This window comes from Solirubrobacter deserti (genome assembly GCF_027587175.1).
GTDB classification, from domain to species: Bacteria; Actinomycetota; Thermoleophilia; order Solirubrobacterales; family Solirubrobacteraceae; genus Solirubrobacter; species Solirubrobacter deserti.
Window position 1 is genome coordinate 1 of sequence record NZ_JAPCID010000022.1, and the last position, 54982, is coordinate 54982.

The following is a 54982-nucleotide window of genomic DNA, read 5'->3' on the forward strand; positions in this document are numbered from 1 at the left end:
ACACGCGGAAGCCCGGGCTGCCGGCTCGCGGCGTGCGCGCCCTCGCCGGGCTCGTCGGCGGCCCGTCGGCCGCGCTCGGCGGCGCCGCCGGCACGCTCGCCCGCCGCAACGCGATGCGCAACCCGGGCCGCACGGCGGTTACCGCGCTCGCGCTGACGATCGGCGTCACGCTCGTCACCGCCGTCACCGTCGTGGCGACCGGGCTCCAGAACGAGAGCTCGGGCGCGCTTGAGCGGCGCGTTCAGGCGGACACGATCATCACCGCCGCCGACGGCTGGTCCCCGATCGACCCGAAGGTCGAGCAGGCGCTGACCAGCTCAACCAGCAGCATCCGCCAGGACGGCGGGCTCGTGTTCGGCGCCCAGGAGGGCATCAACGGCGTCGACCCGGCGACGATCGAGCGCTTCTACCGCTTCGACTTCACCGACGGCGGCCTCACCGGCGACGGCGCGGTCGTCGACGAGGGTTTCGCCACCGAGCACGGCCTGGAGGTCGGCAGCCCGCTGCGGATCCAGTCCATGGGCGGCACCACGCTCGACCTGAAGGTCTCCGGCATCGAGGAGTCGGCCATCCTCGACGTGCTCGGTCTCGGCCCGATCACGATCTCCCACGCCGCCTTCGACCGTGCGTTCGAGCAGCAGCGCAACCGGCTCACGTTCGCCGCGGACGTCCCCGCCGGCGCGCTCGCCGCGTTCCCGAACGTCCAGGTTCAGGACAAGGACGAGTTCATCGACGCGCAGACGGCCTGGATCGGCATGCTGCTCGCGATCCTGTGGGTGCTGCTGGCGCTCGCGGTGATCGTCAGCCTGTTCGGCATCGTCAACACGCTCGTGCTCTCCACGTTCGAGCGGATGCGGGAGCTCGGCACGCTGCGCGCGCTCGGCTTCAGCCGCCGGCAGATCCGGCGCATGGTCCGCCACGAGAGCGTGATCACGGCGCTGATCGGCGCGACGCTCGGCATCGCCGCCGGCCTCGTGCTCGCCGTGGTGGTCGTGGAGCTGCTGGGCGAGTACGGGCTGAGCTTCACCGTCCCGGTCGGCAGCCTGCTCGTGGTCGCCGTGATCGCCGGCCTGGCGGGCATGCTCGCGGCCACGATGCCGGCGCGCCGCGCCTCCCGCATCGACGTCCTGAAGGCGCTCGCCTACGAATGAGTCTCGCGGGCCTTGGCGGCGTCGAGCGTGCTGCGGACCTCGCGCAGCAGCTCGTCGCCGTCGAACGGCTTGGCCAGGAACGCCGTCACCGGATCGTCGGTCCCGCCGAGCGGCGTATCGCCGGTGTAGCCGCTGACGAACACGACCGGCAGGCCGGGTCGCCGCTCCCGCGCCTGCACCGCGAGCTCGACGCCGCTCATCCCCGGCATCACGACGTCCGTGACGAGCACGTCGGCGGCGTCGAGCCGCTCGAGCGCGACGGCGCCGCTCTCGACTGAGATCACCTGGTAGCCCGCGGCGTACAGGATGCGGCCGGTGAGCATGCGGACGGCGTCGGCGTCCTCGACGACGAGCACGGTCTCGCCCCGCCCGCGCGGCGCGCTGGGGGACGGATGGTCGTCGGACGCCCGCCGCACGGCGGGCAGGGTGATCGTCACGGTCGTGCCCTGACCCGGCTCGGACTCGAGCTCGATCCGCCCGCGCGCCTTGGTCACGATCCCGTACACGGTCGCGAGCCCGAGGCCCACGCCGTGGCCGGAGACGGCCTTGGTGGTGAAGAACGGCTCGAAGGCGTGCGCGGCGACCTCCTTGGCCATGCCGCGGCCCGTGTCGGCCACGACGACCTTCACCGCGCGTGAGCTCGGGCCGTCCGGGTCGCGCATGACGGCGTTGGTGGCCTCGATCCGCAGCGTCCCGCCCTCCGGCATGGCCTCGCGCGAGTTCATGGCCAGGCTCATCAGCATCTGCTCGAGCTGGCTGCGGTCGGCCTCGACGTCCCACAACCGGTCGTCGACGTCCACCTGCAGATCGACGTCGTCGCCGAGCGTGCGGTGCAGCAGCAGCTCCAGCGACTCGATCACGCGCCGCAGCGAGAGCACCTCGGGCGTGCCGGACTGGCGGCGCGAGAACAGCAGCAGCCGGCGCGTGAGCTCGGACGCGCGGCGGGAGGCGGCGATGATCTGGTCCACGTCGCCCGCCGTGCGCGAGTCGTCGGGCAGCTCCTTGCGCACGAACGCCGCGTAGTTGGCGACGACCGCCAGCAGGTTGTTGAAGTCGTGCGCGACGCCGCCCGCGAGCTGGCCGACCGCCTCCAGCCGCTGCGCCTCGCGCAGCCGCGCCTCGAGCCGCACGTGGTGCGTGATGTCGGTCGCGATCCCGCCGACGCCGTAGATCTCGCCGCTGCGCTCGTCGATCAGCGGGAACTTGACCGACAGGAAGGTCCGCGTGTGCTCGCCGTGCGTGACCTCCTCTTGGAGCTCGATCGGTTCGCGCGAAGACATCACGCGCAGGTCGTCGACGCGCATCCGGTCGGCGACCTCGGGCGGGAGCACCTCACGGTCGTGGCGGCCGATCAGCTGCGCGGCGGGCTTGCCGTGCAGGCGCTCGAAGGCGCGGTTGACGAGCAGGTAGCGGCCCTCGGGGTCCTTGAGGAAGATCGCCGCCGTCGTGTTGTCGAGCACGGCGCGCAGCGCCCGCGGGTCGGCGGTGCGCAGCACGACGAGCTCGTACTCGCCCATCGGGCAGCGCGACACGTTCAGCCCGGCGGGCAGCTCGCCCAGCGGCGCACCGACGGGATCGCGGCCCAGCAGCTCCTTGGCCCGCGCGTTCGCGAACGCGGCGACGCCCGCCGCGTCCACCCCCACCATGGCGTCGGGTGCGGCTTCGAGCAACGCCTCGAAGGTCGGGTGGCCGGTGGGCATCTGCCGCGCGAGTGTAGGGCGATCTTTACGCTCGAAGGCGTCGCGCGGCTCGTACTCGCGCGACCTGTTCGAGCTCGACCTTACGCAGGCGCACCGAATGGGGCGTCACTTCCACGCACTCGTCCTCGCGCACCCACTCCAGCGCCTGGTCGAGCGAGAGCTTGCGGGCGGGCACGAGGCGCACCAGCACGTCACCCGTCGATGAGCGCATGTTGGTGAGGTGCTTCTCCTTGACGGCGTTGACGTCGAGGTCCTCCTGGCGGGCGTTCTCGCCCACGATCATGCCCTCGTAGACGTCCTCGCCCGGCTCGACGAACATCGTGCCGCGCTCCTGCAGGTTGAACAGCGCGAACGACGCCGTCTTGCCCTTGCGGTCGGCGACGAGCGAGCCCTGCTGGCGCAGGCGCATGTCGCCCGCCCACGGCTCCCAGCGGTCGAACACGTGGTGCATCAGACCGGTGCCGCGGGTCTCGGTCAGGAACTCCGTGCGGAAGCCGATCAGGCCGCGGGCGGGGACCAGATAGTCCATCCGGACCCAGCCCGTGCCGTGGTTAATCATCTGCTCCATGCGGCCCTTGCGCAGCGCGAGCATCTGCGTGATCACGCCGACGTAGTCCTCGGGGACGTCGATCGTCAGGCGCTCGACCGGCTCGTGGCGCGTGCCGTCGATCTCGCGGATGACGACCTGTGGCTTGCCGACCGTCATCTCGTAGCCCTCGCGGCGCATCAGCTCGACGAGAATCGCGAGCTGCAGCTCGCCGCGGCCCTGCACCTCCCAGGTGTCCGGGCGCTCGGTGTCCAGCACGCGGATCGAGACGTTGCCGATCAGCTCCTGGTCGAGGCGGTCCTTGATCTGGCGCGCGGTGAGCTTGTCGCCGTCCTGGCCGGCCAGCGGCGAGTGGTTGATGCCGATGGTGACGCTGATCGACGGCTCGTCGACGGTGATCACCGGCAGCGGGCGCGGGTCCTCAGGATCGCTGAGCGTCTCGCCGATGGTCACCTCGGGCAGGCCCGCCACGGCGATGATCTCGCCCGGACCCGCTTCGTCGGCGGACACGCGCTCGAGGTTCTCGGTGATGTAGAGCTCGGTGATGCGCGCGTTGGAGATCGTGCCGTCGGCCTTGCACCAGGCGATCGTCTTGCCCTTGCGGATGATGCCGTTGTGCACGCGGCAGATCGCGAGGCGGCCGACGAACAGCGAGGCGTCGAGGTTGGTGACGTGGGCCTGCAGCGGCATGCCCTCCTGGTACTTCGGCGCAGGGATCGTCTCCACGAGCAGATCCAGCAGCGGCTTGAGGTTCTCGCCCGGCTGCGCCAGGTCGAGCGTGGCCGTGCCGGCCTTCGCGTTCGTGTAGACGACCGGGAACTCGATCTGCTCCTCGGTCGCGCCGAGGTCGATGAACAGCTCGTAGACCTCGTCGACGACCTCGGCGACGCGCGCGTCCGGCCGGTCGATCTTGTTGATCACGAGGATCACCGGCAGCTTGCTCTCGAGCGCCTTGCGCAGCACGAAGCGCGTCTGCGGCAGCGGTCCCTCGGAGGAGTCGACCAGCAGCAGCACGCCGTCGACCATCGTCAGGCCGCGCTCCACCTCGCCGCCGAAGTCGGCGTGGCCGGGCGTGTCGATGATGTTGAGCTTGACGTCCCCGTGCCGCACCGCGGTGTTCTTCGCGAGGATCGTGATGCCCTTCTCGCGCTCGAGGTCCATCGAATCCATGACGCGGTCATTGACGTCCTGGTTGTCTCGGAAGGCGCCGGACTGCCAGAGCATGGCGTCGACGAGCGTCGTCTTCCCGTGGTCGACGTGCGCGATGATCGCCACGTTTCTGAGGTCTTCGCGAAGCTGCATGAGCGCGGGTTAGGGTAGAAGTCCCGCCATGGAGCTGATGCCGGCGCGGGAGTCGCGTGCCTGGACGTTGCTGCTGCTAGGGACCGCCTCGCTGGTCGGCGTGCCGCTGCTCATGTGGCGGGCGCAGGCCGACGGCGACGTCGGCGAGGTCGTGGAGATCTTCCTGCTGATGATGGCCGCGGGGCTGCTGATCGTGGCCGGGTTCTCGGTCTGGCGCACGCGCGGGAGCTTGCGGCGTGCGCAGCCCGCTCCCGAGGACGCGAAGGTGCTCGCCGGCAGCGCGGGCTGGCGGCTGCTGTTCGTCGCGATGGGCGTCGCCGGCGGGCTGGCGCCGTTCGGGCGCGACGGTCCCAACGAAGGCGACGCGACGTTCGCGGCGTTCGGGCTCGGGCTCGTGTTCGGGGCGCTGGTCGGCGTCGCGGTCGGGCTGTGGTACCTGCGGCGGCGCGAGGGCGCCGACGACACGGAGCTGCTGCGGCTGCACCGGGGGAAGGAGCAGCGCGTGAAGTACTTCGTGCGGTAACCGGACGGTCACGCAACCGGACCAACGGTCCGCATAGCGTCGCGGCGTTATGAGAATGAATCTCCCCCGGCGGCTTGCCCTGGCCGCCGCCACTCTCGCGTGCGCCGCGTTCCCCGCCGGCGCATCGGCCCAGGACGGCCAGCGCTCGAGCTTCCTGCTCGGCGTGCTCCCCGACACGCAGTTCTACTCGCGCTACTCGATCCCGGCCTCGGGCGAGCTGTTCATGAACCGGTTCGGCACCGAGCCGTACATCGAGCAGACCAAGTGGCTGGTCGACAACCAGGCCAACCTCGAGATCCCGTTCGTCACGCACCTCGGCGACATCGTCGACCGCGCGACCGTGACGGCCGAGTGGGACGTCGCCGACGAGGCGATGAAGGTCATGGAGACCGGCAAGCTGCCGTACTCCATCCTCGCCGGCAACCACGACGTCACCGGCAACCCGGCCACGGAGCCGTTCCCGCGCCGCTTCCCGACCACGCGCGCCGCCGCGCAGACGACGTTCGGCGGCCGCGACGCGTCCGGCATGAACGAGTGGCACACGTTCACGGCTGAAGGCCGCACGTTCCTGGTCCTAGCGCTGTCGTGGGACCCGGACCAGGCCGACATCGACTGGGCCAAGAGCATCCTCGCCGCCAACCCGACGCTGCCGACGATCCTCACGACCCACGACATCCTCGGCATCGCGTCCGACGCCGTCACGGCCGTCGAGGGTACGCAGGGCCGCCGTCTGTGGGATGGGCTGATCTCCGGCAACGATCAGATCTTCCTGACGCTCAACGGCCACAATCACGGCGCCGCGCACATGCGCAAGACCAACGCCTTCGGCAACAGCGTCGACCAGATCGTCTGGGACTACCAGATGGCCTACAACGGCGGCAACGGCTACCTCGGCCTGCTCGAGTTCGACTTCACCAACAAGCGCATCCAGTCCGCGGTCGTCTCGCCGTGGATCCGCCTGAAGCCGAAGAACACGATCGTGCCGGAGTTCGACCAGGCCGTCCGCACCGAGCCGGGCGCCAACCTCAACCTGCCGATCGACTTCGACCAGCGCTTCGCGCGCTTCGAGGGCGCTCGCGGCCCGCTCGGGGCGCCCAACGGCAACCTCCTCGCGGCCGCCAAGGCCAAGGTCGTCGAGGGCTACGAGGAGCCGGACGCCACGCTCCCGAGCCTGCCGCTCAACGACACCGACTACCCCGAGGTCGAGGGCACCGTCGCCCACTGGCGCTTCGACAAGTCCAAGCTGGGCGCGCCGGAGCCGGGCACCGTCACCGCCACCGACATCGCCGGCGGCGCCGACATGCGCCGCGGCGCGCTCGCCGGCACGGCCGCGCTGGCGGACCTGCAGATCTCCAGCGATCACCACCTGCTGTCCTCCAACGGCGCGAGCGCGTGCTTCCAGAACAACAACGCCGGCCGCGTCTCGTTCATGAACACGGCCACGGGCGCCGCGATCAACCAGCACGCGTTCCCGCAGGGCTACACGGTCGAGTCGTTCATCAAGATCGACCCGAACTGGTCGGCCACGAACAACCAGTGGATGGGCGCGCTCAACCGTGAGGGCACCCGCCGGGAGATCGCCAACGTCGTCAACCCGGGGTGGAGCTGGGACGAGCCGGCCTTCACGCTCTCGATCTCGAACCTGCGCGAGGTCCAGTGGAACGCGCTGGCCATCTCGGCCGACGGCAACGGCTACCGCGAGCGCACCAACTGGTCGGGCGAGGTCATGCCGGACCGCTGGATGCACATCGCCAACGTCAACGACCCGGTGTCGAAGACCTCGACGCTGTACGTCGACGGCGCGCCGGTGCTGCGCAACTCGATCGACGCCGTCGGCCTCGCCACGGCCAACAAGGCGTGGCGGATCGGCGCGACCGGCGGCAACGGCTGGTTCGGCTGCGTCGGCGAGACCCGCATCATCGACCGCCCGACCTCGCCGGACCAGTGGCTGACGCAGCGTCGCTACCTCCCGGCCGAGGAGGAGACCGAGGTCAGCGGCACCGTGCCGGCGACGCTGGCCCTGACGCTCGGGAAGCCCGCCGCGTTCGAGCCGTTCGTCCCGGGCCTGCCGAAGACCTACACGGCCTCCACGACGGCGACCGTCGTCTCCACCGCCGGTGACGCGACCCTGACGGTCGCCGACCCGAGCGCGAGCAACACCGGTCACCTGGTCAACGGCGCGTTCGTCCTGGCCAAGCCACTCGGCGGCCTCGGCGTCGTCAAGACCTGGAACGGGCCGACCTCCAACGAGCCCGTCCCGGTCCAGTTCACGCAGGAGATCGGCGGCAACGACCCGCTGCGCACGGGTACGTACTCGAAGACGCTGACCTTCACGCTGTCGACGACCCAGCCCTAAGCACAGCGGTATCCGCCGCAGCTATACACCGCGCGTATACGCGCGGTGTATAGTGGTGGGCATGGCGATCGGAACGACCTTCCTCGGCCTGCTGGAAGCCGGCCCCCGACATGGCTACGACCTCAAGCGCGCGTACGACGAGCGCTTCGGGGCGGACCGGCCCCTGAGCTACGGGCAGGTGTACGCGACGCTCGCGCGGCTGCTCAAGAACGGGCTCGTGGAGGTCGACGGCGTCGAGCCCGGCTCCGGGCCCGAGCGCAAGCGCTACGCGATCACCGACGCCGGCGTGACCGACGTCGAACGCTGGCTGGCCCAGCCGGAGAAGCCCGAGCCCTACCTGCAGTCGACGCTCTACGCCAAGGTCGTGCTCGCGCTGCTGACCGGACGCGGCGCGCACGAGCTGCTGGACGCGCAGCGCGCCGAGCACCTGCGGCTGATGCGCGAGCTCACGGCGCGGCGGCGCGACGGCGACATCGCCGACGTGCTGATCTGCGACCACGCGCTGTTCCACCTGGAAGCCGACGTGCGCTGGCTGGAGCTGACGGCCGCGCGCCTCGACGAGCTCGAGGCGGTGGTCGCGTGATCCTCACCGCGCGCGCGTTGAAGAAGACCTACGGGATCACGCCCGCGCTGGCGGGCGCGGACTTCGAGATCGCGCCGGGCGAGGTCGTCGCGGTGATGGGGCCGTCGGGCTCGGGCAAGTCGACGCTCCTGCACTGCATCGCCGGGATCATCGCGCCGGACGAGGGGACCGTCGAGTTCGACGGGCGCGACCTGGGGTCCATGAGCGACGTCGAGCGCAGCGCGCTGCGGCGCAGCGAGTTCGGGTTCGTGTTCCAGTTCGGCCAGCTCGTGCCGGAGCTCTCCTGCCGGGAGAACGTGGCGCTGCCGCTGCGGCTGGACGGCGTCGCGCGGCGCGTCGCCGAGCAGCGGGCGGACGCGCTGCTGGAAGCGCTCGAGGTCGGCGGCGTGGCCAAGCAGCGTCCGGGCACGGTGTCCGGCGGCGAGGGCCAGCGCGTCGCGGTCGCCCGCGCGCTCGTCACCGACCCGCGCGTGCTGTTCGCCGACGAGCCCACGGGCGCGCTGGACTCGCTCAACGGCGAGCGCGTGATGGAGCTGCTGACCGCCGCGGCGCGCGAGCGCAACACCGCGGTCGTGCTCGTCACGCACGAGACCCGCGTCGCCGCGTACTCGGACCGCGAGGTCATCGTGCGCGACGGCCGCACGCGCGAGACGGTCTCGTCATGAGGGAGCTGCTGCTCGGCGCGCGGCTGACGCTCGCCGGAGGCCGCACGGGCATCGTCCGCACGCTGCTCACCGCGCTCGGCGTCGGCCTCGGCGTGGCCGCGCTGCTGCTCGCCGCCTCGCTGCCCACCGTCCGCGCGGAGCAGGAGGCGCGCGAGCAGGCACGCGAACCGGTCGTGACCGAAGGGCCGGCGGGTGCGCAGACGGTGCTCGTCGGCTCGCTGGAGACCGAGTTCCTGGGCCGGGAGATCCTGGGGCAGCTGTTGCAGGCCGAAGGACCGCGACCGCCCCTCCCGCCAGGGTTGTCGCGCTTCCCGAAGCCGGGGGAGGTCTACGTCACGCCCGGTCTCGCCGAGCTGCTGGCGACGCCCGACGGGCGCCGGCTGCTCGCGCCCCGGCTCCCGGGGCGCGTCGTCGGAGAGATCGATCGGCGCGTCCTGGTCGGTCCGGCGGAGCTCGGGTTCTACGGCGGTACGGACGACCTCGAGCTCGGCGGCCCGGTGCAGCGCGCCGAGCGCTTCGGCGCGACCGGCCCGCGGTGGCCGCTCGACCCCGCGCTGGTGCTGCTGGTCGTGATTGCGCTCGTGGGCTTGCTGATCCCCGTGGCGGCCGTCGTCGGCGCGGCGGTGCGCACCGGTGGCGAGGAGCGCGACCGGCGGCTGGCCGCGCTGCGGCTCGTCGGCGCCGACCACCGCATGACGCGCCGGATCGCGGCCGGAGAAGCGATCCTGGCCGCGGCCGTCGGCGTGCTGTTCGGGATCGCGCTGTTCGTCGTCGCGCGCGCCTTCGTCAGCGAAGTCGAGTTCCAAGGCCTGAGTCTGTTCGGCTCCGACGTGCGGCCGTCGCCGCTGTTGGGCGCGCTCGTCGTGGTCGGCGTGCCCGTCTCCGCGGTGCTCGTCTCGCTCCTCGCGCTGCGGCGCGTCGTCGCCGAGCCGCTCGGCGTCGTCCGCAACCAGGGCGCGAGCCGGCCGCGCCGGCTGTGGTGGCGGCTCGTGCTGCCGTTGGGCGGGCTCGTCGTGCTGCTTCCGACCACGGCGCAGCACGAGGACAACGTCAACGCGATTCAGCTCGCGCTCGGGATCATCGCGCTGTTGATCGGCGTCGCGGTGCTGCTGCCGTGGCTGGTCGAGCGCGTCGTCGCACGGCTCGGCGCCGGCACGGTGGCGTGGCAGCTCGCCGTTCGGCGCCTGCAGCTGGACCCGGGCGGCGCCGCGCGGGCCGTGTCCGGGATCGCGGTCGCGGTGGCGGGCGCGATCGCGCTGCAGATGGTCTTCCACGGCGCCCAGGCCCGCTTCCAGGACGACACCGGTGCCGACCCGGACCGCGCGCAGCTCGTGCTCATCCGTGACGCGCCGCGGGTGACCGCGGGGGACGTCGCCGGGCGGCTGCAGCGCGTCGACGGCGTGCGGTCGGTGACGGCGGTGACCGAGTACGACGGGGGCGTCTACGTCGGTGCGTGCGCGGCCCTGCGGGAGCTGGCGCGCATCGGCGACTGCCGGCCCGGAGACGCGTTCACCACGCCGCCCGGCGGGCCCGCCGGCGCCGCCAAGGCGCGCTACCCCGAGGCGACGGTCGTCGGCGGCCGCCAGGACCCGGGCGGCGCCAAGCGCGACGGCGTCTTCGCCACCCGCGCGCCGGAATCCGATCCGGTCGCGGTCTTCGCCTTCGTGCGCGCCGATCCGAGCGCCTACGACGCGGTCCGCAACGCCGCCGCGGAGCTCGATCCGCTGATCTCGGTCAACCAGGTCGAGCGGATCGCGACCGACGCGCAGTTCGCGCTCATGCGGCGCGCGCTGTTCGCGGGGGCGACGATCGTGATGCTGCTGATCGGCTTCAGCCTGCTGCTGACCGCGCTCGAGCAGCTGCGCGAGCGGCGTCGGCTGCTCGCCGTCCTCGTCGCGTTCGGGACGCGGCGCAGCACCCTGTCGTGGTCGCTGCTGTGGCAGTCGGCGGTGCCGGTCGCCCTCGGGCTGCTCGTCGCGCTGACCACCGGGATCGGGCTCGGCGCGATCCTGCTCGCCGTGATCGACGCGGGCATCCGCGTGGCCTGGCCCGACGTGCTCGCGATGGCGGCCGCGGGCGCCGTCGTCGTCCTGCTGGTCACCGCGGCGAGCCTGCCGGTCTTGTTCCGCACGATGCGCCCAGAGGGACTCAGAACCGAGTAGTCTTCGGCTCGTGGCGTTCTACATCTTCATCTGAGTTCACCCCGTTCCCACGGCCCGGCCGCGCCCGCCTTCGCGCGGCCATGAACTCGAGGATGCGCCATGCCCCGCAGGACCCCGGGCGACGCACGCCGTCGCACGCTCTCCCAGAACTTCCTCCATGATCAACAGGTGGTCGCCGACATCGTCGCGACCCTGCACCCGCCGCCGGGCGCGCTCGTGCTCGACCTGGGCGCGGGCGCCGGCGCGCTGACGCGGGCCGTCGCCGCGGGCGGGAACCGCGTGCTGGCGGTCGAGCTCGACCCGCGCTGGGTGGGCGTGCTCCGCTCGCGCGCCCCCGCCTGGGGTGACGTGACCGTCGTGGCCGGCGACGCCCTGCACGTGCCGTTCCCGGCGGAACGCTTCCTCGTGGTGTCCAACGCGCCGTACGCGATCGGCACCAAGCTCGTCCGCCGGCTGCTCACCGACGCGCACGGCCTCACCCGCGCCGTCGTCGTGCTGCAGCGAGAGGCGGCGCTGCGGCTGGCCGGCGGCGGGCGCTTCGCGGCGTCGTGGGCGCCATGGTTCGAGCTCACCGTGCACCGTCGCGTACCCGCGCGTGCGTTCCGGCCCGTCCCGTCCGTGGACGGCGCCATGCTCACGGTCGTCCCGCGCGCCCAGCCGCTGCTCTCGCCCGCCGCCTACCCGCGCTACGACGCGTTCCTGACGGCCGCGTTCAGTGGACGCGGCAACACGCTCGCCCGCCGGCTGAACGTGCGGCCGTCTGCGCTGGCGGCGCTCGGGCTGCCGCGCGACGCGACCCCGGGCGCGGTCCCGCCCGAGGTGTACGCACGGGTCTTCACCGCTTTGGAGTAGCTTCCGCGGCCAGTTCTCGTCGGGAGGGTCTGCATGAAGCGCGTATCGCTGCTGGTCGCTCTGTTCGTCTCGCTGTTAGCGGCGCCGGCGGTCGCCGCCGGGCCGTCACCCGGCGCGCCCGGGATCGGGGACCCGCTGTTCCCCGGCCTCGGCAACGGCGGCTACGACGTCCAGCACTACGACGTCGCGGTCCGGTACGGAGCCGCGTTCACCGATCCGGTGGAGGGCAACGTCACGATCCTCGCCCGCGCGACCCAGGCGCTCAGCCGCTTGAACCTGGACTTCGCGGGCCGCAGCGTGGGCGCGGTCGTGGTCAACGGCGCGCCCGCCCAGTGGCGGCGCGAAGGCTCCGAGCTCGTGATCACGCCGCGCCGCGCGATCAAGCACGGAGCGCTGTTCGTGGTGACCGTGGCGAAGTTCGTCGCGGTGCCGACCGTGCCCAGCGACGATCCCGCGTCCACCGGGCTCTTCATCCACCCGTCGGGCACGGCCACCGCGCCGCAACCCGACCTGGCGCGCTACTTCCTGCCGTCCAACGACCACCCGCGCGACAAGGCGAGCTTCGACTTCCGCTTCGACGTCCCCGAGGGCCGGACCGCCGTGGCGAACGGCGTTCCGCTCGCGAAGTGGACGAGCCGTGGGCGCACACACTCCGTGTTCGTCCAGCGCCAGCCGATGGCGACCGAGCTGATCCAGATGGCGGTCGGCGACTACGACGTCACCTACGACGGCTTTCACGACGGTGTCTTCCGGCGCGACGTGACGGCCAGGCCGCTGACCGCGGAGTACCTGCCGCTGCTCGAGCCGACCGACTCCCAGCTGGACTGGATGCGGGCGCGTGCCGGCCGGTACCCGTTCGACCTCTACGGCGCGCTGGTCGTGGACGGCGGGCTGGGCTTCGCGCTGGAGACCCAGACGCTCTCGCTGATGGACAAGTTCTGGTACGCGGACCTCGGCAAGGACACGTGGGACGCGACGCTCCTGCACGAGCTCGCGCACGAGTGGTACGGCAACAGCGTCTCGCCCTACGCGTGGAGCGACCTGTGGCTCAACGAGGGCCACGCGAGCTGGTACGAGTTCACGTGGGCCGAGGAGTTCGACGCCCTCGAGGAGGACACGACGGGCTACCCGGACGAGCAGGGCTACGCGACCGTCGTCGAGCTGATGAAGGCCGTCTACGCGCACGGGGACGAGTGGCGCGCGGAGAGCGGGCCCGTGGCCGCGCCGTCGAGCGCCGACGAGCTGTTCGCCTTCCAGCGCTACCACGGCGGCGCGCTCGTCCTCTACGCATTGCGCCAGAAGGTCGGCGCTGACGCGTTCGCGCGGATCGAGCGCGCCTACCCCGAGCGCTTCCGCAACCGGTCGGTCACCACGGACGACTTCATCGCGCTCGCCGCGGAGATCTCCGGGCGGCGCGACGTGATCCCGTTCCTGCGCGAGTGGCTCTACGGGACCAAGACGCCGCCGATGCCCGGCCACCCGGACTGGACGGTCAACGACCCGGCGACCCAGCGCACGGCGACGCTGCCGAACCCTCGCGCACACAAGTAAGGCGCAGCCACGCGAGGCCGCCGTCGAGCGCGGTGGCCTCGCGCAGCTCGAAGGTCCGCGCGGGCGCGTCTCCGCACCAGCGCTTGCCGCCCGCCGCGACGACGGGGTGGACGAGCAAGCTGACCTCGTCGACGAGATCCGCCTGCAGGAGCGCCCCGGTCAGCGCGCCGCCGGAGTCCACGCGGACGATCCCGCCTTCGAGCTCGCCGAGGTCGGTGAGGACGCGCGCGTCGCGCCAGTGGCCGGCGTTGCGCAGCCGGTCGAGCGTGCGGGCGTCGATGCGCGAACGCCGGTCGGTGACGAGCAGCAGCGGCCCGTCGGCGTTCGGGCCCGGCTGCGGCGCCTGCGCGAGATCCTGGGCGAGGATCGTGTCCGCGCCGGTGAGCGTCACGTCCTCGTGGAACTGCTCCGCGAGCGCGTAGAACACCCTGAGGTCCGGCTCGAAGCCGGTGGTCGCGCCGTCGAGGGACACGGCGACGTGGACCACGACATGCATGGAACCGCACCATAGGCCCACTTCCGGTCAGGCTGCGTCCGCTTCCCGAGGAACTCCGACCTCGTTGGTAGGCTTTACGGGCGATGATCTTCACCACGAAGGCCGAATACGGGGTGCGGATGCTGATCCAGCTCGGCCGCCAGGGCACCGGTCACCCGGTCTCCCTGAAGGCGATCGCCGAGGCGGAGAACCTTCCCCTGGCGTACTGCGAGCGGATCGCTGCGCTCCTGAAGAAGCACGGCCTCGTGGTATCCACCCGCGGCGCCCACGGCGGCTACGTGCTCGCCAAGCCCGCGGAGGAGATCACGATGGACCAGGCGGTGTACGCGCTCGAGGGCGCGATCGCACCGATGGACTGCTTCCTCGACGACCACGACGGGCGTGTCCAGTGCTCCCACGGCACTGACGGCGGCGCCTGCGCGACCAAGCTGTTGTGGACGCGGGTGCAGATGGGCGTCATCCGCTCGCTGCAGAAGACGACGCTGGCCGAGCTGATCGAGTTCGACTCGCGCCCCGGCGTCGGCGCTCCGAGCGCCGCCGCACCCGCGATCACCGTGACGACTCACTAAGGACCACATGGGCGAGCTCCAGATCAAGAACCTGCACGTTTCCGCCGGCGAGAAGCAGATCCTCAAGGGGGTCGACCTGCACGTCCGCCCGGGTGAGTTCCGCGCGCTGATGGGCCCGAACGGCTCCGGCAAGTCCACGCTCGCGAACGTGATCATGGGCCACCCGAACCTCGAGGTGACCGAGGGCCAGATCCTCTTCAACGGTGAGGACATCACGGAGGCCGACCCGGACGAGCGCGCCCGCGCGGGCCTGTTCATGGCCTTCCAGTACCCGGTCGCGATCCCGGGCGTGACCGTCGCCAAGTACCTGCGCATGGTCGTCAACGCGCACCGCGAGGGCCGCGGCGAGCCGGCGATCTCGCTCAAGGACTTCCGCAAGACGGTCGAGGCCGCGATGCAGCTGACGAACGTCCCGAAGGAGTTCTCGAGCCGCTACCTCAACGACGGCTTCTCCGGCGGCGAGAAGAAGCGCATGGAGATGCTCCAGCTCGCGCTCACACAGCCGTCGCTGGCGGTGCTCGACGAGACGGACTCCGGCCTGGACATCGACGCGCTCAACACGGTCGCCAACGCGGTCAACTCCATCTCGCAGGACAGCGACATGGGCGTGCTCATCATCACGCACTACCAGCGGATCCTGCACATCGTCAAGCCGCAGTTCGTGCACATCATGTTCGAGGGGCGGATCGTCAAGGAGGGTGGCCCGGAGCTCGTCGAGCTGCTCGAGCAGAAGGGCTACGGCTGGATCCGCGACGAAGTCGCGGCGGCGGCATGAGCCTCGCGGTCCCGACCTCGGCCGAGTTCCCCGTCCTCGCGCGCGAGGGGCTCGTCTACCTGGACACGGCGGCGACCTCGCAGACGGTCCGGCCGGCGCTCGAGGCGATGGACCGCTACTACGAGACCTACCGGGCCTCGATCCACCGCGGCGTGTACCCGATCGCCGCGGAGGCGACCGAGGCCTACGAGGTCGCCCGCCGGCAGGTCGCGGAGTTCGTCAACTCCACCCCCGGCGAGACGGTCTTCACGCGCAACGCGACCGAGGCGATCAACCTCGTCGCGTACTCGTGGGGCCGCGCGAACGTCGGCCCGGACGATCTGGTGCTCATCTCGCAGATGGAGCACCACTCCAACCTCGTCCCGTGGCAGCTGCTCGGCTGCCGGCTCGCCTACATCCCGATGCTCGAAGACGGGACGCTGGACCTCGACGAGTACGACCGCCTGCTGGAGCGCTCGCCCAAGCTTGTCGCGGTCACGCACGTGTCCAACGTCGTCGGCACGATCAACCCGATCGCCGAGATCACGCGCCGCGCCCACGCCGGGGGCGCGCTGGTGCTGGCCGACGGCGCGCAGGCCGTCCCCTCGCTGCCGGTGGACGTCGCCGAGCTCGACGTCGACTTCTACGCCTGGACGGGCCACAAGGCCTACGGGCCGACGGGCATCGGCGTCCTGCACGGCAAGCGTGAGCTGCTGGAGGCGATGCCGCCGTTCCTCGGCGGCGGGCACATGATCACCCGGGTCGGCGACTTCGAGTCCCAGTGGGCTGAGCCGCCCGCCAAGTTCGAGGCGGGCACGATGCCGGTGGCGGAGGCGATCGGCCTCGGCGCCGCCGTCGAGTGGCTGTCCGGCATCGGGATGGAGAACGTACGCGAGCACGGCCGCGACGTGACCGCCTACGCGCTCGAGCGGCTGTCCGAGGTGCCCGGTCTCACGATCCACGGCTCGCTCGACCCCGACGTGCGCGGCGCGCTCGTCACCTTCGTGCTCGACTACGCGCACCCGCACGACGTGGCCGAGATCCTCGGCCGCCAGGGCGTGTGCGTGCGCGCCGGCCACCACTGCGCGCAGGTGCTGATGCGCCGGCTCGGCTCACCCGCTTCCACCCGTGCCTCGTTCGCGGTGCACGCCACGCGCGAGGACGTCGACCGCATGGTCGACGCCCTCGGCCAGGTTCACGACATCTTCGGCTAAAGGATCATGGACGACCTCTATCGCGAGCAGATCCTCGAGCACTACAAGCGCCCGCATCACTGGGGTGAGCTCGAGGACCCGGACATGGAGTTCTTCGACACCAATCCGCTCTGCGGGGACGAGCTGAAGGTGCAGATCAAGGTCGCCGACGGCAAGGTCGACGACGTGGCCTTCTCGGGCCACGGCTGCGCGATCTCCCAGGCCGCGGCCTCGATGACCTCCGACGAGCTGATCGGGATGCCGGTGGAGCAGCTGCTCGAGCTCGACCGTGAGTTCGTGCTCGACCTGCTCGGCATTGACATCTCGGCGACGCGCATGAAGTGCGCGCTGCTGTCGCTGAAGGTCATCAAGTCCGCGGGCCTAGGCCACGCGGCGGCGTGGGAAGCGGCTTAGCCGCGGCCGCGGTTCTGCTGCTTGGGCATCGCGCGTGACATCGGCTTGAGGGCCGGTCGCGGCGCGCGCTTGGGCGGCAGCATCGGGCGCTTCGTCACCGGCTTCTTGGCCGAAGGATGACGTTGCATATGGAGACGCTCCTGTGAAGAGATTCCGGACTGTGGGACTACCAGGCGGTGAAGGAGTGCGTCATCAGATGATCATGGCCGAGAGGCTACGTGCCTGGTCACAGGTGCGCAGTGCGGCTGCCCGTACAGTGGCCTGTATGAAGCTGATCCCGCTCGTGCTGCTGTGCTGCTTCGCTCTCGTCGCCTGCGGAGGGGAGGACGAGCCGTCCGCGCCGGCGGCCGAGAACACGCCGGCGGCCACGGCGAAAGCCGAGGAGACGCAGGCGGCCGGCGGCGGCGACGCGGGCGGCGAGGACGCCCTGCGCGCGATGTTCGACGACTACACCAAGGCGCTCGGCGCGCGCGACTGGGGCGCGGCGTGCTCGCATCTGGCGCCGGAGACGACGGAGAAGCTCAAGAGCAACGTCGCGCAGCTGGGCATGACCGACGCGCCGGACGACTGCGAGGGCCTGATGGACACGCTCTACACGCAGATCGACAAGGACCCGACGGCCAAGAAGACGATCGACGACATCACGCAGACCGCGAAGGTGTCCGACGTCAAGATCACCGGCGACCAGGCGTCCGTCAGCTGGAGCGCGAAGGTGAACGGCGTGGACACGCCCGTCACGCAGACGGCACGCATAATCGACGGCGAGTGGAAGCTGATCGACGTGAACTAGAGCTCGCCGCGACCCGGGAGATCCTCGAGGTCCTCGGGCGCTGCGCGTTCGAGCTCGAGCCCGTCTTCGAGACGGTGCTCGGGCAGGCCGTGCGCCTGTGCCGCGCGGACGCGGGCCTGATCTACGTGCTCGACGGCGACGCGTACCGGGTCGAGGTCGCGCTCGGCGCGTCGCAGGAGTACCGCGACTACATCGCCGGCGTGCCGATCGAGGCGGGCTCCGGGACGCTGGTGGGACGGGTCGGCGCCGAGCGCCGCACGGTGCAGATCCTCGACGCGCCCGCGGACCCGAAGTACACGATGTCGCGCGCGCTCGAGCTCGGCGGCTTCCGCACGATGCTCGGCGTGCCGATGCTCGACGGCGAGCGGGTGCTGGGCGTGATCGTGCTCTGGCGCGAGCTCAAGCAGCCGTTCGACGAGCCGACCGTCGAGCTGGTGACGACGTTCGCGGCACAGGGCGCGATCGCGATCCAGAACGTGCAGACCGCGCGCGAGCTGGAGGTCGCGAGCGGCCACAAGTCCGCGTTCCTGGCGTCCATGTCGCACGAGCTGCGCACGCCGCTGAACGCCGTGATCGGCTTCTCGGACGTGCTGCTGGAGGAGATGTTCGGGCCGCTGAACGAGCGCCAGGCCGAGTACGTGCGCGACATCCGTGACTCCGGCCGGCACCTGCTCGAGCTCATCAACGAGATCCTGGACCTGAGCAAGGTCGAGGCGGGGCGGATGGAGCTCGAGCCGTCCGCGGTGTCATTGCCGGAGCTCCTGGACGGCGGCATGGCGCTGGTGCGCGAGCGGGCGGCGCGCCAGGCGCTGACCGTGACGCTGGATGTGGGCGAGGAGGTGGGGCTCGTGTGGGGCGACGCGGTCAAGCTCAAGCAGGTGGTGGTGAACCTGCTCACCAACGCGGTCAAGTTCACGCCGTCGGGCGGGTCGGTGGCGGTCACGGCGTCGCTGGAGGGCGGGGAGGTCGTGGTGCTGGTGCGCGACAGCGGGGTCGGGATCGCGGAGACCGACCAGGAGCGCATCTTCGAGGCCTTCCAGCGCGGCGACCGGCGCGTCTCGACCGAGGGCACCGGGCTCGGGCTGACGCTGTCCAAGCGCTTCGTCGAGCTGCACGGCGGGCGCATCTGGGTGGACAGCGCGGTCGGCGTGGGGAGCACGTTCGGGTTCGCGATCCCGGTGGGCGCGCCGTGAAGGTGCTCGTCGTCGAGGACAACGAGCGCAACGCGAAGCTCGGGCGCGACGTGCTCTCCTACGCGGGCCACGAGGTCGTGGTGGCCGGGTTGCTCGCGGACCAGATCGAGGCGCTGCGCGCGTGATCCTCGTCGTCGACGACCTGCCGCAGAACGTGCGGCTGCTGGAGGCCGTGCTGGCGCCGCGCGGATACGAGGTCGTGTCGGCGGCCTCCGGGGAGGAGGCGCTCGAGCGCCTGGACGGCGTGGACCTCGTCCTGCTCGACGTCGTCATGCCGGGGCTGGACGGCTACGAGGTCTGCCGCCGCATCCGCGCCGACCCGGACACCGCGTTCCTGCCCGTGGTGATGATCACGGCGAGCGGCGAGCAGGAGAAGAAGCGCGCGCTGGACGCGGGTGCCGACGACTTCCTGACCAAGCCGTTCGACCACGCCGAGCTGCTCGCGCGCGTGCGGTCGCTCGTGCGCCTGAAGCGCTACCACGACGAGGTCGACCGCTACACGGCCGGCCTGCGCCGCTTCCTGCCGCCCGAGGTGGCCGAGCTGGTGAAGGCCGACCCGGCGTTGCTGGAGAGCCACCGGCGCGAGGTCGCGGTGCTCGTCTGCGGCCTGCACGGCTTCCCGGCCTTCGCCGAGACCGCGGCGCCCGAGGACGTGATGGACGTGCTGGGCGAGTACCACGCCGCGCTCGGCGACGTGATCGACGCGTTCTCGGCCACGCTCTCGCGCATCGCGGGCGACGTCGTGACCGTCGTGCTCAACGACCCGGTGCCGTGCGAGGACGTCGCGGGCACCGCGGTGCGGTTGTCGCTGGCGTTGCGCGACCGCGTGTGGGAGCTGGGCGAGCGCTGGACGCGGCTCGGCTTCGAGCTCTCCCCGGCGCTCGGCGTCGCGCTCGGCCACGCCACGATCGGCCGCATCGGCTCCGACCGCCGCTGGCAGTACGCCCCGGTCGGCCCCGCGCCGCTGCTCGCCGAACGCCTCGCCGAGGCGGCCGGCGCCGGCGAGGTCCTGATCTCCCAGCGCGTCGAGGCGGGCACCGAGGCGGTCACCTCGCCGCTCACCCTCCAGCTGCGCGGCTTCACGCGCCCCGTCGCCGCCTACGACCTGCTCGGAACCTAACCGCCGCCGCCGCAGCCTCCTCCGCCGCAGCCGCCTCCGCCGCCGTCGGAGCTGCTGCCGCCGTCACCGCCGAGGAAGCCGCCCATCCACCAGCCGCCGCTGTCGCTGCTGCTGGAGCTGCTCGAGGCGGAGCGGCGGCGCTTGCGGAACTCCGGAGGACGGGAGAAGCTCTCGCGCATGCGTCGTAGCTCGACGTCGGAGTAGACGTTGCCGCCCGCCCAGCCCGTGTCCTCGTCGGCGGTGAAGAGGACCATCGGGATCTGGTGGCGGTCGACGATGTCGAGCGTGGTCGGGATCAGGCTGCTCGCGGCGACGGTCATCGTCGACTCCGGCGTGTGGTGCAGGTAATGGCCGAAGGCGCGCTCGCAGAACTCGGTGTACTCGCGGGTGCGCAGGATGAACTCGTGCCAGGCGACGTCCACGACCTCGGACGGCATGCCGATCATGCGCCCCTCGGCGTGCAGGCAGGCCAGGAACCAGGCGTCGAGGCCCTTGAGGGCGCGCAGGGCGGTGGCGCGGTCGCCGAGCTTGTCCTCGAGCTTGGCGACGAAGTCGGGCGCGTACTCGTACTGCTCGATGAACTTGCGCCGGCGGTTGCGGGTGTAGGTCTTCATGGGGCGCAGCTTCGAGGTCGCGCGCCCCGCTGGCCAGCCGCCCTAGGTGGTGTGTTTCCCACCTCCTCGCCGCCGCGCCCGCGCGAGTTGCGCGGCGAGCTCGGCGACGCGCTGTGGCTTGCCGGGCTGGTCGTCGACCCGGGCCGCGCGCAGCCTTGCCTCGATCCGCTCGGGCGAGTCGGCGTCGAGCGCGAACGCGGGCAGCGCGGTCACGTCCGAGGACGCCGCCGCGGCGACCGCCGCGGCGCCCAGCGCGGCGCCGGTCTCGTAGCGCTCCGCCGGATCCTTCGCGAGCGCCCGCGCGAGCACGGCCTCGAAGCCCGGCACCGCCGGGGGCGGCTCGGACAGGTGCGCCCACAGCTTCGGCTCGGTGCCCTCGAGGTCGAACACCGGCCGGCCGGTCAGCGCGACGTACAGCAGGCAGCCGAGCGAGTACAGGTCGGCGGCGGGCCCGTCGCCGGCGCCGCGGATGCGCTCCGGCGCGAGGTAGTCGAGCGTGCCGACGATCTCGCCCGTGCGGGTCAGCTCGCTGCCATGGTCGAGGCCCTTCACGAGGCCGAAGTCGGTCAGGTAGGCGTGGTCGGACACAGTGACCATCACGTTGGCGGCCTTCACGTCGCGGTGGACGAGCCGCCGCTCGTGCGCGGCGTCCAGCGCCGCGCCGACCTGCGCGACGATCGCCGCCGCCCGCGCCGCCGGCAGCGGCGCCAGCGACCGCAGGTCCGAGCCGACGACCAGCCGCATCGACAGCCACAGCACGCCCTCGCCGGTCTCGCCCGCCCCGAACACCGGCAGCACGTTGGGGTGATCGAGCGAGGCCGCCATCCGCGACTCGGCCACGAAGCGCTCGCGGAAGCCCTCCTCGGACGCCCGCTCGGGCGCGACCACCTTCAGCGCGACGGTGCGCCCGAGCGCCTCCTCGACCGCCTCGTAGACCACGCCCATCCCGCCGCGACCGACCTCGCGGACGATGCGGTAGCCCGGGATCACCGCCCGCCCACGGCGCGCGCCGCCGCGCCCGCGCCCACCCGCTCGGCCTCGGCCGCGAACGCCGCCTCCATCGCCGGCATCGTTCCGGCGCTCACGCGGTCGACGAGGGCGTTGTCGAGCAGCCCGCGCACGGCCATGAGGGCGTGCAGGAACGGCGGGTACGCGACGGCCCGCGAGCGGCGCTCGATCCCGCGCACGGTGCGCGCGACGGCGGGCTCGAGCGGCCACGTCTTCGCCAGCGGCCCCGGCAGCCGCGACCGCGACCCGGCGAAGATCGGCGAGTTGTCGCTGCCCGCGACCATCGGCGTGTTCAGGAACAGGTAGTAGGCGACGCCGACGCCCACGCCGTGCGTGCGCAGCTCGGTGCGCAGCACGCGCCCGAGCGCCTCCACACCCGCCTTGGACATCGAGTACGCGCCCAGGCCGGCCGGCGCGAACACGGCGGCGGCGGAGGAGACCAGCAGGACGTAGCCGCGGCGCTCGAGCACGTGCGGAAGTGCCGCCCGGGTCGTCCGCCACACGCCGAGCAGGTTGATGTCGAGCGTCTCCTCGACCGTCTCCGGGCCGACCAGCCGCAAGGGTCCGCCCGTTGCCACCCCCGCGTTGGCGACCGCCACGTCGAGCCCGCCGCAGCGCGCGGCCAGGTCGTCGATGGCGGCCGTCAGCGCCTCGCCGTCGCGCACGTCGGCCACCGCGGTCTCGGCTCCGGGCAAGCCCGCGGACACCGCTTGCAGCGCTTGGCGATCGACGTCGATCAGCGCCGGCCGCATGCCGCGGGCGGCCAGCTGCCGCGCCAGCTCGGCGCCGATGCCCGAGGCCGCGCCGGTGATCAGAGCGACCCGCCCGGAGAGGTTCCACACCATGATCCGAACAACGCTAACGTTCGGCCGCGATGAGCACGCCGTCGGACGACGATCCTCCCTACAAGCCGCCGCAATGGCAGCAGCCGGAGCAGCAGCCTTCCGAGCAGGGTGGCTGGCAGAGCTCGTGGCAGCAACCCCAGGAGAAGCCGCAGCAGCAGGGCGGCTGGCAGAGCCAGTGGCAGCAGCCGCAGGAGAACCAGTGGCAGCAGCAGCCGCAGCAGAACCAGTGGCAGCAGCAGCAGACGCCGCAGTGGGGCGGCTACCAGCCCGCTCCGCCCACGCCCGGCAACGCGATCGCGTCGCTGATCCTCGGCATCGTGAGCATCGTCCTGTGCCCGATCATCCCCGGGGTGGTCGGCCTCGTCCTCGGCTACAGCGCCAAGCGTGAGATCGACGCGTCGGGCGGCCGCCTCGGCGGGCGTGGCGTCGCGATGGGCGGGATCATCACGAGCTGGATCGGCCTCGCCATCTGGGGCCTGCTGATCGCGTTCTGGGTGATCGCTATCGCCGCCTCCGCGTAGCGGATGAGCGGCACCGACGACGAGCAGCCGCCGCAGGCTCCACCCCCGTGGCAGACGACGCCGCCGCAGTGGGCGCCTCCGCCCGGGCCGCCGCCGGCGGAAGGGGCGCCGCCCGCGGAAGGCGCGCCGCCGGCGGAAGGGGCGCCGCCCGCGGAAGGCGCGCCGCCGGCGTGGCAGCGGCCGGCACCGCCCCCTCCGCTCGGCTCGGCGCCGGTTCCCCAGTGGCAGCCGCCGGCCGGCTCGTACTGGACGCAGTCGAAGGCCTGGCAGCCCCCGCCGCCGACGCCGGGCAGCGCCACCGCGGCGCTCATCCTCGGGATCACGGCGGTGCTGGTGTTCCCGCTCGCGTTCCCGCTCGCGCTCGGGTTCGGCATCCGGGCCAAGCGCCGGATCGACGCGTCCGAGGGCACGCTGGGCGGCCGCGGGCAGGCCAAGTGGGGCATCGCGCTGGGCTGGGCCGGAGCCGTGCTGACGCTGGTCGCCGTCGCGATGGTCGCCGGCTACCTCGCTACGGACTGATCGTGGCGCGCTCGGCCAGCGCCCACGTCCAGCCGGCGCCGCCGAGCAGCAGCACCAGCAGCCACACGCGCACCGGCGTGCGCATCAGCGGCTCCACGACCCGCACGCGCGTCGCGAGCACGAAGACGCCCGCGAGCACCAGGACCAGCGCCACCAGGACCCAGAAGCCGTTGTAGCTGAGGAAGCCCGAGTCGCCCCGCGCGGCCCACGCGAACGCGCGGGTGCCGCCGCACAGCGGGCACGGCAGGCCCGTGATCGACCGGAAGGGGCACGGCGGGATCAGCGAGGTGCCATCGCGCGGGACCAGGGCGCCGACCGCGAACGGCACGCAGCCGAGCGCCAGCAGCATGGCTCCTTCGCGTCGTGCGCCTGTCACTGCGACTTGACTTTAGTCCGCAGGGCCGGAGAAGGTTCCTGCAATGCGCTGCGCCGTCACCGTCCTCCTCACGCTGCTGCTCCTCGCTGCCCCCGCCCGCGCCCAGGTCTTCGGGCCGCCCGAAGGCAAGGTCTTCACGGGCCTGACGGGCTCGAACTCGGTCGACAAGTTCGCCGGGGAGGTGGGCAAGCGCCCGGCGGTGTTCGGCTTTTTCACCTACTGGAACCAGGGCAACGAGTACACGTTCCGCTACGCCGAGAAGGCCGGCGCGCGGCTCATGCTGCACATCTCCACCGCGCAGAACTACGGCGTCAAGGAGGAGATCTCGCCGCGCGGGATCGCGCGCGGGCAGGGCGACGAGTACCTGCTGGCGCTCAACGCGCGCATCGCCGAGGAGGGCGAGCCGGTCTACGTGCGGCTGATGGCCGAGATGAACCAGACCAACAACGCCTACTGCGCGTTCAACAAGGACGGCTCCTCGCGTGGCGCGTCCCACAGCACGAGCGCGTTCAAGGCGGCGTGGCGCCGATCGGCCCTGATCCTGCGTGGCGGGCCGCTGGACGCCATCAACGCCAAGCTGCGCAAGCTCAGGCTGCCCGAGGTGCGCAGCGCTGAGGAAAGCCTGCCGGAGCCGCAGGTGAGCCTGCTGTGGGTGCCGCAGACCGAGGGGACGCCGAACATCCCCGCGAACCTGCCTTCCGCCTACTGGCCGGGCGAGGAGTACGTGGACTGGGTCGGCACCGACTTCTACAGCCGCTTCCCGGCCTTCGCCAAGCTCGAGCGCTTCTACGCGGCCTACCCAGGCAAGCCGTTCGTGTTCGGCGAGTGGGCGATGTGGGGCGCCGACAACCCGGGGTTCGTCAAGCAGCTCTTCAGCTGGGTCAACACCCACAAGCGGGTGAAGATGATGCTCTACAACCAGGGCGCGAACCCGAACGGGCCGTTCCGGCTCAACTCCCACCCGAAAGCGCGGGCCGAGCTCAGGAAGGCGCTCCGTAATCCGCGTTTTCTGGCTACTGTGGGCGGCGGATGAGCTGGCAGCCGCCTCCGTACCCACCGCCTCAGCAGCAGAGCAACGCGGCCGTCGTGTCGCTCGTGCTCGGCATCTGCGGCCTGGTGGTGTGCCCGCTGGTCTGCTCGGTCGCGGCGCTCGTCTACGCGAGCAAGGCCTTCACGGAGATCGACAGCTCCGGCGGGCGCCTCACAGGACGCGACCTGGCCAAGGCGGGGCAGGTGCTCGGCTGGGTGGGCGTCGCCCTGTGCGTGCTCGGCCTGCTGTTCGTCGTCGGCGTCATCGGCCTGGGCGAGGCGCTCAACGACGACTCGTACGAGTACGAGCCAGTGCCCGAGTACCAGGTGGACTAGGCCGCCAGGTTCAAACGCTCGCCGGACGCGGCCGCGACGAGCGCCTCGAACAGCCGCGGGTGCGGCTGGCCGACGCGGTCCAGCGTCTCGGCGTGCCACTGCACGCCGAGCACGAGCCGGTCCGCGCCCGGGTCCTCGATCCCCTCGACGGTCCCGTCCGGCGCCCAGGCGACGGCGCGTAGCCCGCGGCCGAGGCGGTCGGCGGCCTGGTGGTGGAAGGAGTTCACGTGCGGCTCGGTCGTGCCCAGGATCGCGGCCAGGCGCGAGCCGGGCTCGATGCGCACGGTGTGCGTCTCCTCCCAGCCCGGGGCGGTCTGACGATGGTCGATCGAGTGGTCCGTGACGGCCGGCAGGTGCTGGTGCAGCGTGCCGCCGCGTGCGACGTTGAGTGCCTGCGCCCCGCGGCAGATCCCGAAGATGGGTAGGCCCATGGCATCGGCCACGCGCGCGACCTCCAGCTCGAAGACGTCGAGCGTCGGCTCCGTCGGCCCGAGCTCGGGCGCCGGCTTGGCGCCGTAGGCCGCCGGATCAAGGTCCGGCCCGCCGCTCAGGCACACGCCCTGCAGACAGCCCAGCAGCCGCGGCACCGCCTCGATCCCGAGTGGCGGGAGCACGACCGGGACGGCGCCCGCGCGGGCGAGCGCGCGCACGTACGGCATGCCCAGCGCCATCTCGTGCTGGGGCGGCTCGCCCTCCGGCAGCGGTCGCGTCCGCTCCGCGCGCCGTACCTCGGACGTGGTCACGCCCACCAATGGCCTGGACTGCATCCGCCAAAAATTACCCACACGGCCGATGGATAGAATCCCTACCTCCGGAATCGGTATTAGAACGTGAGCCCTCTGATCGACATCTGCCCGCTCGATGATCTCCCTCCCGGGGGCAAGCGTCTCGTGGAGTACGAGGACCTCGAGATCGGCGTCGTCAACTGCCGCGGCGAGATCTTCGCCATCGAGGACCGCTGCTCGCACGACGACGGCGAGCTGGTCGACGGCGAGCTGGACCAAGAGGACTGCGCGATCGAGTGTCCCCGGCACGGGTCGCGGTTCGACCTGCGGACCGGAAAGCCCATGAACCTGCCTGCGTACGTGCCCGTCGACACCTTCCCGGTGCTCGTCGAGGACGGCGTGATTCGAGTGGAGGTCGACTGACCTGATGGCTACTCCCGAGGTGATCGCCGAGCAGCAGGCGCTGGTCGGCCTCAACAGCGACTACGAGACGAAGTTCGGCTTCCATGACCCGGAGACGGGTTACGCGTTCAAGGCCCCGAAGGGGTTGTCGAAGGCGCTGGTCGAGCAGATCTCCGAGTTCAAGAACGAACCGCAGTGGATGCGGGACTTCCGCCTGAAGGCGCTCGAGCACTTCCTCGAGCGTCCGCAGCCGACGTGGGGCTCGCCCATGCTCGCCGAGGTCGACTACGACGACATCCACTACTTCGTCCGCGCGTCCGAGAAGTCCTCGCGCACGTGGGACGACGTGCCCGAAGACATCAAGAACACGTTCGACCGCCTGGGCATCCCGGAGGCCGAGCGCAAGTTCCTGTCGGGTGTCGGCGCGCAGTACGAGTCCGAGGTCGTGTACCACCAGGTGCGCGAGGACCTCGAGAAGCAGGGCGTGATCTTCATGGACATGGACTCGGGGCTCCGTGAGCACGAGGACATCGTCCGCGAGTACTTCGCCTCGATCATCCCGGCCAACGACAACAAGCTCGCGGCGCTGAACTCCGCGGTGTGGTCGGGCGGCTCGTTCGTCTACGTGCCCAAGGGCGTGCACGTCGAGATGCCGCTGCAGGCCTACTTCCGGATCAACACCGAGAACATGGGCCAGTTCGAGCGGACGCTGATCATCGCCGACGAGGGCTCGTACGTGCACTACGTCGAGGGCTGCACCGCCCCGGTGTGGTCGACCGACTCCCTGCACTCGGCCGTCGTCGAGCTGATCGCCAAGCCGGGCGCGCGCATCCGCTACACGACCGTCCAGAACTGGTCGCAGAACGTCTACAACCTCGTCACCAAGCGCGCGGTCGCCGAGACCGACGCGACGGTCGAGTGGGTGGACTGCAACCTCGGCTCCAAGCTGACCATGAAGTACCCGTCCGTCTACCTGACGGGCGAGCGCGCGCACGGCGAGGTGCTGAGCATCGCGTTCGCGGGCAAGGGCCAGCACCAGGACGCCGGCGCCAAGATCATCCACGCGGCGCCGAACACGACGTCCAACATCTTCGCCAAGTCGATCTCCAAGGACGGCGGCCGCAGCTCCTACCGCGGTCTGCTCGAGGTCGCCAAGGGCGCCACGGGCTCCAAGTCCAAGGTCGTCTGCGACGCGCTGCTGCTCGACGAGCACTCGCGCTCGGACACCTACCCGACGATCCGCATCGGCGAGGACGACGTGGACGTCGGACACGAGGCGTCGGTCTCCAAGATCGGCGAGGAGCAGCTGTTCTACCTGATGGCGCGCGGCATCCCCGAGGACGAGGCGGGCAAGCTGATCGTCAACGGCTTCATCGAGCCGATCGTCAAGGAGCTCCCGATGGAGTACGCGGTGGAGATGAACCGCCTCATCGAGCTCCAGATGGAGGGCTCCATTGGCTGAGCTGACTTCGGTACGAGAGCCCGAGTGGCTGAAGGAGCGCCGCAGCGATGCGGCGCGCCGCGCCGCCGAGCTCGACGTCCCGCGCTTCAAGGGCAAGGCGGGCTGGGAGTTCACGGACATCTCCAAGCTCGACCTGGCGTCCTTCACGGCCGCCGAGCCGGGCGTCGGTGACGCGAGCGCGGTCGACCGCGCCGAGACGCTGCTGGAAGCGCCCGAGGGCGCGCACCATCTCGGGCAGGTCGACGGCCGCGTGCTCGACCATGGCGAGACCGACGGCGATCTCCTCGTGCTGCCGCTCACGCTCGCCTGCGAGACGCACGCCGACCTGGTCGCCGAGCACTTCGGCAAGGTCGTCGACGCCGAGCAGGACGTGTTCACGGCGCTCAACGACGCCGGCTGGACGGGCGGCGCGTTCGTCTACGTCCCGCGCGGCGTGCGCGTCGAGCAGCCGATCGTGCTCACCGCGATCACCGACGCGGACAAGACCGCTCTGCACCGCCGCGTGCTGATCGTGGTCGAGGAGGGCGCCGAGGCCGAGGTCTGGGAGCAGCACCTCTCCGGCTCCACCGACAACGAGACGATGCTGACGTCGATCGTCGAGCTGCGCGTGGGCCAGAACGCCCGCCTGCGGTTCGTCGGCGCGCAGGACCTCAACGAGAAGACGTGGGTGTTCGGCTCCCAGCGGGCCGAGGTCGCCCGCGACGGCCACCTGGACTGGGTGACGGCCGGCTTCGGCTCCGGCAACGGCAAGGTGTTCACCAACACGCTGCTCGCCGGCGAGGGCTCGCACGCGCGGGTCACGGGCGCCTACGCGCCGCACAGCCGCCAGCACGTGGACTTCGACACGCTGCAGGAGCACGGCGCGGCCAACACCACGTCCGACCTCGCCTTCCGCGGCGTCCTCGCCGACCGCTCGTCCGCGGTCTGGCGCGGCATGATCAAGGTCGACCCGGGCGCCCAGCAGACCGACGCCTTCCAGGAGTGCCGCAACCTGCTGCTCTCCAAGAAGGCGCACGCGGACGCGATCCCGGGCCTGGAGATCCTCGCCAACGACGTGCGCTGCACGCACGCGGCGGCGATCGCCCAGATCGATCCCGAGCAGGTCTTCTACCTGCGCGCCCGCGGCCTGGACGACACCCGCTCCAAGCGCCTCGTGATCGAGGGCTTCATGGCCGAGCTCGTCGAGCGCTTCGAAGAGGGGCCGATCCGCGAGGCCATGACGGCCGCGCTGGAACGGCGCCTCAGCGTCCTGCTGGACTAAGGAGTGGCGCGGGCGATCCCCTCGGCGATCGCCCGCAGCCGCTCGAGCAGCTCCGGCGGGCCGTCCACCTCGTACGGCTCGCTGATCATGGCGATCCGCATGGCGAGCCAGTCCAGGTTGTCGTCGCTCGTGCGCACCTCGCTGGTGTGCTCGTCGACCGCGGTCGCGTTGCCGAGCCAGTAGCGGCCCGAGAGCGTCTCCACGGGCGCGTGGATGACGACGCGCGCCTCGTAGCGCGCGCGGTAGCTCTTCAGGCTCTGCTGGACGTAGCTCGCCGCGTCCGGGGTGGGGAGGGTGCGCGGCACGAAGCGCGCGCCCGCCGGCTGTACCTGCTCGATCCGGTCCACACGGAACGTGCGCCAGTCCGTGCGGCCGCAGTCCCAGGCCACGAGGTACCAGCGGCGGCCGGCGTTCACGAGCGAGTGCGGCTCGGCCTCGCGCTTGCTGTCGGCCTTGTCGCGCGCGGTGTAGTTGAAGCGCACGCGCTCGTGGTCGCGCACGGCGGCGGCGAGCGCGGTCAGGCACTGCGGGTCCACGGTCGGCCCGCCGCCGTAGACCTGCAGCGTCTGGGTCGCGCGCCCGAGCGCCTGCACGCGCCGGCGCAGGTGCGCGGGGAGCACCTGCTCGAGCTTGACCAGCGCGCGCACGGCGGTCTCCTCGACGCCCATCACCGAGCTGCCCGCGGCCGTGCGCAGCGCGACGGCGATCGCGATCGCCTCGTCGTCGTCGAGCAGCAGCGGCGGCATCGCGGCGCCCGCGCGCAGCTGGTAGCCGCCGGCCGGGCCGGTCATCGACTCGACGGGGTAGCCGAGCGTGCGCAGCCGCTCGACGTCGCGCCGGATCGTGCGCGCGGACACCTCCAGCCGCTCGGCCAGCTCAGTGCCCGGCCAGTCGCGGCGGCCCTGCAGCAGGGACAGCAGGGTCAGCAGCCGGCTCGATGTCGTCTCGCTCACGCCGACAAGGATGCCCAAAATTGCGGACAAGTCGTGGCCGCAACACCGCCGAGGGTACGGCTGGCACGAGTCTTGAGGTTGCGGACAGATCCTGACCTAGACCCTCGGGAGGATCCCTATCATGCGATTCGAAGAGCCAGCGATCAGCGCTCAGGGCCTCGTCAAGTCGTTCGGGGACGTCCGCGCCCTCGACGGTGTCGATCTCGAGGCCGCGCCCGGCACGGTGCTGGGCGTGCTCGGCCCGAACGGGGCCGGGAAGACCACGTCCGTCCGCGTCCTCACGACGTTGCTGGAACCCGACGGCGGCCAGGCGCGCGTCGCGGGCCTGGACGTGGTCAAGGACGCGCCGCGGCTGCGGTCGCGGATCGGGCTCGCCGGCCAGTACGCGGCCGTCGACGAGAACCTGACCGGGATCGAGAACCTGACGATGGTCGGCCGGCTGTACGGCAACAAGCGCGCGGTGGCCAAGCGGCGCGCGGCCGAGCTGCTCGAGCGCTTCTCGCTCAGCGACGCCGGCTCGCGCCCGGCGAAGACCTACAGCGGCGGCATGCGGCGCCGGCTGGACCTGGCGGCGGCGCTGGTGGCCAGCCCGCCGGTCCTCTTCCTCGACGAGCCCACCACCGGCCTGGACCCGCGCTCGCGGATCGAGCTGTGGACGGCGATCGAGGAGCTGGTCGGCGAAGGCACCACGGTGCTGCTCACCACCCAGTACCTCGAGGAGGCCGACCGGCTCGCGGACCGGATCGCGGTCATCGACCACGGCCACGTGATCGCCGAGGGCACGGCCGACGAGCTCAAGGCCCGGGTCGGCGGCCTGCGCGTGGAGGTCACGCTCACCCACGGCGCCGCGGCGTTCGCGGCCATGACCGCGCTCGAGAGCATGAGCGACGAGCCCGTGCGGGTGGACGGGCCGCTCGTGTCCGTGCAGGTGGACGAACGGGCCGGCGCGATCATGGAGGCCGCGCGCAGGCTCAGTCAGGCGGGCGTCGGGGCCGAGGACATCGCGGTCCGGCGGCCGACGCTCGACGACGTGTTCCTGTCGCTGACCGGCCACGCGACGGTGGAAGACCAGGACGTTCCGGAGCTCGTGGAGGTCGCGGCATGATCAACGACACGCTCACCCTCGCCGAGCGCGCGCTCGTCCGGCTCCCGCGCAACCCGGACATGCTGCTGGCCTTCACGGTCCAGCCGATCATGTTCGTGCTGCTGTTCGCGTTCGTCTTCGGCGGCGCGATCGAGACGCCCGGCTACGGCGACTACATCGATTTTCTGATCCCGGGCATGATCGTCCAGCAGATCTGCTTCGGCGGCTTCGCGACCGCGCTCGGGCTCGCCGAGGACATGACCAAGGGCCTGATCGACCGCTTCCGCTCGTTGCCCACCGCGCGCGCGTCGGTGCTCGCGGGGCGCACGCTGGCGGACGTCGCCACCAACCTGCTGTCGGTCGCGATCCTGCTCGCGACGGGCCTGGTGATCGGCTTCCGCTTCGACGCGGGCGTGCCCGAGATCCTCGCCGGCCTCGGCCTGCTGCTGCTGTTCGGCTACGCGTTCAGCTGGATCTTCGCGCTGATCGGGATGAGCGTCTCCTCGCCCGAGGCGGCGAACGGCGTCGGCTTCACGCTGATCTTCCCGATCACGTTCATCTCGTCCGCGTTCGTGCCGGTGGCGTCGATGCCGGCGGGCCTCGAGCAGGTCGCCGAGGCGAACCCGGTCAGCGTCGTCGTGGACGCGATCCGTGCACTGTGGCTGGGCGGGGAGATGGGCAACAGCCTGTGGCTGAGCGTCGTCTGGTGCTTCGTGCTGATCGCGGTCTTCGCGCCGCTGGCGGTGCGCAAGTACCGGATGAGCGCGTCGGCCTGAGCAGATCGGCGGCGCCGTCGGGGTACCGGCGGCTGCCGCCGAGCGTGCGCGGACTCGAACTCTCGGAACCTGCATGCGGACAGGACGACTTGCGCGGTCACCCGATCGGCGTAAAGTCCGAGCGGATTTCCGTCTGTGGCGCAAACCCGGCTACAGTGCGGAGATCGACGCTGGACCGCGCGCGGCGCGGCTCCGTCCGTCCTGGCGCTTAGCCTCCATAGATCGCCCTTTCTCGACACGTGACCGCCTCCAACGACACCGCTTTCGGATCGTTGCGCGCGGAGCAGTGGACATCGCAGTGGTACCGGGCCTTGCAGTCAGCCGAGGTGAACGCCGGGGTGGACCTGCGTGCGGAGGCCGGGCAGTCGGTCTTCAGCCTGCTGCTGGCGATCTCGGTCGCGGCACACCGCGGGCGCGACGGGCTTCCGGTGGAGCTGCGCCTGCCGCGGGAGCCGGCTGGCCTTGACCAGTTGCGGCGTTGGAACTTCCAGTCGGTCTGCGAGCTGGCCACTGGCCGTTCTCTGCGCCGGTTGGTGGCGCCGGTCGACCACGCGCTGTTCGGCACACCCGCACCAGAGCGTCCGGCGGCAAAGGTGGCCAGCGGTGTCTCCGCGTTCATCGACGAGCTGGAACGCGACGCCTTCTTCGGGCTGACCGCCTACCGGCTATACGAGCGCGGCGCTCTAACGCGGATGATCCGATCCGAATGGGAACGGTGGCGACACCCGCTCGTTGCCCGCCTGGTGCGCCCTGTCACGGCGGACATCGCCCGCGACGTGGCACGCGTGTTGGTGCACGAGTTGCTCGCCAACGTGATCCAGCACCCGGACGCCACCATGGCGGTGGTCGGAACGTCGGTCGACTCGTCGCCCGCTGGCGAGCTTCGGCTTGTGATCGCGGTCTGGGACGATGGCGACAGCGTCGTTGACACGTTGTCGAAGATCCCGGTCGACCAGCTGCGCGCAACGGATGCCGACGACTGGGCCGCGGACATCACCGACGAGTTCATCGTCGACGCGCGCGGCTGGACCCCTGCGGCGACGTACATTCCGGCGAACTGGGTTCCGCCGGCCGGTGCTCAGGGCGGCGACCTGTTGCTGTCCGCCCTGCTTCCAGGGATCTCGCGCAAGCACGTGAGCGATGACTTCCCACAGGTTGACCGGCCGGAACCAGTCGCGTGGGAATCGCGGCGCGGATTCGGGCTGCACGCGCTCTATCGCAGCGCCATCAACGCGTTCGGCGGCACGGTATCCGTGCGAACTAGCGACTTCTGGCTGCGGCTGAGCGCCGGCGAGAAAGCGTTCCAGTACCGGGCGGACATCGATCGCGTCGACGAGCCGCTGTTCGGAAATCTGGTTTCGGTCGAGCTACCCCTCACGCCAGCTCGGCTCTGACTGGTGGCCGACGGCGTTCGTGTCGTCGCCTGGTCGGTGGTAGTCCACCTCGGCCAGGCGGTTACTCAGCCGGTTTCGGAGAGCCGTCGCAAGGAGCACCGATGGCTCGCGCGTTCGTTGAACGGGCTGGGCGTCGACCCGTGGTTCCGACAGGACTCCGCGTACCTGAGCGTCAAGCAGCTCAGCACGGAGCCCACGCGGGTGCAGCACTTCGTCGAACCGCCGGCCGATCTGCCCGACGACGCCACGATCATCCTCGACCTCAGCGACGCCCCGTACGAGTTGCTTAACGAGCCGCTGCTCGCGGGTCTCGCCGATGGCGTCGGACGCATGCTGGCCGGTGGGCCGCGCACGATCCTGATCTTGCTTTGCAAGCTTCCGCCGGAGTCGCTGCTGTGGGAGTTCCTCGAGCGCGACACCGCCGCGGACGGGACCGGCCGCGTTGTCGTGCTGGACGACGAGGGCGCGCTGCGGAGCTTCGGTCACGGAAAGCGCGGGTTCACGCCGCTGATGCGCGACTGGCCGGGGCGCCGCCGACAGGCCAGCGGGACCGCCAACGAGCGGTTTGAGCGACGCGTTGTGACGCGCCTCGGGCACTTCGCCACCGCAGACGGTGAGCGCTGCACACCGGCGTGGCAGGACATGCGCGGGGCAGTCGGAGAGCTCACCGAGTGCTTGTCCAATTGGATCGATCAGACCGGGGCGGCGGGCACCCGCATGATCGTGTGCGGTCCGTACTCCCGGGAGTTTCGCGTCGCGGTCGTCGCCGCGGCCGCCGCCTGCGGCGGAGACGCCGGGTTCGCGGCTACTCCCGACGAGCTCGAGGACACTGCGTCCGGCGTTGGCAACGTGCTGGCGTTCGAATACGTCCGCTCGGGCGACACTCTGGGTGACTTCCGGCGTGCGTTGCCCTCGTGGGGCGTCCCGGTGCGAACCCGCGCGCTCGCCGTCATGGCCGCGCCTGCGGCGTACGGTCTCAGGCACCCCGACCTCCAGCTCGACGTGCTGGCCGTGCGTGGGCACGAAGACGTGCAGCGGAGCGCGTGTGCACGCTGTCTCGCTTCCGCTCCGCGACTCGAAGATCCGTCGCGTACCGATCCGGGAACCGGCATCGATGCCGCGACGATGTGGTGGATGCTCGACCGCGTTCCCTGGGGTCCTGAAGGGTACGGCCCGCCGGAGCACGCGCGCTACCCCTATATCCCCGACTTCTCGGCTGTCTTCGAGCGGTTCGGTGATTGGATCGCGCTTAAGTACGAAGAGCTGCTGAAGGGCATCGGGCTGGTGGACGACCTCGTCGTCGTTTGCGCCGCCGAGCCGGCGGTTCGCGATCTGGTCAAGCGACTCGCCTCTCGCTTCCAGAACCAGCTGGTGCCGGTCGAGATCGAACGCGATGTCATCGATGCCGTCGCTGCCGACGCGGCGCGAGCACACGGGCTGGCGTCCGCGCTCGACGACGTGAGCGACGCAAGCGAGACGATCCCCGCCTGGCGGCGTCAGCTCGCCGACCTCGGTGGCCGCGAGACGGGCACCGGGCACCGGCTCGCGGTGATTGCGCTGGACGAGTTCAACGCGTCGGGCGCAACCGCGCGCGGACTGACCACGCTGCTCGGCGCGTTCGGCGTGACGCTCGACGCCTACGTTCCCTTCGTCGACTGGTCGGGCGGGGAACATGTTCCCGGGCGCCCAACGTGGTCGCTGTACTCGTTCTACTACCCGCGCCCCACCGGATGAGCAGGCCCGGCCGGGTACAGATCGCACGAGCCGCCTGCTTCGAGCTCCTGGGCCGCGTCTTCGCGAACCCCGACGCGATCAAGCAGGAGATGCTTCGCCGCGACTGCTCATCCTGGATCGAGGATCTCGACGAGCCAGGGCGGGTGTGGGCCGAACACGCGCTCGCGGAGTCCTACAAACCTCCAAGACAGAGAGCCTCGTTGATGCATCCTCCGACGCCATCCGCTCCCGATCGCGAGCGCATCGACGTGCTTCTTGTCACTGTTGTTCCGAACGAGGCGGAGGCGGCTGAGATCGTGTTTGACCTCGGACGCGACCATCCGGGGGCCCGCCGGCGGGAAGACGGCCGCAGGTACCACGAGGCATCGCTCGAGACCCATCGCGCCGGTCGGCTCAATCTGGTGCTGACGAATATTGGCGAGTCCGGCAACACCACCGCGCAGGGGGCCTTGCGCTCGATGCTGCGTCTCTACGAGCCCGAGTTGGTCTTGCTCGCCGGCATCGCAGCCGGCCGGCTGGACAGCGTGAAGCTCGGTGATCTCGTGCTCCCCCGCAAAGTCTGGTACCTCGAGAAAGGGGCCAGCCTTCCCGATGAGTTCCGGCGAGAAGCCCAAGAGCGGCGACTTCCTCAGCGGCTCTACACGCTCGTCGGAGAGCACCGAATCCGGAGAACCGGCTTTTACGAGCAACTGCAGGAGGCGCTCACACAACTCGACGACGACCAGCTACCTCCGGGCGTCAAACGAACCCACAAACCGGGATTTGACTCCGACGCGTCGGTCGTGGCCTCCGAGAAGCTCCTGCGCGACGGCTCCCTACGCAAGCTCGCCTCCGCCGAGGGCGTCGATCGGAAGATCAAGCTGGGCGATATGGAGTCGTGGGGACTCGTGCAGGCCGTCGGCAGCGGCAGCGTCGGCGAGTGGACTGGAGACAACCCGCCGGAGTGGATGGTCGTGCGTGCCGTCAGTGATTTCGGCGAGGTCGACAAGGACGACAATTGGCAGATGTTTGCCTCGGTCTGCGCACTCGTCGGCGCCAGGCATTTCTTGCAGGTGACTTACGAGCGTCGAAAGGACGCCGTTCTGTAGCCGTCAGGTGGCGAGCATGCCTCCGTCGACCGGGAGCACGATCCCGGTCACGTAGGACGAGGCGTCACTGGCGAGGAAGAGGAGCGCGGCGGTCAGCTCCTCGGCCTCGCCAGGCCGGCCCATCGGCAGCCGCTGCTGCTGGGCCTCGAGGTAGCCGTCCGGATACTGCTCGGTCATCTCGCTCGGGAAGAACCCGGGCGCCAGCGCGTTGACGCGGATGCCCTTGCGGCCCGTCCACTGCACGGCGAGGTCGCGCGTGAGGCCGATGATCGCCGCCTTGCTGGACGCGTACGCGGCCTGTGGGAGCCCGGCCGTGGTGGAGCCGAGCACCGAGCCGATGTTCACGATGCTCGAGCCGGGCGGCATCACGCGTCCGCAGGCCTGGGCCATCCAGTAGGAGCCGTTGAGGTTGACGTCGATCACCTGGCGGAACTGCTCGGGCGTCTCGCGTGTGGCCGGGTACGCGGTGCCGATGCCGGCGTTGTTGACCAGCACGTCGACCTTGCCGAACGCGGCGACGGTCTCCTCGATCACGCGCGTGCAGTCCTCGGGCCGGGACACGTCGGCGGGGACGGCGAGGCAGCGGCGGCCGAGCTGCTCGACGGCGGCGCGGGTCTCCTCCAGTCGGTCGGCGCGGCGCGCGCAGATCGCGATGTCGGCGCCGGCCTCCGCGAGCCCGGTGGCGAACGCGGCGCCCAGCCCTGAGGAGGCGCCGGTGATGACGGCGACCTTGCCGTCCAGGCGGAAGCGGTCGAGCACGCTGGGCATGGCTGCACGCTAGCGAGTTCGCGTGGCGCCACGCGGCGGCGCACCGCGGGGGCGAACTCGCGGTGCATCGCCCCTGGGCGATGCTACGTGGTCTCTCCCTGAATGACGCGCGGCTTGATGACCACCGGCGTGGCGTCGACCTCGCGGCCCTCGATCAACGCGTGCAGCGTTCGCACCATCTCGCGGTGGCCCTCGGGCGTGCCGAGCTTGATCGTGGTCAGCCGCGGATGCGCGAGGCGGGCCGGCGGGCTGTCGTCGGTGCCGATCAACGCGACGCCGGGCGGGAGTGAGTCCCGGGCCCCGAGCGCGATCTCGTCGTTGAAGGCGTACACGGCGGTCGGCCGGCGCGCCAGCCCGCGGGCGAGCCCGTTGGCCGGCACGTCCGTGAGCGTCACCCCGAGGCGCTCCGCCGCGGCGCGCGCGCCGGCGAGGCGCTGCTCGCCCAAGGGCTGCAGCTGGCTGCCGAGCGGCGTGACCGCCAGCACGTTCGTGTGCCCGCGTTCGGCCAGGTGCTCGATCGCGACCGCGCCGACGCTGCGCTGGTCAAGCGAGAATGACGGGACGCCCGGCTCCGGCGGCTGGCCGAGCGTGACGATCCCGCGGCAGCCGTTCGCGCGCAGCAGGTCCAGCGGCGGCAGGTCGGTGCCGGGCGCGATCAGCCCGACCGGGCGGACGCGGTCGCACGCCTTCTGCAGCCCGTCCGGCCCGCCGGCGTGGACGAAGTGCACGAGCGGCGTGTAGCCGAGCCGGTCCAGCTCGCCGACCAGCCCGGTGAGCAGCTCTGCGACCACGGGGCCCAGCGGCCAGTTCGGCAGCGCGAAGATGACCACGGAGGTGCGGCCGGCGCGCAGTGCCGAGGCCATCGCGTTCGGCGTGTAGCCGAGCTCGCGCGCCGCCGCCAGCACGCGCTCGCGCGTCTGGTCGGACACGCGCGCGTCCACGCCGTTGAGGACGTAGGAGACCGTCGCGCGGCTCACGCCGGCGGCGGCGGCCACGTCGGCACTGGTTACGTTCGGGCGCCCCACGAACGGCTGATCCTACGAGAAGGCGATGAGAGTAGGGTCGGGCCATGCCGACCAGCCTTGCCCAGCTGTTGACCGAGACGGCGAGCGCGCACGCCGAGCGCCCGGCGCTCAAGCTCGACGACAGCGTCGTCAACTACGCGGTCCTCAATGAGGGCGCCACGCGCATCGCCGGCCTGCTCAAGGACAAGGGCGTCGCGCCCGGCGACCGCGTCGGGATCATGCTTCCGAACGTCCCGTACTTCGCGGTCGTCTACTACGGCATTCTGCGCGCCGGCGGCGTCGTGGTGCCGATGAACGTGCTGCTCAAGGGCCGCGAGGTCGGCTTCTACCTCAAGGACTCCGGCGCGAAGTACCTGTTCGCCTGGCACGACTTCGGCGAGGCCGCGTCGGTGGGCGCCGAAGAAGCCGGGGCCGAGGTCGTCAGCGTCAAGCCGGGCGAGTTCGAGCAGCTCGTGATGGGTGCCCCGCGGGCCGAGGGCGACGAGCCGCGCGAGAGCTCGGACACGGCCGTGATCCTCTACACGAGCGGGACGACCGGCACCCCCAAGGGCGCTGAGCTCACGCACGAGAACCTGATCCTCAACTGCAGCGTGACGGCCAAGACGCTGATCGACGTCACCGAGGACGACGTCGTCCTCGGTGCGCTGCCGTTGTTCCACTCCTTCGGGCAGACGTGCGGGATGAACGCCGCCGTCGCGCACGGCGCGTGCCTGACGCTGATCCCGCGCTTCGAGCCCGTCAAGGCGCTCGAGATCATCGCCCGCGACCGGGTGACGATCCTCGAGGGCGTGCCGACGATGTACCACGCGATGCTCAATGTTCCCGAGCGCGAGACCGCGGACACGTCCTCGCTGCGCGTGTGCGTGAGCGGCGGCTCGGCGATGCCGGTCGAGGTCATGAAGGCGTTCGAGCAGGCGTTCGACTGCATCATCCTCGAGGGCTACGGGCTCAGCGAGACGTCGCCGGTCGCGTCCTTCAACCACCCCGACCGCGAGCGCAAGCCCGGCTCGATCGGGACGCCGATCGAGGGCGTCGAGATGAAGCTCGTCGACGAGGACGACAAGGACGTGGCGCCGGGCGACGTGGGCGAGATCGTGATCCGCGGCCACAACGTGATGAAGGGCTACTGGCAGCGCGACGAGGCCACCGAGGAGGTCATGCGCGGCGGCTGGTTCCACTCCGGCGACATGGCCACGCAGGACTCCGACGGCTACTTCTTCATCGTCGACCGCAAGAAGGACATGATCATCCGCGGCGGGTACAACGTCTACCCGCGCGAGATCGAGGAGATCCTCTACGAGCATCCGGCCGTGTCCGAGGTGGCCGTGATCGGCGTCCCGGACGAGTCGCTCGGCGAGGAGGTCGCGGCGATGGTCGTCCTCAAGGGCGAGGCCTCCGAGGACGACCTGCGCGCGTTCGTCAAGGAGCGCGTCGCCGCCTACAAGTACCCGCGCAAGATCTGGTTCTCGAACGAGCTGCCGAAGGGGCCGACGGGCAAGATCCTCAAGCGCGAGATCAAGGCTCCCTCCGGCGAGCCAGCGTGACCCCGTCCGACAGGCCGAGCAGGACGGACTCGACCCGGTCGTCGGCCGCGATCCGCTCGTTGAGCGCCGCCATCGTCTTAGCGCGCTCGTCCTCCGGGGCGAGCACGCGGTTGGCCAGCAGCGTGTTGTCGAGCACGAGGACGCCGCCCGGGCGCAGGCGCGGGACGAGCGCGTCGTAGTAGGCGGGGTAGCCGGTCTTGTCGGCGTCGACGTAGGCGAGGTCGATGTGCGGCGTGTCCGGCAGCTGCGCGAGGTTCTCCACGGCCGGGCCGAGCGTGATGTCGACCCGGTCGGTGAGCCCCGCCGCCTCGAGGTTGCGGCGCGCGATCGCGGCGAACTCCTCGCTCACCTCGAAGCAGGTGAGCCGGCCGCCGTCGGCCAGCCCGCGCGCGATGCAGATCGCCCCGTAGCCCGTGAACGTGCCCACCTCGACGGCGGTCTTGGCGTCCAGCATGCGCGCGAGGATCGTCAGCAGCGCGGCCTGGTCCGGGCGCGAGAGCATGCCCGCGTTGGGCAGCAGGCGCGTCTCGCGCTCGACGCGCGCAAGCACCTCGTCCTGGCCGGCGAAGCGCGTCAGATAGGCGGTCAACTCTGGGTCGCGGGGCATCGGGACATCTTTGCAGGGACGAAATCAGCGCAATTTGCGCACGAATTGCCCGCTCGCAGGGGGCGAAACCGGCCGCGATCCGCCTCAATACCGGCGAGGGCAACGGACAGGATGGGTTGAGCGGTGGCAGCGCTGGGCGAACGCGGGACGGATCCGGTCGCGCGCGTGGAGACGATGGTGGGGCGGCACGGGCCGGCGCTGCTGCGCGTCGCCAACCAGTTCTCGCTCTGCCACGACGACGCGCTCGACGCCTACCAGCGCGCGCTGGAGATCTACCTGCGGCGGATGGACACCGTCGAGGTGGCGACCGAGGGCGCGTGGATGCGCGTCGTGGTCAAGCACGAGGCGATGGCGATCCGCAAGGCGCGGGCGGCGTCCGTGGACGCGACCGACACGGACTTCGACGCGAGCGAGTCCGGGCTGCGCGAGGTCTCCGACGCGGTCGCGGGCGGTGAGCGGGTCGGGCGCTCGGTCGAGGCGCTCAAGGCCCTCAAGCCCGACGAGGCGCGGGCGCTGCTGCTCAAGGCCGAAGGGCTGTCCTACGACGAGATCGGCACGCGCTTCGGGTGGTCCTACACGAAGGTCAACCGGAGCATCGCCGAGGGCCGCAAGCGGTTCCTGAACGTCTTCAGCGAGATCGAGTCCGGCGAGGCGTGCGCGGCCTACGAGGACACGCTGGACGCGCTCGCGCGCGGGCAGGCCACCAGCGTGCAGATGGTCTCGATCCGCCCGCACCTGCGCCACTGCGCGGCGTGCCGCGCGACCGTGCGGCAGATGCGCTTCTCGCGCACGCGCCGGCTCGCGCTACTGGCGCCGTTCGGCTGGATCACGCGCCTGCTCACGCGGCCCGAGGTGGTGCAGCTCTCGTCCTCGGGCGGCGGGCGCTTCGGCACCGCGGCGAGCATCGTCGGCCTGTGCCTGACCGGCGCGGGCGCCGGGGCGGCCTGCGTGATGACCGGTGCGCTGCCGGCTCCGGCGATCATCGCCACGGTCGACAAGCCGGCCGCGACGGCGACCCCCGCGCCCAAGCGCGACAAGCCCGAGGGCGACAAGCGCGAGCCGGTCAAGACCAAGCCGGTGAAGGTCGTGCCCGAGGTGCCGGCGCGCAAGTACGCCGCGCTCGCCACGCCGACCCCGCCGCCGCCGCCCGCCAAGCCGAAGCGCAAGGCGGCCGCGCCCGAGCGCAAGCGCAAGCCGGTCGTGATCGCCAAGCGCAAGCGCCAGGAGTTCGGCTTCGAGGGCAGCCCTGCGGCGCCGGCGCCCGCGGCGACCGCCACGGCGCCGGTCGCGAGCGCCGCGAGCGCGGGCGGTGCCAGCGGCTCCGCGCCGTCACGCCCGTCCAGCGGCGGCGGCGCCTCGAAGAGCAGCGGCGAGTTCGGCTTCGAAGGCGGCTGAACGAGGCTCGCTAGGCTGCCCGCGGTCTTTGGCGGAAGGAGCCTTGTGAGCGACGTGATCGCCGGTCTGCGACGCGACCTGGAACAGCGGTTGAACGACATCGAGCGCCAGCTGGCGGAGCACGAGCCGCTGCTGCGTGAGCGTGAGCAGATCCAGGCGGCGCTGGAGCAGCCGCCGTTCGCGAGCTCGCCCCGTCCCGTGGCGGCCAAGCGCGCGCCCGCGCGCAAGGCGGCGGCCAAGCGGGCACCGCGTGGCGCCAACCGCGAAGCGATCCTCAAGGCGGTGGACGAGCGTCCGGGCGCGAGCGCGACGGAGATCGCCGACGTCACGAACATCTCGCGCGCGGTGACCTACAACACGCTCGCCAAGCTGGTCGAGCAGGGCCGGCTGGAGAAGGCGGAGCTGCCCGGCGGCCAGACCGGTTACAAGCCCGCAACGCCGGCCGAACCCCAGCCGGGCCTATAGTCGGCAGCATGACGCGCACGGCGACGACACCCGAGATCAAGGACTCCATCCTCGACACGGTCGGCGAGACGCCGCTCGTGCGCCTGAGCCGGATCGCGCAGGGCTGTGCGCCACAGGTCGTGGCGAAGGTCGAGTACTTCAACCCCGGCGGCTCCATCAAGGACCGCGTCGCGGTCGCGATGATCGAGGCCGCCGAGCGCGACGGCCGGCTGCGGCCGGGCGGCACGATCATCGAGCCGACCTCCGGCAACACCGGCGCGGGCCTCGCGGTCGCCGCTCGTCTGAAGGGCTACCGCGTGATCGCGGTCATGCCGGACAAGATGTCGCGCGAGAAGATCGACCTGCTGCGCGCCTATGGCGCCGAGGTCGTCGTCTGCCCGACCGACGTGGACCCGTCCTCGCCGCAGTCCTACTACCGCGTGGCCGAGCGCCTGACGCGTGAGATCCCCGGCGGGTTCCAGCCCAACCAGTACGCGAACGCGGCCAACCCGGAGGCGCACTACCTGAGCACCGGGCCGGAGCTGTGGCGCCAGACGGGCGGGAAGATCACGCACTTCGTGGCCGGCGTCGGCACGGGCGGCACGATCACCGGCACCGCGCGCTACCTGAAGGAGCAGAACCCGAAGATCGAGGTCATCGGCGCTGATCCTGTCGGCTCGATCTACTCCAACGAGGAGGTACACCCGTACCTGGTCGAGGGCGTGGGCGAGGACTTCTGGCCGTCCACGTACGACCCGTCGCTGGTCGACCGCTACGTGACGGTGTCCGACCGCGACTCGTTCCTGACGACGCGCCGGCTGGCCGAGACCGAGGGCCTGCTGGTCGGCGGCTCGTGCGGGCTCGCGATGCACGCGGCGCTCGAGGTGGCCGCGTCGATCGACGATCCCAACGCGATGGTCGCCGTGATCCTGCCCGACGGCGGGCGCGGCTACCTGTCGAAGATCTTCAACGACGAGTGGATGACCCAGCACGGCTTCCTCGAGCGCGGCGCGGACCGGACGGTCGGCGACGTGCTGAAGATGAAGACGCGCGCGGGGGAGATCCCGCCGTTCGTGGTCGTGCAGACGCACCAGACCGTCCGCGACGCGATCACGCTGCTGCACGAGCACCGCGTCTCCCAGCTGCCGGTGGTGTCGGCGGACGATCCGTACACGACCGTCGGCAGCGTCGGCGAGCGCGGGCTGCTGAAGGCGGCGATGGGTGACCCTGCGGTGATGTCGGCGGAGATCTCGGGCGTGATGGAGGCGCCGTTCGCGGGCGTGTCCACGAGCGATCCCGTGCGTGAGGCCGTCGAGCTGCTGACGGGCGACACGCAGGCGCTGATCGTCTCCGAGCACGGGCGCCCGGTCGGGATCGTCACGCGCACCGACCTGCTCGAGTCGCTGGTCGCATGAGGTTCGCGACGAAGGCGGTCCACGCCGGGCTCGAGCCCGAGCCCACCTACGGCGGCGTCGTGCCGCCGATCCACCAGGCGTCGACGTACGTGCAGCGCGCGGTCGGCGACTTCGTCGAGGACTTCGACTACTCGCGTTCCGCGAATCCCACGCGCGCGGCGCTGGAGCGGGCGATCGGGGAGCTCGAGGGCGGGTTCGGCTCCTGCTTCTCGTCCGGCATGGCGGCCGAGCACGCGCTCATCACCGCGGTGTGCGACGCGGGCGATCACGTCGTGATCCCGGACGATCTGTATGGCGGGACGTACCGGCTCGTCGACAAGGTGCTCAAGCGCTGGGGCCTGGAGTACACGATGGTCGACCAGACCAACCTCGACCTGGTCCACGCCTCGATGCGGCCCGAGACCAAGCTCGTGTGGATCGAGACGCCGACGAACCCGACGCTGAAGGTGATCGACGTCGCGGGCATCATCGAGCGCGCCGGCGGCGCGTTCGTGGCGGTCGACAACACGTTCGCGACGCCCGTCTACCAGCGGCCGCTGGAGCTGGGGGCGGACGCGGTCGTGCACTCGGCGACCAAGTACCTCGGCGGGCACTCGGACTCGGTGTCGGGCGCGGTCGTCGTGAGCGACGAAGAGCGCCACGCGGCCGTGCGGTTCGTGCAGAACTCGGTCGGCGCGGTCCCCGGGCCGCTGGACTGCTTCCTCGTGCACCGCGGGCTGCGGACGCTGCACCTGCGGATGGCGGCGCACACCGAGAACGCGCGTGTGGTCTCGCAGTGGCTGGAGGGTGTCGACGGCGTGAGCGACGTCTGCTGGCCCGGGTTCAGCGGCATGGTCTCGTTCCGCCACCCGGACGCCGTGGCGCTGGTCGGGCGGACGAAGGTGTTTTCGCTGGCCGAGTCGCTCGGCGGCGTGGAGTCGCTGATCGAAGTCCCGCAGGCGATGACGCACGGGTCCGTGGAAGGGTCCGCGGCGGCCGTGCCGCCCGACCTCGTGCGGCTCTCGTGCGGCGTCGAGGCGCCCGAGGATCTCGTCGAGGATCTCGCTCAAGCCATCGGCGCCTAGCGCCGATGTGACCAGCGGTGGGTTTCTTAACGTCTTCCCGACGCGATCGTCGGCATCCTAGTCTGATGCTCCGGATCGCCCTCGCGGCCACGGCCGCCGGCCTCGTCACGCTCGGTGGCGGGTACCTCGCGCTCGGCGCGGCCGGAGAAGAGCCCGCGGTGGCGCGCACGGCGGCGCCGGCGTCCTCGCCGATGATCGCTGCCGCGACGCCCGAGCCACAGGTCTCGCTCCCGCCGCTCCCCGAGGGGTCGCGGGCGAAGGCCGTCGCGCCGGTCGCGGGCGTCCAGAGCGCCACGCCGGCGGCGGGCACCGCGGACGCCGGGCTGACCGGCGCCGGTGACGCCAAGCCCACGACGGAAGCCTCCTCCGCCCCGCGCGGCAAGAGCCCGGGGACGGTCGCGGTCGACAAGGCGGTCGCGATCGGTGGCGGCGTCGCGCTGCCCCCGCTCGAGGCGCCCGAGGCGATCAAGAAGATGATCGAGGCCGGCAACGGCATCGCGCGCACGCCCTACAAGTGGGGCGGCGGGCACGGCAAATGGCAGGACACCGGCTACGACTGCTCGGGCTCGGTCTCGTTCGTGCTCGCGGCCGCCGGGCTGCTCGACGGGCCGCTCGCCTCCGGTCCCCTGATGTCCTGGGGCGAGCCGGGGCGCGGCAAGTGGGTCACGATCTGGACCAACGCGGGCCACGTCTTCCTCGAGGTGGCGGGCATCCGCTTCGACACCTCCGCCCAGCGCGTCACGGGTTCGCGCTGGATCAACGAGATGCGCTCCACGGAAGGCTTCGTGGCGCGGCATCCGCCCGGGTTGTAAGCCACCGGGAGGGGCTGCCGCCCCGCTCGCTCCACGACTGGGGTCCCGACCCCATGTACCCCATATGGGGGAGGGTCGACTACTCCGGTTGCCAGCCGTTGTTCTCGTAGGAGACCCAGATGCCCCGCTTCTTCCATGACACCGTTCCCGCTCTGCCCGCCGAGGTGCTGGCCGAGGTCGACGCTGCCTGGGAGCGGGCGCACGACCTGGTGGCCGACGAGCTCGAGCTGCACTTCGACGTGTCCGTCAGCGGGCGCGTGCGCGGCGAGCTGAGGGACGCCTGCGGCGGTGAGCTCGTCGCGCGCCTGTCCGCCGCGGAGGCGCTCGCGCTGGCCTGCGGGGACGCGGAGTTGGCGCTCGCCGCATAGCTGCGCGAGGCGGCGGGCAGGATGAAGCCCGTATGCCATCGCTACCGAAGAAGCTGATCGACACCGCGACCGACCTCGTCGGCAAGGCGGCCGGTCTCGCGGGCCGGGTCCTGAGCAGCGACGACGACACGTCGTCGGCTGAACCCAAGCCTGCGGCCTCGCCGGCGCCCGATGCCGTCGGGGCGCCGAAGATGGGAGCGCCCGCCGCGCCGAAGTCGGGCACGGCACGGACGTCGAAGGCCAAGGCGAAGGCGAAGCCCAGGCCGTCGGGCCGGGGTGCGGTGGCGAAGGCGGGGCCGAACGTGGAGCCGCTCGGGACGGCGAACGCCGCGGCCGCCACAGCGACCGAGGGCGTCGTCGCGACCGGTCAGGCCAAGCCCAAGCCGCGCGCGAAGACCAAACCGGCGGCGGCGAAGCCGGTCATCAAGAAGCCGGCGGCGGTGGTGAAGAAGACGCCCGCGGTCGCCAAGAAGGTGGCGGCGACCAAGCCGGAGGCGCCCGCGAAGAAGCCGGCGGTGGCCAAGAAGGTCGCGGCCACCAAGCCCGCGGCGCCCGCGAAGAAGCCCGCGGCGGCTGCGCCCGCGCCGCCCGCGACGGCGAAGCCCGCGGCGCCCTCCAAGAAGCCGGCGGCCAAGCTCGCGCCGCCCGCCAAGCCGACGGCGAAGGACGTCGCCCGAGCGGGCGCGTACCCGGGCACCGAGAAGGGCGGCTCGGCGGCGGCCAAGCCCAAGGCGGCCGCTGCGAAGAAGAAGGCCGCGGCGTCCACCGCCACGACGCCGACGCTCCCGCCCGAGCTCGAGGCCAAGAAGCCGGCCGCGGCGAAGAAGAAGCCCGCGGCGGGCGCCGCGAAGAAGCCCGCGGTCAAGTCCGCCGTGGCCAAGCCGGCCTCCAAGCCGCCGAGCGGGCAGACCGCGCCCGCGACCGCCAAGCCGGAGGCGAAGGAGCCGCCGCAGACCGCGAACGGCGCCGCCGGGACGCCGCCGGACGGCGCGGTGCCGACGGGCCAGGACAAGTAAGCAGCCTGTCCGCGCGCGAGGGCGGCCTCGCGCGCCTCGGCGTGCCCCAATAGGGTCTACGGATGCGCCCGATTCCCGCGACCCGCCTCGGCGATGCTCATGGCCTCCTGCGCGCGATCGAGCAACGTGGGCGGCTGCGTACCGACGAGTTCGTCACCGAGTTCAACCTCGACGAGCTGTTCCCGCCCGGGCTCGAGAACGCGCTCGGGCGCCTGCGGCACTTCATCTCCTTCGGCCGGTTGGCGGGGCTCGTCAAGGAGGACCGCGGGGTCGTCGAGCTGACCGACATCGGCAAGCGCTACGTCCGCTCCGGCGATCCCGACGCGCCGTTCGACGTCAGCTCGCAGCAGGCCGAGTGGCTGCGCCGCCAGCTGCGCGAGCGCCATATGACCGACTCGATCTTCCACGGGTTGGCGATCGGCCTGAGCCTGCTGGCGAGCGTCCCGCCCGGCACGCGCATCTCGACCATGGACTTCGGCCGCTCGATGGCCTACCTCGGCCGCGCCGGCTGGGACAACGAGAACACGCTGCTGATCCAGGGCGAGCGCCACCTCACGTTGCTGCTCGACCTCGAGCTGATCGACGGCGGGCACCGCCTGACCGCGACGGGCGAGCAGCTCCGCGGCGAGCTCACCCTGCCGGTCCACATGTCCCTGGCCGACATCGCCGCGCAGCTGAATCCGGGCGGCGCCGAGGCCGTCCGCGCCGCGGCCGCGCACGAGTTCGCCGCTCCCGCCCCCGAGGTCGTCGAGCCCGAACCCGAGCCCGAGCCCGAGCCCGAGCCGGCGCCGGCCGAGCCGGCCCGCGACGAGAGCGGCGGCTACCACACCGTGATCTCCTCGGCCGCGGGCGGCGCCGACAACCCCGCCCGCCCGCCGATCGTCCCCCGCGCGAGCGAGGAGGTCCCGGTCTCCGAGCGCCCCCCGACCCCCAGCGGGGACCCGCTGCTCCCGTTCGCCGGCGCCCCGAGCGCGATGCCCGGCGTGACCCCGGGCGACCCGCTGAGCACCCCGTCGGTGCCCGGCGGACCCGCCGCCGCCCCGCCCTCGCCCGAGGAGCGCGCGTCGTGGCCGCCGCCGGCCGCAGACGCGGCGCCCTACTCGCCGGCGCCGCCCTCGTCCGCGCCCGGAGAGGTCCCCGCGGTGACGCCGTCATCGGCCCCGCCCACGTCGGCTCCGGCCGGAGACGCCGCGCCGCAGTCCTCGGTGCCGCCCGCCGGATATCGGGAGGAGACCTCCACGGCGCCGCCTTCGTCCGCGCCGGCTCCGGGCGAGGTCCCCGCCGTGACACCGTCGTCGACGCCGCCCGCCGCGGGAGACGCCGCCACGCCGCAGTCGTTCGCGCCGCCAGCCGCGGGCGAGGCCGTTGCGCCGCAGTCGTCGGCGCCGCCTGCCGCGGAGGACGCCGTCGCGCCGCACTCGCCGGCGCCGCCACGCGCGGACGAAGTGGCCGTGTCGCCGGAGTCGTCGGGTCCGCCTGCCGCGGAGGACGCCGTCGCGCCGCACTCGCCGGCGCCGCCAAGCGCGGACGGGGTGTCTGCGTCGTCGGACTCGTCGGAGACGCCTGCGGCGGGGGACGCCGTCGCGCCGCACTCGTCGGCTCCCCCGGTCGGAGACGCGGATGCCGTGTCGCCGGAGTCGTCGGGTCCGCCTGCTGCGGAGGACGCCGCCGCGCCGCAGTCGTTCACGCCGCCGGTCGGGGCCGGGGATGCCGCGTCGCCGGAGTCGTCGGCGCCGCCAGTCGGAGATGGGATGGCCGCGTCGCCGCAGTCGTCGGCGCCGCCGGCCGGAGCCGGAGACGCCGCGGCGTCGCAGTCGGCGCCGCCCGCCGGGTATTCGTCCGACGCGCCCGCGTCGTCCGCGCCGGCCCCCGGCGAGGTCCCGGCCGTGACGCCGTCGTCCGCGCCCCCTGCCGGGTCCGCCGCGCCGACGCGTTCGTCTGCGGCGCCTACGGAGTCCCCGGCGGGCGCGCCCGGCGAGGTTCCCGCGGTGTCGTCCACCACGTCGGCCGAGGATGGGGGCGCCGCGTTGTCGTCGTCGTCCGCCGCGGCCGGCGACGCCTCCGTCGCGCCGCCGCAGTCGTCGGCGCCGCCCGCCGCCGCGCCGCCGTCATCTCCGCCGGCCACAGGGAATGGCGCCGCCGCGCCTTTGCCGGACCCGGCCGGAGATGCCGCCGCTGCGTGGGTGTCCTCGGCTGCGTCAGCGATCGACGTCTCGCCGCCTCCCGCCGGGCCGGCGTTCGTGGACGTCGCCACGGTCCGCGCCGCGGGGATCTCCGCCGGGTTGCGGCTGCCCGCGGGCGTGTACGCGAACATCGCCGCGGCGCTCGCCACGGGCAAGCACCTGCTGCTCACCGGGGCGCCCGGCTCCGGCAAGACGACGCTGGCGATGGCGGTCACGCGCGCCGCGGCACAGGAGGGCAAGGCGCGCGGAGCCACCGTCGTCACCGGCGATCCGCGCGACGTGATCCCGGAGGCGGCGACTCAGGGCCGGTGGGTGATCGTCGACGAGCTCGACCCGGACGCGTTCACGAGCGCGCTCGCGCCGCTGAGCTCGTTCCTCGGCGGGGTGCCGGTCACGTTCGCGTCCGGGGAGGCGACGGCGGCCGAGGACTGGCGGCTGATCGCCACGTGGAACGACCCGCAGCCGCCGCGCGCGGCGATCCTGCGGCGGTTCGCGGTCGTCGACGTGCACGCCCCCGGCGGCGAGGAGCTACACGCCGCGATCCGGCACGCCGCCGGCCACGACGCGACCGCCACGGCTGCGGCGGAGAAGCTCGTCCACTACGCGGGCCGGGTCGGCACCGGCGTGCTGCTGGAGGCCGCGCAACACGCCGCGGCACGCCAGTCCGCGACGCCGACCGACCCCGACACGCTGGCCGCGGAGCTGATCGCCGCCTACATCGCGCCGCTGATCGAGCCGTGAACCTGCGACGGACCCCGGAGGAGCGGGCGGCGCTCGAGCGGGCCAAGCGGACGCTCGACACGCTCGACTTCTATCCCGAGCCGGTGGACATCGCCCGCGTGCGCATCCTGCACGTCCCGCGGCTGTTCAAGCTCCCCTGGTTCCGTCGCTTCCACGGCTACAACATGGGCCCGCTGATCCTGATCAAGCGCCCGCTCTACCAGTGCGCACCGAGCCTGATCGCGCACGAGCTCTGCCACGTGTGGCAGGACCAGGATCACCGGCTGCGAATGTGGTGGAGCTACATCGCGCAGGGCTACAGCAACAACCCGCACGAGATCGAGGCGCGCAAGGCCGGAGCCGCAGCAGCCTGATGGACGAACCCACGCTCACCGCGATCGCCACCGCGCGCGCCTTCCAGCAGGCCTCGCAGGCCCAGCGCGTCGTCGTCATCCTCGACCGCCCGGACCAGGAGCCCGCGATGATCGAGGTCGACGAGTTCCTCGACGCCGAGGTCACCGAGGGCGAGCACGTCGCGACCGTCCCGCACAACGCCGCGCTGAACGCGCCCGCGAAGCCGCTCCCCGACATCCGCCCGACCCCGCACACCGCGATCGACATCGACCTCGACACCGGCGAGCTCTCGGCGCCGCTCGGCACGGTCGAGCACCTGCGGGACTCGGTGCTCGCGCTCGCCGCCGCGTTCGGCGGCCTGACCGTCGCCAGTGCCGAGTTCGCCACCAACGACCCCGAGACGCCGATCACGTTCGCCGCACGCGTCGGCGAACCCGTCGTGCTCGGTGCCGGGGACGCCCAGTTCGAGCTGTGATCCGCCCCGAGACGCCCGACGACTACGCCCGCATCCGCGCCATCCACGCAGGCGCGTTTCCGCAGCCGCTGGAGGCGCAGCTCGTGGAGGACCTGCGCGCCGCGGGCGACCATGTGCCGGAGCTGTGCCTCGTGCACCCGCACGGCCACGTGATGACGAGCAAGGCGCGCGTCGACGACCACCCCGCGCTCGCGCTCGGCCCGATCGCCGTCGACACGACCTATCAGCGCCAGGGCATCGGGAGCGAGCTCATACGCGCCGTGATCGAACGCGCGCAGCACACCGACTACACGCTGATCGGCCTCCTCGGCCACCCGACCTACTACCCGCGCTTCGGCTTCCGGCCCGGCGCCGAGCTCGGCATCGAATCCACCTACGACGCGCCTTCCGAGGCGTGGATGGTCCTTCCGCTGCCCGCCTACACCGACGACGTCCGCGGCACGTTCCACTACGCGCCCGCATTCCCCTAGACCTTCGGGGAGTCCTGGAACCCGCGGGTCTGCCGATGTGAAGAACGGGTAACCCGACAACCAAGACGATGCTTCACCAACGCCATTACACCGCCGACCAGGCCAACGCTCTCCTCCCTGAGGTGCGCTCGACGGTTCGTCGCCTGCAGGCGGCGAAGCGGGTGCTCCAGGACGAGGGCTTCGACACGGGCTTCGCGACGCTCGCCGACGTGGTCGGCGGCGCGTTTCCGGGGCGCGAACGCGCGCAGGCCGCCGTGGCCGCGACGCTGGGCTTCGAGCACCTGGAGGAGCTGGACCTGCTGGTCCGCGATCTCGAGGCCGGCTTGATCGACTTCCCGTCCCTGCGCGACGGCCGCGAGGTCTACCTGTGCTGGCAGGTGGACGAGCAGGAAGTCGCTCACTGGCACACCGCCGAAGCCGGCTATCCGAGCCGCTTCCCGCTGGACCCCTGGTCGTAGTTCCCCCTTCTTACACGGTTCTCAGGTAACGCCCCGAGGATTGCGCATGTGCGCATCCTCGTAGTGGACGACGAGCCCTCAGTACGCGACGCACTCGACCGTGCGCTGCGCATGGACGGCTACAAGGTCGAGCTCGCCGCGGACGGCCGCCAGGCGCTCGACGCGCTCGCCGACCAGCCGCCGGACGCGATCGTCCTCGACGTCCTCATGCCCGAACCGGACGGGCTCGAGGTCTGCCGCCGCCTGCGTGCCGCCGGGGACCACACGCCGGTGCTCATGCTCACCGCGCGCGACGCCGTCCCGGACCGGGTCGCGGGACTGGACGCCGGCGCCGACGACTACCTCATCAAGCCGTTCGCGCTGGAGGAGCTCGGCGCGCGGCTGCGAGCGCTGCTGAGAAGAAGCGGCGGCCCGAACACCGAGCGGCTGCGCTACGCGGACCTCACGCTCGACCCCGCCGGCCATACCGTCACCCGCGGGGACACGCCGATCGAGCTCACCCGCACCGAGTTCCTGCTGCTCGAGCTGCTGCTGCGCCACCCGCGGCAGGTGCTGACCCGCACGCAGATCTTCGAGCACGTGTGGGGCTACGACTTCGGCCCGAGCTCGAACTCGCTCGAGGTCTACGTCGGCTACCTGCGCCGCAAGCTCGGCGAGCCGCGGCTGATCCAGACCGTGCGGGGCGTCGGCTACGTCCTGCGTGAGCGGTGAGCTTCCGGCGCCGGCTGACGCTGTCCTGCGGCGTGGCGGTCGCGTTCGTCGCGGTGCTCGGCTGCGTGCTCGCCTACTGGGCGGTGCGCACCACGTTGCGCGCCGAGATCGACGCCGCCCTCGAACGCGAGGTCGCGCAGCGCGTGCCGGGGGAGATGGGCGCGACGCTGATCCGCCGCGCCGATCTGCTGACCGAGGCGCCGCCCGCGTTCGTGACCGAGATCCGGCGCACCCAGCCGATCGTGGGCCCGGATGAGGAGCTCATGCGCGCGGTGGCCGAAGGTCGCGAGGGCCCGTTCTTCGCCGACCGCGAGATCGACGGCGTCCACGTCCGCGTCCACGTCGCGCAGGCCGGCGACGGCATGACGCTGTTCGTCGCGCGGCCGCTGACCGAGGTCGACTCGGCGCTCGCGCGCCTGCGGATCGCGCTCGGGGTGCTGGCCGCGGCGGGGATCGCACTCGCGGTCGTCCTGAGCCGGCTCGCCATGCGCGCCGCCGCGCGCCCCGTGTCCGAGCTCACGACCACGGCCGAGCACGTCGCCTCCACGCGCGACCTCACGCGCCGGATCGACGCCCACGGCGACGACGAGATCGCCCGCCTGGCGACCGCGTTCAACACGATGCTGGAAGCGCTGGAGCGCTCGCAACGCGCGCAGAAGCAGCTGGTCGCCGACGCCTCGCACGAGCTGCGCACTCCGCTCACCTCACTGCGCACGAACCTCGAGGTGCTCGCGCGCGGCGGGCCGCCGGACGCGACCGATCGCGAGCGTCTGCGCGCGGACCTGGTGGCCCAGCTGGAGGAGCTCACGGGCCTGGTCGGCGACCTCACCGAGCTCGCGCGCGACGAGGAGCTCGAGATCGAGGACGTGCGCCTCGACATGCTGGTCGAAGGCGCGGTGGAGCGGGCCCGCCGGCACGCGCCGCACATCACCTACACCACCGAGCTCGAGCCGACGCTCATCAACGGCGTCCCGTCCCGGCTGGACCGCGCCGTGGGCAACCTGCTCGACAACGCCGCCAAGTACTCGCCGGCCGGGAGCGTCGTGGACGTGCGCCTGCGCGACGGCGAGCTGACCGTGCGCGACCGCGGCCCCGGCATCCCGGCGGCCGACCTCCCGCACGTGTTCGACCGCTTCTACCGCGCGGACGCGGCGCGCGGGCGGCCCGGCTCCGGCCTCGGGCTCGCGATCGTGCGCCAGGTGGCCGAGACGCACGGCGGGACGGTCGCCGCCGAGGCCGCCGACGGCGGCGGTGCGCTGCTGCGGCTGCGGCTCTCAGCAACTTCCTAGGTTCGGAAAACGGGCGTCTCAGTCCCGCTCGGGACCGTGGCGGGCATGACCAGACGAATCCTGCTCGCCGCCGCTGTCGCCGTCGTCGCCGGGTGCGGCGCGGAGAAGGAGACTCCGAGCGAGCCCGCGGCCGACCAGAACCGCCAGGCGATGCTCGACTACGCGCGCTGCATGCGCGAGAACGGCGTCGACATGCCCGACCCGAAGTTCGAGGGCGGGCGCGTGACGATGGCGGTCGGCGCGCCCGGCCAGCGAATCGACCCGGACAAGCTGCGCACCGCCGAGCAGGCGTGTGCGAAGTACCAGGAGGCGATCAAGCCGCCCGAGATGTCCGACGAGGACAAGGCCGAGTTCAAGGCCAGGGCGCTCGAGCACTCGCGTTGCATGCGCGAGAACGGCATCGAGGACTTCCCGGACCCGACGTTCGACGAAAACGGTGGCGCGCGGATGAAGATGACCCGCGAGCTCGATCCGGAGAGCCCGGCGTTCCAGAAGGCGCAGCAGGCGTGCGAGAAGACGCTGCCCGGGCCCGGAGGCGAGGGGTGAGACGCTCGGTGGTGCTGGTCGCGCTCGTCGCCGCCGGGTGCGGGAGCGAGGCGCCGGCGACCGAGACGCCCGCCGCTCCGCGCGAGACCGCGACCGTCGAGCGCACGGACCTCGTCGACCGCGAGAACCTGCCCGGCACGCTCGGGTTCGCGGACCCGGGCACGCTCGCGAGCGGCGTCTCCGGGACGCTGACCGGGCTGCGCGCGCCGGGAACGGTCGTCACCCGCGGGCACTCGCTGTACGCGGTCGACGGCGCGCCCGCCGCGTTCCTGCTCTACGGCGAGCTGCCCACCTGGCGCGACTTCTCGCCCTCGATGACCGACGGCGAGGACGTGCGCCAGCTCGAGCGCAACCTGCGCGCGCTGGGCTACGACCCCGGCACCGTCGACGACGACTGGGATTGGGAGACGACGGAGGCCGTCGAGGACTTCCAGCGCGACCGGGAGCTCGAGGACGACGGCACGCTCAGCCGCGGCGAGATCGTCTTCCGCGCCGGCGCGACGCGCATCGGCGAGGCGAAGGGCACCGTGGGCGAGGCGACCGCTCCGGGCCGGCCGGTCGCGGCGATCTCGTCGGTGGAGCGCGAGGTCGTCGTCGCGCTCGACGCGCGCCGCCAGCACCTGGCCAAGCGCGGCGCGACCGTGAGCGTCGAGCTGCCGACGGGTGACGTGGCCGACGGGCGCATCACCGACGTCGGGACGGTCGCCAGCCAGGCGGACGAGGAGAGCGACCCGACCGTCGAGGTCACCATCACGCTGCGCGGGCGCCGCAACGAGCTCGACCAGGCGCCCGTCGAGGTCGGCTTCGCCGTCGAGGCCGCACGCGACGCCCTGGCCGTCCCGGTCAAGGCGCTGCTCGCGCGCCAGGGCGGCGGGTACGCGCTCGAACTGCCGGACGGGCGCAAGCTGCCCGTGGAGACGGGGCTGTACGCGGACGACCTGGTCGAGGTGTCCGGCGCCGGCGTGCGCGAGGGCCTGAAGGTGGTGACCGCGCGATGACGTCCCCCACACCCGTCGCACCCGGCCATGTCGCCGCGTCCCGCGAGGAGGCCGTCCTGCGGCTCGTCGATGTGCGCAAGGTCTACGCCGGCGGCGTCGAGGCGCTGCGCGGCGTGTCCCTGAGCGTGCGGCCGGGGGAGGCGGTGGCGATCGTCGGGCCGTCCGGATCGGGCAAGTCGACGCTGCTGCACGTGATGGGGACGCTGGAGCGGCCGACGTCCGGCGAGGTCCACGTGGCCGGCGCCGACACGGCCGCGCTCGGGGAGCGTGCG

Annotated in this window: 59 protein-coding genes (1 of these 59 cut by a window edge); 46 read left to right on the forward strand and 13 right to left on the reverse strand. The window is 71.9% G+C overall.

Going from position 1 to position 54982, the window contains the following annotated elements; genetic code table 11:
• Positions 1-1151, forward strand: a 1151-nt coding sequence (locus tag OJ962_RS16555; RefSeq protein WP_270006486.1) for an ABC transporter permease, incomplete at its 5' end; no start/stop codon positions are given.
• Here OJ962_RS16555 and OJ962_RS16560 read toward each other — a convergent pair.
• Together OJ962_RS16560 and typA are read right to left on the reverse strand one after the other, a co-directional pair.
• A complete protein-coding gene (locus OJ962_RS16560) occupies positions 1142-2851 on the reverse strand; it encodes a PAS domain-containing protein (protein WP_202956653.1) in 1710 nt (569 codons plus the stop codon). The genes OJ962_RS16555 and OJ962_RS16560 overlap by 10 nt on opposite strands.
• 25 nt (positions 2852-2876) lie before the next feature.
• Complete coding sequence (gene typA / locus OJ962_RS16565) at positions 2877-4700, reverse strand: translational GTPase TypA (RefSeq protein WP_202956654.1); 1824 nt, start codon at positions 4698-4700, stop codon at positions 2877-2879.
• A gap of 28 nt (positions 4701-4728) precedes the next feature.
• Between typA and OJ962_RS16570 the strand changes: the two genes are divergently transcribed.
• The 7 genes from OJ962_RS16570 to OJ962_RS16600 all read left to right on the forward strand — a co-directional run bounded on the left by OJ962_RS16570 (position 4729) and on the right by OJ962_RS16600 (position 13392).
• Complete coding sequence (locus OJ962_RS16570) at positions 4729-5223, forward strand: hypothetical protein (RefSeq protein WP_202956655.1); 495 nt, start codon at positions 4729-4731, stop codon at positions 5221-5223.
• A gap of 49 nt (positions 5224-5272) precedes the next feature.
• Positions 5273-7579, forward strand: coding sequence for a LamG-like jellyroll fold domain-containing protein (locus OJ962_RS16575; protein ID WP_202956656.1), 2307 nt, complete (start codon positions 5273-5275; stop codon positions 7577-7579).
• A gap of 61 nt (positions 7580-7640) precedes the next feature.
• Positions 7641-8162 carry a PadR family transcriptional regulator gene (locus OJ962_RS16580; RefSeq protein WP_202956657.1) on the forward strand — a complete coding sequence of 174 codons (522 nt, stop codon included), beginning with the start codon at positions 7641-7643 and terminating at the stop codon, positions 8160-8162.
• Positions 8159-8827: an ABC transporter ATP-binding protein gene (locus OJ962_RS16585; RefSeq protein ID WP_202956658.1), complete on the forward strand. Its 669-nt coding sequence runs from the start codon at positions 8159-8161 to the stop codon at positions 8825-8827. Before OJ962_RS16580 ends, OJ962_RS16585 begins: the two co-directional genes overlap by 4 nt.
• Positions 8824-10989, forward strand: a complete 2166-nt coding sequence (locus tag OJ962_RS16590; RefSeq protein ID WP_202956659.1) for an ABC transporter permease — start codon at positions 8824-8826, stop codon at positions 10987-10989. The genes OJ962_RS16585 and OJ962_RS16590 overlap by 4 nt, the downstream gene beginning before the upstream one ends.
• A gap of 99 nt (positions 10990-11088) precedes the next feature.
• Positions 11089-11841 (forward strand): ribosomal RNA small subunit methyltransferase A, encoded by a 753-nt coding sequence (locus tag OJ962_RS16595; RefSeq protein WP_202956660.1) that lies wholly within the window; start codon positions 11089-11091, stop codon positions 11839-11841.
• A gap of 33 nt (positions 11842-11874) precedes the next feature.
• Entirely contained in the window at positions 11875-13392 is a 1518-nt protein-coding gene (locus OJ962_RS16600) for a M1 family metallopeptidase (protein WP_202956661.1), read from the forward strand.
• Here the strand turns inward: OJ962_RS16600 and OJ962_RS16605 are convergent.
• The gene (locus tag OJ962_RS16605) at positions 13334-13888 is read right to left on the reverse strand and encodes a dihydrofolate reductase family protein (protein WP_202956662.1); all 555 of its coding nucleotides are present in this window, start codon (positions 13886-13888) and stop codon (positions 13334-13336) included. The genes OJ962_RS16600 and OJ962_RS16605 overlap by 59 nt on opposite strands.
• 83 nt (positions 13889-13971) lie before the next feature.
• Between OJ962_RS16605 and OJ962_RS16610 the strand changes: the two genes are divergently transcribed.
• The 4 genes from OJ962_RS16610 to sufU are packed head-to-tail and all read left to right on the forward strand — an operon-like array spanning position 13972 to position 16818.
• A complete protein-coding gene (locus tag OJ962_RS16610; RefSeq protein WP_202956663.1) occupies positions 13972-14457 on the forward strand; it encodes an RrF2 family transcriptional regulator in 486 nt (161 codons plus the stop codon).
• Positions 14458-14464: 7 nt separating this feature from the next.
• On the forward strand, positions 14465-15232 hold the full coding sequence (sufC, locus tag OJ962_RS16615; RefSeq protein WP_202956664.1) for a Fe-S cluster assembly ATPase SufC: 768 nt from the start codon (positions 14465-14467) through the stop codon (positions 15230-15232).
• Positions 15229-16425 (forward strand): SufS family cysteine desulfurase, encoded by a 1197-nt coding sequence (locus OJ962_RS16620; RefSeq protein ID WP_202956665.1) that lies wholly within the window; start codon positions 15229-15231, stop codon positions 16423-16425. Before sufC ends, OJ962_RS16620 begins: the two co-directional genes overlap by 4 nt.
• Positions 16426-16431: 6 nt before the next feature.
• On the forward strand, positions 16432-16818 hold the full coding sequence (sufU, locus tag OJ962_RS16625; protein ID WP_202956666.1) for a Fe-S cluster assembly sulfur transfer protein SufU: 387 nt from the start codon (positions 16432-16434) through the stop codon (positions 16816-16818).
• On the opposite strand, the gene OJ962_RS16630 is transcribed toward sufU, so the two are convergent.
• The gene (locus tag OJ962_RS16630) at positions 16815-16946 is read right to left on the reverse strand and encodes a hypothetical protein (protein ID WP_255526106.1); all 132 of its coding nucleotides are present in this window, start codon (positions 16944-16946) and stop codon (positions 16815-16817) included. The two genes, sufU and OJ962_RS16630, sit on opposite strands and share 4 nt — an antisense overlap.
• A 137-nt stretch (positions 16947-17083) precedes the next feature.
• Between OJ962_RS16630 and OJ962_RS16635 the strand changes: the two genes are divergently transcribed.
• Genes OJ962_RS16635 through OJ962_RS16650 form a run of 4 tightly spaced genes read left to right on the forward strand, consistent with a single transcriptional unit; the run spans position 17084 to position 19921 of the window.
• Positions 17084-17608 (forward strand): hypothetical protein, encoded by a 525-nt coding sequence (locus OJ962_RS16635; RefSeq protein WP_202956667.1) that lies wholly within the window; start codon positions 17084-17086, stop codon positions 17606-17608.
• Positions 17584-18801, forward strand: coding sequence for a GAF domain-containing sensor histidine kinase (locus OJ962_RS16640; RefSeq protein ID WP_202956668.1), 1218 nt, complete (start codon positions 17584-17586; stop codon positions 18799-18801). The genes OJ962_RS16635 and OJ962_RS16640 overlap by 25 nt, the downstream gene beginning before the upstream one ends.
• Positions 18798-18926 (forward strand): response regulator, encoded by a 129-nt coding sequence (locus OJ962_RS16645; protein ID WP_255526107.1) that lies wholly within the window; start codon positions 18798-18800, stop codon positions 18924-18926. Before OJ962_RS16640 ends, OJ962_RS16645 begins: the two co-directional genes overlap by 4 nt.
• On the forward strand, positions 18923-19921 hold the full coding sequence (locus OJ962_RS16650; protein ID WP_202956669.1) for an adenylate/guanylate cyclase domain-containing response regulator: 999 nt from the start codon (positions 18923-18925) through the stop codon (positions 19919-19921). The genes OJ962_RS16645 and OJ962_RS16650 overlap by 4 nt, the downstream gene beginning before the upstream one ends.
• Here the strand turns inward: OJ962_RS16650 and OJ962_RS16655 are convergent.
• Genes OJ962_RS16655 through OJ962_RS16665 form a run of 3 tightly spaced genes read right to left on the reverse strand, consistent with a single transcriptional unit; the run spans position 19918 to position 22388 of the window.
• Complete coding sequence (locus OJ962_RS16655) at positions 19918-20535, reverse strand: glycine-rich domain-containing protein (RefSeq protein WP_202956670.1); 618 nt, start codon at positions 20533-20535, stop codon at positions 19918-19920. The two genes, OJ962_RS16650 and OJ962_RS16655, sit on opposite strands and share 4 nt — an antisense overlap.
• A gap of 42 nt (positions 20536-20577) precedes the next feature.
• Complete coding sequence (locus OJ962_RS16660; RefSeq protein WP_202956671.1) at positions 20578-21525, reverse strand: serine/threonine-protein kinase; 948 nt, start codon at positions 21523-21525, stop codon at positions 20578-20580.
• On the reverse strand, positions 21522-22388 hold the full coding sequence (locus tag OJ962_RS16665) for a short-chain dehydrogenase/reductase (protein WP_202956672.1): 867 nt from the start codon (positions 22386-22388) through the stop codon (positions 21522-21524). The genes OJ962_RS16660 and OJ962_RS16665 overlap by 4 nt, the downstream gene beginning before the upstream one ends.
• Positions 22389-22417: 29 nt before the next feature.
• Between OJ962_RS16665 and OJ962_RS16670 the strand changes: the two genes are divergently transcribed.
• Both OJ962_RS16670 and OJ962_RS16675 read left to right on the forward strand, forming a co-directional pair.
• Entirely contained in the window at positions 22418-22909 is a 492-nt protein-coding gene (locus OJ962_RS16670) for a DUF4190 domain-containing protein (protein ID WP_202956673.1), read from the forward strand.
• A gap of 3 nt (positions 22910-22912) precedes the next feature.
• Entirely contained in the window at positions 22913-23428 is a 516-nt protein-coding gene (locus OJ962_RS16675; RefSeq protein ID WP_202956674.1) for a DUF4190 domain-containing protein, read from the forward strand.
• Here the strand turns inward: OJ962_RS16675 and OJ962_RS16680 are convergent.
• Positions 23418-23777, reverse strand: coding sequence for a DUF2752 domain-containing protein (locus OJ962_RS16680; RefSeq protein WP_202956675.1), 360 nt, complete (start codon positions 23775-23777; stop codon positions 23418-23420). The genes OJ962_RS16675 and OJ962_RS16680 overlap by 11 nt on opposite strands.
• A gap of 70 nt (positions 23778-23847) precedes the next feature.
• On the opposite strand from OJ962_RS16680, the gene OJ962_RS16685 reads away from it, so the two are divergent.
• Together OJ962_RS16685 and OJ962_RS16690 are read left to right on the forward strand one after the other, a co-directional pair.
• Positions 23848-24837, forward strand: coding sequence for a glycoside hydrolase family 26 protein (locus OJ962_RS16685; RefSeq protein ID WP_202956676.1), 990 nt, complete (start codon positions 23848-23850; stop codon positions 24835-24837).
• Positions 24834-25169, forward strand: a complete 336-nt coding sequence (locus OJ962_RS16690) for a DUF4190 domain-containing protein (protein ID WP_202956677.1) — start codon at positions 24834-24836, stop codon at positions 25167-25169. Before OJ962_RS16685 ends, OJ962_RS16690 begins: the two co-directional genes overlap by 4 nt.
• On the opposite strand, the gene OJ962_RS16695 is transcribed toward OJ962_RS16690, so the two are convergent.
• Positions 25166-25936, reverse strand: a complete 771-nt coding sequence (locus OJ962_RS16695; protein ID WP_270006487.1) for a gamma-glutamyl-gamma-aminobutyrate hydrolase family protein — start codon at positions 25934-25936, stop codon at positions 25166-25168. The two genes, OJ962_RS16690 and OJ962_RS16695, sit on opposite strands and share 4 nt — an antisense overlap.
• Before the next feature lie 63 nt (positions 25937-25999).
• Here OJ962_RS16695 and OJ962_RS16700 point away from each other — a divergent pair, with 63 nt between their 5' ends.
• From OJ962_RS16700 to sufD, 3 genes are read left to right on the forward strand one after another with little or no spacing between them, the layout of a single operon-like run.
• A complete protein-coding gene (locus tag OJ962_RS16700; protein WP_202956679.1) occupies positions 26000-26317 on the forward strand; it encodes a Rieske (2Fe-2S) protein in 318 nt (105 codons plus the stop codon).
• Between the two features lie 4 nt (positions 26318-26321).
• A complete protein-coding gene (sufB, locus tag OJ962_RS16705; RefSeq protein ID WP_202956680.1) occupies positions 26322-27758 on the forward strand; it encodes a Fe-S cluster assembly protein SufB in 1437 nt (478 codons plus the stop codon).
• The gene (gene sufD, locus OJ962_RS16710) at positions 27751-29019 is read left to right on the forward strand and encodes a Fe-S cluster assembly protein SufD (RefSeq protein WP_202956681.1); all 1269 of its coding nucleotides are present in this window, start codon (positions 27751-27753) and stop codon (positions 29017-29019) included. The genes sufB and sufD overlap by 8 nt, the downstream gene beginning before the upstream one ends.
• Here the strand turns inward: sufD and OJ962_RS16715 are convergent.
• A complete protein-coding gene (locus tag OJ962_RS16715; RefSeq protein WP_202956682.1) occupies positions 29016-29972 on the reverse strand; it encodes a helix-turn-helix transcriptional regulator in 957 nt (318 codons plus the stop codon). The two genes, sufD and OJ962_RS16715, sit on opposite strands and share 4 nt — an antisense overlap.
• Positions 29973-30093: 121 nt before the next feature.
• Between OJ962_RS16715 and OJ962_RS16720 the strand changes: the two genes are divergently transcribed.
• From OJ962_RS16720 to OJ962_RS16740, 5 genes are all read left to right on the forward strand, one after another.
• Positions 30094-31077 (forward strand): ATP-binding cassette domain-containing protein, encoded by a 984-nt coding sequence (locus OJ962_RS16720; protein ID WP_202956683.1) that lies wholly within the window; start codon positions 30094-30096, stop codon positions 31075-31077.
• Positions 31074-31832 carry an ABC transporter permease gene (locus OJ962_RS16725; RefSeq protein WP_202956684.1) on the forward strand — a complete coding sequence of 253 codons (759 nt, stop codon included), beginning with the start codon at positions 31074-31076 and terminating at the stop codon, positions 31830-31832. The genes OJ962_RS16720 and OJ962_RS16725 overlap by 4 nt, the downstream gene beginning before the upstream one ends.
• A gap of 239 nt (positions 31833-32071) precedes the next feature.
• Positions 32072-33226, forward strand: coding sequence for a hypothetical protein (locus OJ962_RS16730; RefSeq protein ID WP_202956685.1), 1155 nt, complete (start codon positions 32072-32074; stop codon positions 33224-33226).
• Positions 33227-33229: 3 nt separating this feature from the next.
• A complete protein-coding gene (locus OJ962_RS16735; RefSeq protein WP_202956686.1) occupies positions 33230-34960 on the forward strand; it encodes a hypothetical protein in 1731 nt (576 codons plus the stop codon).
• Complete coding sequence (locus tag OJ962_RS16740) at positions 34957-36048, forward strand: nucleoside phosphorylase-I family protein (protein WP_202956687.1); 1092 nt, start codon at positions 34957-34959, stop codon at positions 36046-36048. Before OJ962_RS16735 ends, OJ962_RS16740 begins: the two co-directional genes overlap by 4 nt.
• Positions 36049-36051: 3 nt before the next feature.
• Here OJ962_RS16740 and OJ962_RS16745 read toward each other — a convergent pair whose 3' ends face one another.
• A complete protein-coding gene (locus tag OJ962_RS16745; RefSeq protein WP_202956688.1) occupies positions 36052-36816 on the reverse strand; it encodes an SDR family NAD(P)-dependent oxidoreductase in 765 nt (254 codons plus the stop codon).
• 83 nt (positions 36817-36899) lie between these two features.
• Entirely contained in the window at positions 36900-37841 is a 942-nt protein-coding gene (locus tag OJ962_RS16750) for a LacI family DNA-binding transcriptional regulator (RefSeq protein WP_202956689.1), read from the reverse strand.
• Between the two features lie 44 nt (positions 37842-37885).
• Between OJ962_RS16750 and OJ962_RS16755 the strand changes: the two genes are divergently transcribed.
• Positions 37886-39385, forward strand: a complete 1500-nt coding sequence (locus OJ962_RS16755; protein WP_202956690.1) for a long-chain-fatty-acid--CoA ligase — start codon at positions 37886-37888, stop codon at positions 39383-39385.
• Here OJ962_RS16755 and OJ962_RS16760 read toward each other — a convergent pair.
• A complete protein-coding gene (locus OJ962_RS16760) occupies positions 39357-39992 on the reverse strand; it encodes an O-methyltransferase (protein WP_202956691.1) in 636 nt (211 codons plus the stop codon). The two genes, OJ962_RS16755 and OJ962_RS16760, sit on opposite strands and share 29 nt — an antisense overlap.
• Before the next feature lie 123 nt (positions 39993-40115).
• On the opposite strand from OJ962_RS16760, the gene OJ962_RS16765 reads away from it, so the two are divergent.
• From OJ962_RS16765 to OJ962_RS16845, 17 genes are all read left to right on the forward strand, one after another.
• Positions 40116-41387 carry an RNA polymerase sigma factor gene (locus OJ962_RS16765; RefSeq protein WP_202956692.1) on the forward strand — a complete coding sequence of 424 codons (1272 nt, stop codon included), beginning with the start codon at positions 40116-40118 and terminating at the stop codon, positions 41385-41387.
• A 45-nt stretch (positions 41388-41432) separates the two neighbouring features.
• Complete coding sequence (locus OJ962_RS16770; RefSeq protein ID WP_202956693.1) at positions 41433-41852, forward strand: helix-turn-helix domain-containing protein; 420 nt, start codon at positions 41433-41435, stop codon at positions 41850-41852.
• An 8-nt stretch (positions 41853-41860) separates the two neighbouring features.
• A complete protein-coding gene (locus tag OJ962_RS16775) occupies positions 41861-43246 on the forward strand; it encodes a cystathionine beta-synthase (RefSeq protein ID WP_202956694.1) in 1386 nt (461 codons plus the stop codon).
• Positions 43243-44310, forward strand: coding sequence for a trans-sulfuration enzyme family protein (locus OJ962_RS16780; protein ID WP_202956695.1), 1068 nt, complete (start codon positions 43243-43245; stop codon positions 44308-44310). The genes OJ962_RS16775 and OJ962_RS16780 overlap by 4 nt, the downstream gene beginning before the upstream one ends.
• Before the next feature lie 65 nt (positions 44311-44375).
• Positions 44376-45122 (forward strand): C40 family peptidase, encoded by a 747-nt coding sequence (locus OJ962_RS16785; RefSeq protein ID WP_202956696.1) that lies wholly within the window; start codon positions 44376-44378, stop codon positions 45120-45122.
• Positions 45123-45241: 119 nt separating this feature from the next.
• Positions 45242-45490 carry a hypothetical protein gene (locus OJ962_RS16790; protein ID WP_202956697.1) on the forward strand — a complete coding sequence of 83 codons (249 nt, stop codon included), beginning with the start codon at positions 45242-45244 and terminating at the stop codon, positions 45488-45490.
• Positions 45491-45522: 32 nt separating this feature from the next.
• On the forward strand, positions 45523-46506 hold the full coding sequence (locus OJ962_RS16795) for a hypothetical protein (protein WP_202956698.1): 984 nt from the start codon (positions 45523-45525) through the stop codon (positions 46504-46506).
• 62 nt (positions 46507-46568) lie between these two features.
• Positions 46569-49430, forward strand: a complete 2862-nt coding sequence (locus OJ962_RS16800) for an ATP-binding protein (protein ID WP_202956699.1) — start codon at positions 46569-46571, stop codon at positions 49428-49430.
• The gene (locus OJ962_RS16805; RefSeq protein ID WP_202956700.1) at positions 49427-49783 is read left to right on the forward strand and encodes a hypothetical protein; all 357 of its coding nucleotides are present in this window, start codon (positions 49427-49429) and stop codon (positions 49781-49783) included. The genes OJ962_RS16800 and OJ962_RS16805 overlap by 4 nt, the downstream gene beginning before the upstream one ends.
• On the forward strand, positions 49783-50238 hold the full coding sequence (locus OJ962_RS16810; RefSeq protein ID WP_202956701.1) for a hypothetical protein: 456 nt from the start codon (positions 49783-49785) through the stop codon (positions 50236-50238). Before OJ962_RS16805 ends, OJ962_RS16810 begins: the two co-directional genes overlap by 1 nt.
• Positions 50235-50708 carry a GNAT family N-acetyltransferase gene (locus OJ962_RS16815; RefSeq protein WP_202956702.1) on the forward strand — a complete coding sequence of 158 codons (474 nt, stop codon included), beginning with the start codon at positions 50235-50237 and terminating at the stop codon, positions 50706-50708. The genes OJ962_RS16810 and OJ962_RS16815 overlap by 4 nt, the downstream gene beginning before the upstream one ends.
• Positions 50709-50776: 68 nt before the next feature.
• Positions 50777-51166, forward strand: coding sequence for a DUF2203 domain-containing protein (locus tag OJ962_RS16820; RefSeq protein WP_202956703.1), 390 nt, complete (start codon positions 50777-50779; stop codon positions 51164-51166).
• Positions 51167-51214: 48 nt separating this feature from the next.
• Positions 51215-51877, forward strand: a complete 663-nt coding sequence (locus tag OJ962_RS16825) for a response regulator transcription factor (protein ID WP_202956704.1) — start codon at positions 51215-51217, stop codon at positions 51875-51877.
• Positions 51874-53166 carry a sensor histidine kinase gene (locus tag OJ962_RS16830; RefSeq protein ID WP_202956705.1) on the forward strand — a complete coding sequence of 431 codons (1293 nt, stop codon included), beginning with the start codon at positions 51874-51876 and terminating at the stop codon, positions 53164-53166. Before OJ962_RS16825 ends, OJ962_RS16830 begins: the two co-directional genes overlap by 4 nt.
• Positions 53167-53211: 45 nt before the next feature.
• Complete coding sequence (locus OJ962_RS16835) at positions 53212-53712, forward strand: hypothetical protein (RefSeq protein WP_202956706.1); 501 nt, start codon at positions 53212-53214, stop codon at positions 53710-53712.
• Positions 53709-54710, forward strand: a complete 1002-nt coding sequence (locus OJ962_RS16840) for a peptidoglycan-binding protein (RefSeq protein ID WP_202956707.1) — start codon at positions 53709-53711, stop codon at positions 54708-54710. The genes OJ962_RS16835 and OJ962_RS16840 overlap by 4 nt, the downstream gene beginning before the upstream one ends.
• A protein-coding gene (locus tag OJ962_RS16845; protein ID WP_202956708.1) for an ABC transporter ATP-binding protein crosses the window boundary here: on the forward strand, positions 54707-54982 show its 5' portion. It continues 432 nt past the right edge of the window; 276 of the gene's 708 nt are visible here — the first part of the coding sequence; the start codon lies at positions 54707-54709; its stop codon lies beyond the right edge, outside the window. Before OJ962_RS16840 ends, OJ962_RS16845 begins: the two co-directional genes overlap by 4 nt.

What these genes read in the sequence shown, in the direction of transcription:
- OJ962_RS16560 (WP_202956653.1), bottom strand. Translation starts at nt 2,851, where the DNA reads ATGCCCACCGGCCACCCGACCTTCGAGGCGTTGCTCGAAGCCGCACCC.
- typA (WP_202956654.1), bottom strand. Translation starts at nt 4,700, where the DNA reads ATGCAGCTTCGCGAAGACCTCAGAAACGTGGCGATCATCGCGCACGTC.
- OJ962_RS16570 (WP_202956655.1), top strand. Translation starts at nt 4,729, where the DNA reads ATGGAGCTGATGCCGGCGCGGGAGTCGCGTGCCTGGACGTTGCTGCTG.
- OJ962_RS16575 (WP_202956656.1), top strand. Translation starts at nt 5,273, where the DNA reads ATGAGAATGAATCTCCCCCGGCGGCTTGCCCTGGCCGCCGCCACTCTC.
- OJ962_RS16580 (WP_202956657.1), top strand. Translation starts at nt 7,641, where the DNA reads ATGGCGATCGGAACGACCTTCCTCGGCCTGCTGGAAGCCGGCCCCCGA.
- OJ962_RS16590 (WP_202956659.1), top strand. Translation starts at nt 8,824, where the DNA reads ATGAGGGAGCTGCTGCTCGGCGCGCGGCTGACGCTCGCCGGAGGCCGC.
- OJ962_RS16595 (WP_202956660.1), top strand. Translation starts at nt 11,089, where the DNA reads ATGCCCCGCAGGACCCCGGGCGACGCACGCCGTCGCACGCTCTCCCAG.
- OJ962_RS16600 (WP_202956661.1), top strand. Translation starts at nt 11,875, where the DNA reads ATGAAGCGCGTATCGCTGCTGGTCGCTCTGTTCGTCTCGCTGTTAGCG.
- OJ962_RS16605 (WP_202956662.1), bottom strand. Translation starts at nt 13,888, where the DNA reads ATGCATGTCGTGGTCCACGTCGCCGTGTCCCTCGACGGCGCGACCACC.
- OJ962_RS16610 (WP_202956663.1), top strand. Translation starts at nt 13,972, where the DNA reads ATGATCTTCACCACGAAGGCCGAATACGGGGTGCGGATGCTGATCCAG.
- sufC (WP_202956664.1), top strand. Translation starts at nt 14,465, where the DNA reads ATGGGCGAGCTCCAGATCAAGAACCTGCACGTTTCCGCCGGCGAGAAG.
- OJ962_RS16620 (WP_202956665.1), top strand. Translation starts at nt 15,229, where the DNA reads ATGAGCCTCGCGGTCCCGACCTCGGCCGAGTTCCCCGTCCTCGCGCGC.
- sufU (WP_202956666.1), top strand. Translation starts at nt 16,432, where the DNA reads ATGGACGACCTCTATCGCGAGCAGATCCTCGAGCACTACAAGCGCCCG.
- OJ962_RS16630 (WP_255526106.1), bottom strand. Translation starts at nt 16,946, where the DNA reads ATGCAACGTCATCCTTCGGCCAAGAAGCCGGTGACGAAGCGCCCGATG.
- OJ962_RS16635 (WP_202956667.1), top strand. Translation starts at nt 17,084, where the DNA reads ATGAAGCTGATCCCGCTCGTGCTGCTGTGCTGCTTCGCTCTCGTCGCC.
- OJ962_RS16655 (WP_202956670.1), bottom strand. Translation starts at nt 20,535, where the DNA reads ATGAAGACCTACACCCGCAACCGCCGGCGCAAGTTCATCGAGCAGTAC.
- OJ962_RS16665 (WP_202956672.1), bottom strand. Translation starts at nt 22,388, where the DNA reads ATGGTGTGGAACCTCTCCGGGCGGGTCGCTCTGATCACCGGCGCGGCC.
- OJ962_RS16670 (WP_202956673.1), top strand. Translation starts at nt 22,418, where the DNA reads ATGAGCACGCCGTCGGACGACGATCCTCCCTACAAGCCGCCGCAATGG.
- OJ962_RS16675 (WP_202956674.1), top strand. Translation starts at nt 22,913, where the DNA reads ATGAGCGGCACCGACGACGAGCAGCCGCCGCAGGCTCCACCCCCGTGG.
- OJ962_RS16680 (WP_202956675.1), bottom strand. Translation starts at nt 23,777, where the DNA reads ATGCTGCTGGCGCTCGGCTGCGTGCCGTTCGCGGTCGGCGCCCTGGTC.
- OJ962_RS16685 (WP_202956676.1), top strand. Translation starts at nt 23,848, where the DNA reads ATGCGCTGCGCCGTCACCGTCCTCCTCACGCTGCTGCTCCTCGCTGCC.
- OJ962_RS16690 (WP_202956677.1), top strand. Translation starts at nt 24,834, where the DNA reads ATGAGCTGGCAGCCGCCTCCGTACCCACCGCCTCAGCAGCAGAGCAAC.
- OJ962_RS16695 (WP_270006487.1), bottom strand. Translation starts at nt 25,936, where the DNA reads ATGCAGTCCAGGCCATTGGTGGGCGTGACCACGTCCGAGGTACGGCGC.
- sufB (WP_202956680.1), top strand. Translation starts at nt 26,322, where the DNA reads ATGGCTACTCCCGAGGTGATCGCCGAGCAGCAGGCGCTGGTCGGCCTC.
- OJ962_RS16720 (WP_202956683.1), top strand. Translation starts at nt 30,094, where the DNA reads ATGCGATTCGAAGAGCCAGCGATCAGCGCTCAGGGCCTCGTCAAGTCG.
- OJ962_RS16725 (WP_202956684.1), top strand. Translation starts at nt 31,074, where the DNA reads ATGATCAACGACACGCTCACCCTCGCCGAGCGCGCGCTCGTCCGGCTC.
- OJ962_RS16740 (WP_202956687.1), top strand. Translation starts at nt 34,957, where the DNA reads ATGAGCAGGCCCGGCCGGGTACAGATCGCACGAGCCGCCTGCTTCGAG.
- OJ962_RS16745 (WP_202956688.1), bottom strand. Translation starts at nt 36,816, where the DNA reads ATGCCCAGCGTGCTCGACCGCTTCCGCCTGGACGGCAAGGTCGCCGTC.
- OJ962_RS16755 (WP_202956690.1), top strand. Translation starts at nt 37,886, where the DNA reads ATGCCGACCAGCCTTGCCCAGCTGTTGACCGAGACGGCGAGCGCGCAC.
- OJ962_RS16760 (WP_202956691.1), bottom strand. Translation starts at nt 39,992, where the DNA reads ATGCCCCGCGACCCAGAGTTGACCGCCTATCTGACGCGCTTCGCCGGC.
- OJ962_RS16775 (WP_202956694.1), top strand. Translation starts at nt 41,861, where the DNA reads ATGACGCGCACGGCGACGACACCCGAGATCAAGGACTCCATCCTCGAC.
- OJ962_RS16780 (WP_202956695.1), top strand. Translation starts at nt 43,243, where the DNA reads ATGAGGTTCGCGACGAAGGCGGTCCACGCCGGGCTCGAGCCCGAGCCC.
- OJ962_RS16785 (WP_202956696.1), top strand. Translation starts at nt 44,376, where the DNA reads ATGCTCCGGATCGCCCTCGCGGCCACGGCCGCCGGCCTCGTCACGCTC.
- OJ962_RS16790 (WP_202956697.1), top strand. Translation starts at nt 45,242, where the DNA reads ATGCCCCGCTTCTTCCATGACACCGTTCCCGCTCTGCCCGCCGAGGTG.
- OJ962_RS16795 (WP_202956698.1), top strand. Translation starts at nt 45,523, where the DNA reads ATGCCATCGCTACCGAAGAAGCTGATCGACACCGCGACCGACCTCGTC.
- OJ962_RS16800 (WP_202956699.1), top strand. Translation starts at nt 46,569, where the DNA reads ATGCGCCCGATTCCCGCGACCCGCCTCGGCGATGCTCATGGCCTCCTG.
- OJ962_RS16810 (WP_202956701.1), top strand. Translation starts at nt 49,783, where the DNA reads ATGGACGAACCCACGCTCACCGCGATCGCCACCGCGCGCGCCTTCCAG.
- OJ962_RS16820 (WP_202956703.1), top strand. Translation starts at nt 50,777, where the DNA reads ATGCTTCACCAACGCCATTACACCGCCGACCAGGCCAACGCTCTCCTC.
- OJ962_RS16835 (WP_202956706.1), top strand. Translation starts at nt 53,212, where the DNA reads ATGACCAGACGAATCCTGCTCGCCGCCGCTGTCGCCGTCGTCGCCGGG.